The organism is Mucilaginibacter mali, from assembly GCF_013283875.1.
GTDB classification, from domain to species: Bacteria; Bacteroidota; Bacteroidia; order Sphingobacteriales; family Sphingobacteriaceae; genus Mucilaginibacter; species Mucilaginibacter mali.
Genome location: NZ_CP054139.1, coordinates 629235 through 686905 on the forward strand (window position 1 = coordinate 629235; position 57671 = coordinate 686905).

Consider the following 57671-nt stretch of genomic DNA (forward strand, 5'->3'; position numbering starts at 1 on the left):
GCGGCCCAGTTTACGATAACCCAGCCACAGGAAAGGTACATTGATAACAAAAATGAGCAGGTAAAGCGGAATAGGCGTAACATCGGCTACCAGGATGGAAATACCGGTTACCCCACCATCAATAAAATGACTGGAAAGCAGGAAGCCCTTCAGCCCCATGGCAGCCGAAAATATGCCCAAAATAATAATAAAGGAATCTTTAAACAGGTCGCGTACTTTCATAGGTTCCCAAATATAACCGATTGTAACCAATTTTTAGCCTGTAAACAAGACTGAACGATAGGTTAATTATCAGGAAAAAGGCATTTGCTTAATGCCATTAATTTGTACCAAACCAATACAACAAACGATATGAAAAGATCTCAATTGCCTATAGTATGCTTTTTATTGCTTGCAACCTTATGTGCGTTTACCTTAAAACAAGACAAAACCGAAAAGGATGAACAAGTATTTTTTAAACATGCTGATGAAGCGCTGTCAGCCATTGAGCAGGGTGCAGGTAAGCTGAATATTAAAGGAGTGGCTATTGTGATGTTCGTTCCCGGCGATTCGGTTAGATCATGGGTGTCGAAAATGAAAATTGTGGGGCAGATGAAAAAAGGTAGTTCCAATCTGTTGGGCGTAGCAAGCGCTAAAGCTGCGGAAATGGCCGATACTTACCAGGATAGCGGCAGCGGCATCCGCCCGCCTTTAAAAGGAGAATATGGCTACAAGGGCGGTGTGATGAAAAAGGTTAGATCAGGCTATGTTATGGCCGTTTTCTCGGGTGGTAGTCCCGATCAGGATAAGGAAGCGGCTACAGGCGGGGCAGAATTGCTGGCCAAATATTTTAATTAAGCCTGTTTTAAAAAGTCGCCATCAACAATCAGCAGCTTTACCCCATTGGCCGATATGGAGCGGTGCGAACTCATCTCATCCGACACTACATAGGTCATCCCTTTTGTTAATTGAAAAACTTCGCCGTTTTGCAGTTCGCTTTCAAAGTCGCCTTCCAGGCAATGCACAATATGGCCCTTTTGGCACCAATGGTCGGCCAGGTAACCAGCCGAATATTCCACTATGCGCAACCGTAAACCAGCCAATTGCAGGGTTTGCCAGTAAGCGGTACCGGTTTCGCCGGGATGTATAGTTTTAGGAATATTATCCCAGTTGATGGTTTGGAAAGGATAGTTCATGAAATTTAATAGTTTGTTATTGCGAGGAGCGTAGCGACGTGGCAATCTCATAGGCAGGTCCTATTTGCATATCCTATGAAATTATTAATGTATTTAATGTTTTTTAAGGCATTAATGAACTTCCGTTGGTCGGTTGTCCACGCTATCGCTCGCAATTGACATGATATTGAGGTTTTATCACAATGACTAATGATTATATTAAAACCCGTTTTGCTTTAAAAAATTAGCACAACGGTCAAACCATTGGTCGGGCGTAGTTTTATTGTTCAAACCAAAGCCGTGGCCGCCGGCCTGGTACAGGTGCATTTCGGCTTTTACCTTGTTTTTTAGCAATGCCTGGTAAAACATCAGGCTGTTTTCTACCGGTACGGTTTTGTCATCCTCGGCATGTACCAAAAAGGTAGGAGGGGTGTTAGCGGTTACCTGTTTCTCGTTACTGTACAGATCGATCAGGTTTTGCGGCGCGTCTTTACCGGTAAGGTTCACCTGCGATCCACGGTGGGCCAGTTCGCCAAAGGTAATTACGGGGTACATCAGTACAGCAAAATCAGGGCGTACGCTGGTATTCTTCGGGTTATCAATGGCAACCTTATCAAAATGCGTTTCGGTGGTTGATGCCAGGTGGCCGCCGGCCGAGAAACCGATAATGCCTACCCTGGCCGGGTTAATGCCCCACTCCGTAGCACGCTCACGGATCATTTGGATAGCGCGCTGCGCGTCCTGCAGCGGGCCTATGGTTTTATCCTGCATAATCTTGTCACTTGGCAGGCGATATTTCAATACAAAGGCGGTAACACCAATTTCGTTGAATTTTTTGGCAATGGAAGTCCCCTCGTTCAGCATCGACAGACCCGAATAACCGCCGCCGGGGCATACCACTATCGCTGTACCCGTAGCCTTTCCCTTCTCGGGGAAATAAGGGGTGATGGTAGGGTCGGTAACCAGTTTGGCGTGGTTGTTACTGTCGTCCTCTACATAATCGGCAGGGGCGGGCTTGCTGTTGGGCACACCGTTTGGATATAGTTTGATCTCCTTTTCCTGGGCGAAGGCGATGGTAGATAACAGCAGGGCAAGGGGTAGTAAAAGCTTCTTCATATAGCATTTGGGTTTATGCCACCTAAAGTAATAAAAAAATCGATTGCTTGTAATTAACCGCAGAGATTGCGCCCCCCAGGAGCTATCGTGTGGACACATCTTTAACAGTTTGTCATTTCGAACGAATCAGCGGGGGAAAGGTGTTTTGGGGATGAGGAGAAATTATACGGCAAGTTTCGATTATGCAAAATCAGGCATATCGTATAAGATTTCTCACCCTTTCCCTACTTTTTCCAGCCCTCCAAGGGTTCGAAATGACAAATTGTGTGTATTAGAAAAGATGTGTCCACACGATAGCCCCGGAGGGGAGGGCTTAAAATCTTTTAGAACCCTCTCCTTTGGATAGTAATAGCCCCATGATCAGGCAGATAAACAGGTTGCTCCTGATGAGCTCAAATTTTAAGCTTAACCTATTTCTACCAACAGGTCATCCCCCTACGCCCAATGTCATTAAGTTAAGCTTTTAAGCCCCACCTAAATCCTCCCCCAAAGGGGAGGACTTTAAGAATTTTACGCTTGTGCAGCCTAAGTCTCCCCTACCGGGGGAGATTTAGAGGGGGCTTTATTCGTCAGGAGCGATATGTTGGTAGAAAAAGATAGCAAGCAAGTCAGAACCCCTTCGGGGGGACCTGTAAAATGCTCATTTATCCGGCTCTGTCTAATCATGGGCTATTACGCTTTGGAGAGGGTAGGGTGAGGTACTACTTTATCCGTTTATAAAACACATCCTTAAAGGTATCAGATATTGGGATCAGTTGCTCTTTAATGCGGATGCGGTCGCGTTCGATATGGTCTATTTTATTCAGCGCCACCATATACGATTTATGCACCCTGCAAAACTGGCTCGGGGGTAGCTCCTGCGCTAACTCGCCGAAGGTTTGCGGGGTCATTACACGTTTATCACCGGTTAGGTGCAGGCAGCGGTAATCGCGCATACCCTCTACAAAAAGCAGGTCGGCAAGGTTGATCTTTTCTAAGCGGTATTCGGTCTTTACAAATATTACCTGCTTATCGGGTTGTTTGTTTGCTACGGTTAGTTTATCATAAACTTTGGTAACAGCCTGCATAAAGCGTTCAAAGGCGAATGGTTTCAGCAGGTAATCAGACACATTCAGGTCAAAGCCTTTCAGCGCGTACTGATCAAACGCGGTAGTGATGATCACCTCGGGGCGATGGTTTAACGATTCCAACAACTGTATCCCGGTAAAGCCATCCATCTGAATATCCAGGAAGATAAGGTCAACCTTTTCCGTTTTGATAAAAGCGGTGGCCTCAATGCCGTTATCAAACGTTTTAAGCAGGTTTAAAAACGGTACTTTGCGTACAAAGTTGTTTGTACGTTCCATGGCCAGCGGCTCGTCTTCAATAATGATGCAGTTAATTACCATTAATATTAATGGTTAAAGTTACGCTAAACAGATCGGATGTTTTATCCAAATCTAACCGGTATTGGTTGGGGTATAAAAGATCGAGCCGGTTTTGGATCAGTTCCAGGCCCAAACCGCTGTGCTCCTGTGTTTGCATAGCCGCTTCGTCATAGACGTTTACACAGGTGAATTTAATTTGATCCTTATCAGATTTTATGGCTACACTGATGCCCTTATCTATTTTTTTATTGGTGCTATGTTTAAAAGCGTTCTCGATAAAAGGAATAAACAGCATAGGCGCTACCAAAGTATGGCCGGTATTGCCCTGCACAGTAAACTGTATAAAATCGGGATTAGCGGTGCGGATCTTTTGCAGCTCGATGTATTCGTTGATGTAAGCCACCTCTTTGCTTAGTGGTATCTTTTCGTCGGTGTTTTCATACAGCATAAAGCGCAATATGCCCGATAGCTTTTGCAGATAAACCGATGCCTTTTGGGGATCCTTTTCAATCAGCACATCAATATTATTCAGCGTGTTGAACAGGAAATGGGGGTTGATCTGTGCTTTTAACAGCGCCAGTTGTGCTTCAAGATTTTTTCTTTCTAATTGCTGACGCTGACGCCGTTCAGCTATCCAATTAAAAAAGCCGCGCATTACACAAGCTATGATACCGGTTATGAATAAATACGAACCATTATAAAATATTAACCAATAACTGTAATATAATTTAAATGTGAACCATGGTATATTTTTGGTTAAGAACCATATTAATAGAACCCCTAAAGCTGTAGCAACCAATGCCGTAGCGATAGCATACCAAATGAAAGCTTTTATTTTTTGCCGGTATAAAAGTTTAGGAGATAGTACCAGGTAAAATAAATAGAATACTATTAAATTTATGACATTGAAAATAATAGTTCCAAGAAATGCAGGCGTAGTTGCATTGTCTTTAGAGAGATTCATCTGGCTATGCTGCACTATCGATATAAGCGCGGGGATTACATAAATAGCTTGGAACGCAACCGATATCCACAAGAGTGATTTTTTCATGTTAATAGGTTTTAAGTTAAACATGATCAAAAATCATTTTTAGCATCGGGCTTGTATAAACTATTCTGCGAAGTGGAGGTTTTGACTGGCAAAACAGGGATAATATACGGCAAGATAATTTAGAATTAACCACAAAGGTCACAAAGAAAAGAAACCACAAAGTACACTAAGTTTTTACGTGCAAGGCCTTTGTGACCTTTGTGAAAAAAACTTTGTGTCCTTTGTGGTTAAATTGCCAACCCTATCGTTTATTTCGATCCCCCAAATTCCATCAGGTAGGCCTTCAGGAAGTCATCCAGTTCCCCGTCAAGAACCGCCTGCGCGTTTGATGTTTCGTGATCGGTGCGCAGGTCTTTCACTAATTTGTAGGGGTGCAGCACGTAGTTGCGGATCTGGCTGCCCCATTCAATTTTCTTTTTATTGCCCTCGATGGCGTTGGTGGTTTCCTGGCGTTTGCGCATTTCAATTTCGTACAATTGCGATTTTAGTAAACGCATGGCGTTATCCTTATTCTGCAATTGCGAGCGCGATTCCTGGTTTTTAATGATAATGCCCGATGGTTTGTGGTATAAACGCACAGCGGTTTCTACCTTATTTACGTTTTGCCCACCGGCACCACCCGAGCGGAATGTCTCAAACTCCACATCTGCCGGGTTGATCTCTATCTCGATGGTATCATCAACCAGCGGGTAAACATATACCGATGCGAACGAAGTATGGCGTTTGGCATTGCTATCAAAAGGCGATACGCGCACCAGGCGGTGCACACCATTTTCGCCCTTCAGGTAGCCGTAGGCAAAATCGCCATCAAATTGCAGGGTTACGGTTTTAATCCCGGCCACGTCGCCTTCCTGGAAATCCTGTTCGGTAACTTTGTAGCCGTTCTTTTCGCCCCACATAATATACATGCGCATCAGCATACTGGCCCAGTCGCAACTTTCAGTACCGCCGGCACCGGCAGTGATCTGTAGTACGGCGTTCAACTGGTCTTCTTCGGCCGAGAGCATGTTTTTAAACTCCAGTTCTTCGGTAGCTTGTATGGCCGCGTTATACTGTTCCTGCATTTCGGCCTCGGTAGCATCGCCACCCTGGAAAAACTCGTACAACACACCGGTATCATCAATAATTGATGATAGCTTCTGGAATTGATCGGTCCAAACTTTTTTTGCTTTTATAGAGGCCAGTACCTTTTCGGCCTCTTTGGGGTGGTCCCAAAAGTGGGGACCTAAGGTTATTTCCTGCTCTTTGGCCAGCAGGCCTAATTTATTATCGATGTCAAAGGTGCCTCCTCAGGGAAGCAGCTCTATCCCTCAAGTCTTGTACTTGTTCTTTAGTCATAGCTACAAAGATATGTTTTTTAGTGATTGGAGGTTGGGTTGATTAGCGATTGGTTTTGTAATTTTCGAAGGATCTCACCTAAGATCCCGGCTGTTATTAAGTAAGCCGGCGTGGCGGCTTGCTTATAGAAAAGGCGATGTGCGTACTCACCAAAGTCCGCTACCGTGTACCCACTTTTTATTAAAAGCAGATCGTCATTTAGATAGAGCGAGGGCTGGAATGAGAAAGTGGGCGAAAGAGAAATCTTATACATGTAGCCGGTCGCACGTACAAGATTTCTCCTCACACAACCGCACCATCCTCCCCATGGCTCGTCGAAATGACAAACGTGAGATGTGGGTACACGGTAGCCAATCACGGCAAGCTCACTTACTTGCAGGGGCGGGATATTTTTGCTATATTGTATATAATCCACACGGAAATAAACCCCGCTAGGAAGCCCGAAATCACCATCATTGTACGATCCTGCAAACGAAGTTTTCGTATACACGCCAAACATACCCCGAAAATCACCCGGGTCCCGATCGGAAATGGAGGGCCTAAGTAGCTTTTCATCCCTTTTATTAAGGCCGATTGATACGAAGTTTATTTATAAAAATGGCCTCAACGCTATTTTGAACTGCGTTCTTTGATAGTTATCTGTTCAGATTTCACTACAAGGAAACATACTGGTGACTGATTTTTTGGAAAGGATTTTTTTATGATAAGATTCTACCATCGGTGAACCCATAAAGGTAATCTGTGAAATCATCAAACAAAAAACGGCAGCCCTATGAACAAGGCTGCCGTTAAAAAATCGGTTTAGGAGAAACGTTAAATATATCTGTTGATCATATTTTCCAAATACTCCTGCCTGCCGCTGGTAACAGCAGGTTCGCCATGCTGAATGGCGTATGCTCTCAGATCCTCCAGCGATAACTTGCCATCCTCAAACGCCTTGCCCTCGCCACTATCGAACGAGGCGTAGCGACCGGCCCGGGTTTGCTTAAAGGCTGATTTTTGCAGGATATTATCCGCAGTGATCAGTGCCCTTGCAAACATATCCATGCCACCAATATGGGCATAAAACAGGTCGGTTTGGTCTGTCGAGTTCCGCCTGATCTTCGCATCAAAATTAATGCCACCGCCCTGCAGTCCTTTAGCTTGCAAAATGATCAGCATCGCTTCAGTTATCTCGTTAATATCATTCGGGAACTGATCGGTATCCCAGCCGTTCTGATAATCGCCGCGGTTAGCGTCGATAGAACCTAACAAGCCGGCATCCGCAGCAACCTGCAACTCATGCTGAAAGGTATGGCCAGCCAGTGTGGCGTGGTTTACTTCCAGGTTCAGCTTAAAGTCGTTGATCAGATCGTACTTCTGTAAGAAACCTATTACGGTAGCCGCGTCATAATCGTACTGGTGCTTGGTTGGCTCGCAAGGCTTTGGCTCGATAAAGAAAGTACCTTTAAAGCCCTGCTTGCGGGCATAATCCTTAGCAGTGTGCAGAAATTTGGCCAGGTGCTCCTGTTCGCGCTTCATATCAGTGTTCAGCAGGCTCATGTAGCCTTCGCGGCCACCCCAGAAAACATAGTTCTCGCCGCCTAAGGCGATGGTGGCATCCAGCGCGGCCTTTACCTGGGCGGCACCATGGGCCAGTACGTGGAAATCGGGATTGGTGGCGGCACCGTTCATATAACGCTTATGCGAGAACAGGTTGGCCGTACCCCATAGCAGCTTAACGCCGCTTTGGGCTTGCTTTTGTTTAGCATAGTCAACCAGTGCAGCCAGGCGACGGTCGTTCTCTGCAATATCGTTGGTATAATCTACTACGTCCACATCGTGGAAGCAGTAGTAAGGGATATTCATTTTGGTAATGAACTCGAAAGCGGCGTCCATCTTGTCCTTAGCGCGCTCTACGGCATCGGCTTTTTCATCCCATGCAAAAGCATGTGTCGGCCCGCCGAAAGGATCGCTGCCGTTGCCTACAAAGCTGTGCCAGTACGCGCAGGCGAAGCGCAGGTGCTCCTTCATGGTTTTGCCTGCCACTACCTTATCCGCATCGTACCAGCGGAATGCTAATGGGTTATCGCTTTCAAGTCCTTCATATTTAATTTGGCCTATGCCGTTAAAGTATTCCTTTTCGCCTAATGTTATGCTCATGGTTGATTAGTTGTAGTCCGGATTCGGTAAGACCGAAAGTCCGGACGATGATTATTATGTTTATATTATACTATTAATTGCTTACTGCCAAGTGCAAACTGTTTACTGCTCCACCGCCAGCTGGCGTTCCAGCAATGCTTTCCATTCCTGGTAAACAGGCTCGTAAACACTGGTTGATGGCTGGATAGTTTGTATACTTTTTATCTGTGAAAATGCCTCTTCGGGACTGCTGAAAATGCCACTGCCGATACCCGCCCCGAGGGCCGCGCCCACGCTGCCGTCGTTTTGATAAAGTTCAACCGGTACGCCGGTTGCATTTACAAATGCCTCGGTAAACAGATCGCTTAAAAACAGGTTGGCCTTACCGGCACGGATCAGCGTTGGGTTCATGCCATTCTCGCGCATAATATCCAACCCGTAGCGGAACGCGCAGGCAATACCCTCCTGCACGGCACGGAACAGGTGCGGCTGCTGGTGCAGGTTCAAATCGATATGATGAAAATGCACACCAATGAGCTTGTTATTCAGCATGCGCTCTGCGCCGTTGCCGAAGGGCAGTACCCGCAGGCCATCGCTACCAGCCGGGGCTTGCTTAGCGATATCGTTCATTTGCCCGTAACTGATAGCCGAGCCAAAAATACTTTTCACCCAGCGATTGAGGCTACCGGTACCATTGATGCATAACAGTACGCCCATGCGCCGCTGCGCTTCGGTATAGTTTACATGCGCGAAGGTATTCACACGCGATTGCGGGTCGTAGGTTAACTGATCGCTTACACCGTATATCACCCCCGATGTACCGGCAGTCGCGGCAACTTCGCCGGGCTTTAGTACATTTAACGATAGGGCGTTATTGGGTTGATCGCCCGCTTTGTAGGCAACAGGGATGCCTTGTTTCAGGCCCAACTGTTCTGCAACTGATGGCAACAAATTGCCATGGCCGGCAAAAACAGGCCTTATTTCTGGGAACAATTCTGGACTAAAACCAAAGTAATTGATGATAGTTTCCGACAATCGGTTGTTCAGGAAATCGAAGAAGATCCCCTCGGACAAAGCCGATGCCGATGTGGTTACCTCGCCGGTTAGCTTCATGGCAATATAATCGCCGGGCAGCATGATCTTATCTATCATGTTATATACCTCAGGCTCATTCTGCTTTACCCAGGCCAGTTTGGCGGCTGTAAAATTACCGGGCGAGTTGAGAAAGTGCGACAGGCAAACACCATGGCCGATCTCATCAAAGGCCTTGTCGCCAATTTGCACGGCGCGGCTATCGCACCAGATAATGCTATCGCGCAACACCTGCTGATCTTTGTCAACCAGTACCAAACCATGCATTTGATAGGCAATGCCAATGGTGGCGATATCTGCAGGGTTGTATTTGCCGCTGGTATGGCAACGTTGTATGGCCTGTTGCGCCTGCTCCCACCACATATCGGGCGATTGCTCGGCCCAGCCGGGTTGTACCGATTTAATGGGCGATTCGGTATCGGGATATTGCGCCGCTGCCACTGCAGTTTGCGTAGCAGCGTCAACCACCGAAACTTTTACCGATGAGGTGCCAATATCAATACCTAATAATAACATAGCTAATAAATACTTTTCTGATTGCCGGATTGGTTAAAACGGGTTATCTGCCAACGAAAGTAAATTTAATTTTTTTGCTATGCAATCGATTGTAGAAATTTATTTGTTATATTTTTTCTAATATTACATTTTTCAATATGAAGCCTAAGAAAAGAGTAACCATTTACGACATTGCCAGGAAGCTGAACTTAACGGCATCTTCGGTTTCGCGGGCGCTGAACAACAGCAGCCATGTGAACGAGGCTACCAAGCAACTGATCGTAAAAACCGCCGCCGAGATGAACTATAAGCCCAATACGCTGGCCTCAAACCTGCGTAAGGGTAAATCGCAAACTATTGGCATTGTGGTCCCCCGCATCAACCAAAACTTTTTTTCCAACGTGATAGCGGGTATCGAAGAGACCACTTATCAGCGTGGTTATAACCTCATCATCTGCCAATCTAACGAAGCGCACGATAAGGAGGTGCAGTGCATCAACACGCTGATCAACCAGCATGTGGATTGCATTGTGATATCGGTTGCATCGGAAGGGAACGACTACGCCCATCTGCAAAATGTGATAGACCATAACATTCAACTGATACAGTTTGACCGTGTGGCCGATGAACTGGAAACGCTAAAAGTTGTAAACGATAACCAACAGGCATCTATGGAGGCGGTATCGCACATGATAACACAGGGTTACAAGCGCATAGCCCTGTTAGAAGGCCCGCAAAACCTTGATGTTTTCCGCCAGCGCAAGGCCGGTTATATTGCCGCGCTTAAGGCGCACGGCCTGCCTGTTGATGAAGAACTGATCGTAGCCAACTCGTGGACCAAGGACCTTGCCGGCCCTGCTGTACGTACCTTGCTAAATTTACCTCAGCCCCCGGATGCCATCTTCGCTTCGCGCGATGACTTTTCGGCTTTGGTGGTGTTGGAGGTAGCAACCGATATGGGCGTGAAGGTACCCGAGCAACTGGGGATCTGCGGCTACTCGAACGAAGCTTTTACCGAGGTAACCAGCCCATCCATTAGCACCATAGATCAGCATAGTGTGTACATTGGCAAAACCATATCCAACCTATACTTCCAGGAGATGGATAATAAAAACAAGGATACCGCCAGCACGCCGAAAACCATCAGTATCAAACCCAAACTAATCATCCGCTCATCTACCAGCAGATAGCAATTGTGCAGGTAATCCTGTTATCTTATAAATCTGTTTAATCAAGGTTCAGACAATATCCCATGTTGATATCCGAACAAGCACTCCGTCAATTTACCTATAACATATTTTTGGCTATTGGCTGTAGCGAAGCGCATGCCCACCTTTCGGCAGATGTGTTGCTGCGGTCGGACATGCGGGGGATCGATTCGCATGGCGTGGCCCGCCTTTCGGGCTATGTGCGTTTGTGGGAGAAAGGACGTATTAATCCTAAGCCAAACATCCGCATTGTACATCAAACCCCTACCACCGCCACGGTGGATGGCGATGCCGGTCTGGGACTGGTGGTAGCCCCTTTTGCCATGCAGGTGGCTATAGGTATGGCTAAAACCTATGGTTCGGGCTGGGTATCGGTACGCAACTCCAACCACTTCGGCATTGCGGGTTACCATGCCCTGATGGCCGTTGAGCAGGATATGATTGGTTTTGCTATGACCAATGCCAGTCCGCTGGTGGCACCTACCTTTAGTAACGAACGCATGCTGGGCACCAACCCTATGTGCTATGCCTTCCCGGCAGGGAAATATCCGCCGATGGTGGTAGATATGGCTACATCGGCCGCTGCCAACGGTAAACTGGAAATAGCCCAGCGCAAAGGCGCGCCCGTCCCTGAGGGCTGGTTACAGGACGCACAGGGCAATTATACTACCGATCCGCACGCACTGAAAACAGGCGGCTCACTTTTACCCTTAGGCAGCGACCGCGAGCATGGCAGCCACAAAGGCTTTGGCCTAAGCGCCACGGTTGATATCCTTTCGGCTGTGCTATCAGGCGCTAACTATGGCCCCTGGGTACCGCCGTTCGTGGCGTTTTTAGACCCGCCTGCCGATCCGGTTGGGCAGGGTATCGGCCATTTTTTGGGCGCGATGCGGGTAGATGGTTTCCGCCCTGTGCAGGATTTTAAAGATAGCCTGGATAACTGGATCAGCCGGTTTAAATCGGCACAAACCATCGATCCGGAGCAAAAGGTCATCATCCCGGGAGAACCGGAACTGGAGGCTGAATTGGATAGACGGATGAACGGGATACCGTTAGTTGACGCGGTGGTTAAGGATCTGAATGAGTTGGCGGTGAGGTTTGGGGTGGAGGGGATATCGCCGGCCTAAAATCTACACCTTGTCATTGCAATGACAAGCTATTTTATGCATTAAGCGAGACTTGTTCTATGGGATTGCCACGCTATCGCTCGCAATAACAAGTTGTTAATTTTTCCTATTTTAGAATATGCTGATCACCGAAGACCTGTTACACTACCTCTGGAAATTTCGCCTTTTTGAACGTAATAACCTGCAAACTACCGATGGCGAGGAGATAGAAGTGTTTTCGGCGGGCATGGCGCATACCGATGGCGGGCCTGATTTTCAGAATGCCCGGATCCGTATTGGCCAAACTACCTGGGCAGGCAATGTGGAACTCCATATCAACTCGGCCGACTGGAACCGCCACGGACATCAAACCGATGGCGCTTATAATAATGTAATACTGCATGTGGTTTACAAGGATGACCAGCCGGTAGTTATGCACGATGGTCGCAAGGTCCCCACACTTGAACTGCATAACCGCATTCCTGAAGCGCTTTACCAGCGTTATCATCAACTCATTTTCAGCAACCAAAAATTTATCCCCTGCGAGGGCAGCATTACCCTTGCCGATGATATGACCATGCGCAACTGGCTTACCCGGGTACTGGTAGAAAGGATGGAAAAACGGTCGGCCGCAGTGCTGGAAGCCTTACAGGTAAACCGCGGCGACTGGGAAGAGACCTTTTACCGCCTGCTGGCTGCCAACTTTGGCTTTAAGGTAAACGCGTTGCCGTTTGAAATGATGGCTAAATCGCTGCCGCAGATTATACTGGCCAAGCATAAAAATTATCCCTTGCAGATAGAAGCGCTGATCTTTGGGCAGGCTGGATTTTTGGAGGATGATTTTGCCGACGAATATCCGCGCAAACTTAAGGACGAGTATCAATTTCTGCGCACCAAACACCGGCTGCAACCCGTAGAGAAACATCTTTGGAAATTCCTGCGCATGCGGCCGCAAAACTTCCCTACCATCAGGCTGGCGCAGTTTGCCGCGTTGGTGCTTAACTCCAATCACCTGTTCTCGAAAATACTGGAGATAAAGGATGTAGCCGCCCTGCGCGACTTGTTCTCGGGCGCGCAGGTGAACCCTTACTGGGAAACCCACTACCGCTTTGATGCCCAAAGTAAACCCGCGCCAAAAAATATGGGTGCCGCGGCCATTGATGTGATACTACTGAATACCGTTGCACTGGCGCTGTTCAGCTATGGCAAGCACCTGCAAAAGCAGCATTATATAAACCGCGCCATACAATTGCTGGAATATTTACCTGCTGAGAAGAACCATATTACCGATGATTTTGTTAACTTAGGCATGAAGATCACTTCGGCCATGGAATCGCAGGGTTTGTTGGAACTGCATAAAAGTTATTGCAGTCATAAAAAATGCCTGCAATGCGCTGTTGGAAATAAAATTCTTAAATTTGCCTGATATGTTGCAGCGCGTCCTTACATTTTTTGAGCGGTACTCCTTTGGGGTATGCACTTACCTGGGCGAGCGTTTCAATATCTCTATCAATAAGATCAGGCTGTTCTTCATCTATTCGTCGTTCCTGGCGGTAGGTTTCCCACTGATATTTTATTTCTTCGCTGGCATTGTGCTGGATATCCGCAACTACGTTAAGCGTATGCGGGGCAGGGTTACAGATCTGTAGCCCCCTATCCTCCTAAAGGGGGAACCGACGCTTACATTAACTCCCGCTTTAGGGGATGGGGGCTTAACAAAAAAGCCGGGAATACACCCGGCCTTTCCGTAACTTCTTGAATAGTGTAATGTGTCGGCTAAAAACAGGTAACACCTGATTGGTATTTTTGTTTTAAAATTATTTTATTTTTTTTATCCGTCTTTTTTCCCCACTAACCGTTCTCACCAACCGTCATGCTGAGCGCGAGCTTAAAGCGCCGCCATTTTCCCGCACGAGCATGCGCAGTTGGGGTCGCTTGTGCCAAGTTTGATTAGGAAGTGCTGGTAAAAGGCAATACGGTCGGCCATGGCCGGCATCGCATCACCCTGGTTGCATTCAACCGGGCCGTTAATTAAAACAATGGTCATGCCGAAGCCGGGTGCGCGGCCTTTGGCCTTATCGGCAGCGGAAGGCTGCCATTTGCCAATCATTACGTCGTGTGCCGATGGTTTATGCGGCTGCGGAGTCATCCAAAAATAAATGGCCGATTTAAACGCGGCTACGGCGTCTTTCTCTAAAAGATCGGGGTTATTCAGCAGCACCTTTTTATCACCAAAGATACAGTCGCTTGCATAGCCGTAGTTGCCGTTATAACTTAATTGCAGCGGGCCGCGGCCGTAATATTTTTTACCGGCAACGGGCGGGTACTCGTCATTTTCGGCAATATAGGGCAGGCTGGTATTTTGTTCGTGGATAAACATCAGTCCATCGTTGTATTTGCCGTTTTCGCCGTGGCGGGTTTCGTGGGCAACGTTGGCAAAAAAGGCAGCAAGTTCTTTTTTGTTAGTGGCGGCATCCTTTTCGGCACAAAAAGCGCCATAATCTATGGTGTAGGTGCTATCGGGTTTTTGTTTGGCCCAGTTTTCGTTCCAGTCGGCATCCTGGCGCACGGTGGTGGCCTTGCCGGTAGCTTTATCGGTGCGTACGAGTTGATATACCGAAAATGCGCGCTTGCTTACTTTCACTTTGATATCCCCCAACTCATCAACCGCTTTTATAAATGCGGCATAGGTATAAAACTTATCGCGCATAGGAAACATATCGTTAAACTGCTGCTCGCTTATAAACTTGCTGAAGCTTGCTTTTGTTGGTGTAGCTTCTGCGGCTTCTACCTTAGTGCTTCCGGTATTGCCGCAGCTAACGCTGGCCATCAGTATTGCACCGATCAACATTGTCCAAATCCCTGTCTTTTTTATTTTCATATTGATATTTTAATAAGCACTAATTTCACCAATTAATCAAATTACACTAATCGAAACGATACATTCTAAAAATCCGTGTAATTCGTTTAAATCGTATAACGCTCGCAAAGCATTGGTGCCGGCAAGTTTCCCCTCAAATATCTTAATATCCTTTTTAACTATTTTAACTAAAATTGTAAAACCATGAAGATATACACCAAAACGGGCGATAAAGGTACCACCGCTTTAATTGGCGGCACCCGTGTGCCCAAGCACCATATCCGCATAGAAAGTTACGGCACGGTAGACGAACTGAACTCGTGGATAGGACTGATCCGCGACCAGAACATTGCCGAACACGACCGCGATATATTAAAGCAAATACAGGACCGTTTGTTTACCGTAGGCGCATCCCTGGCTGCCGATCCCGAAAGATCTAAAATGGTGATACCCGACCTGCACCCCGAAGACATTGAACTGCTGGAGCAGGAGATGGACCGTATGAATTTGGAATTACCCGAACTGCGCCACTTTATTTTACCGGGTGGCAGCAATGCAGTATCGTGCTGCCATATAGCCCGCTGCGTATGCCGCCGCGCCGAGCGCATAACCGTGCACCTGGCCGAAGAAAGCCCGGTTGAAGAAAAAGTTGTAATCTACCTGAACCGTTTAAGCGATTACCTGTTTACCCTTGGCAGGCTGGTTGCCCACCAACAACAAGTGCCTGAAAATAAGTGGGTACCACGGGGTTGAATTTTATTGAAAAAATAATTTGATAATCAGATAAAAAATATTATACTTTTGCAAAAAACGAAAAGATAAGGAGACCTAAATAAATATGTATTGGACACTTGAATTGGCTTCGCATCTTGAAGATGCCCCATGGCCAGCAACAAAAGATGAATTAATTGATTATGCCATCCGCTCAGGCGCGCCTGTAGAGGTTATTGAAAACCTGCAAGCGCTGGAAGACGATGGCGAGCCGTATGAAAATATAGAAGAAATATGGCCTGATTACCCTACAAAGGATGATTTCTTTTTTAACGAAGACGAATACTAAAAAGGGCATATCACACGTAAAAACCCCGGTTTGTACACACAGGCCGGGGTTTTTACATTTAAAAGAGCTTTTTGGAATGGTTTTAGCATTACGCGGGTATAATTGTCAAACTAAAACTTATAAAAATATGAGAGGTTTACTTTACATCATCGCCGTCATCCTGATTATAGGCTGGGCATTAGGCGTGTTCTGGTATTCATTAACCGGACTGATCCACGTGTTGCTGGTAATTGCTATTATCGCGTTACTGTTAGGCGTTATCCGCCGAGCCTGATCACGGAATTTTAAAACATATCCCAAAGCTCATTTCAAGCCGCCTGTCAGGTGGCTTTTTTTGTTTGCCCTAATTAGAACTAAACTGGGTTTACAGCTTTATGCTATTGATAAACAGTGAGTAGTGCTTTGAGGCTTATCAATAATATTATAATAATTATTTTTAATTATTATTTGCTTTTTACAACCAATGGTTGTAAATTTATGATATCTAAATACTTTTTCACAATGAACACAATTAATCGCGACAAGCTTAACGCCCCCAATTCCAATCTACGTTGTCATGTAGTAACTGCTGATGCCATTACCCTGGCTTCGCCTACATCCTAACGCTTATACCTTTCGCATTCGCCGGCCCAGGGCGTAACAAAGAGAGGTTAACCACTATTCTATACTACTATCTTCATTTAAGCATAGCAGAAGATGCCTTAATGAAATGTTGCTGCCAGGGAGGGTTAATGTCCTGCTTGTGCCATGCTACAATAGTATCCTAAAAAGTAATCAGGCCCATACTTTATATAAAGATGTTTGCAGACAGTGGAGCCCAGCCCCACTTAAAAAACAGGGCCTGACCCCGCACAGGCGACAAAACGGGAGGCGTAACCCCAAAAGCCGTGAACAGAGTAGGGAAAAAATAACCTAAATTATAATTATGAGCAATTTATCAGATTATCCCAGTGTGAATTTTTCCGGAACCCAATGCGGTCAGGCAACAGGCAGCATACCTTTCTCTGCAACAAGTACAGGTATGGAAATCTTTCAAACAGCAACCGTTAATGGCAACCCACCAAGTAACTGCGTAGTGGCTAACGACGGCGGTACTGTTTTCGGCATTACCTTATTACAGCCCGATGATAAGATATACAGCTACCAGATCTCTGTTGATGCCCAGGGCCCATCAGGATGGCTTTCCGGATCGATGTATTTAGCGTTCACCGATGCATCGGGCGATACTTATTACCTGAGCATTTTTGACAGTGACAGGCAAATTCACACCGTAGATTACAACAGTTCATCTCCAAACATTGTAACTATATGGTGGTGCAATAACAGCTTTACCGTTGATAGCGAAAATGCTAATAAATCAAAAGCCAAATTCAGAGTTACCAGCCCAGCCCAAAAATAAACAGGCAGGTAATAAATTCATTATTTCCCCGGAGGCTTCGAAAAGCCTCCGGGAATTTTTGTTCCGCGTTTTATCAAACTGCGAATCAGCGCGATCAAAATCACTTTAAATCAGCAGCCAATCAGCGGTTCAGACAATTTCATGGCGTTGCCTTCGGCCCGGGCTATTCACTACAAGTCCTCGCCCGGCCCTTACACACAAATCCCCCCGCGGGGCTGTGGGCTTTCCGTTACTATCTAACGCGGCCGCCGCTCCTTATCCTATTACTTAGCTTAGGCAGTTCCGTATATTTGTATTCTTATTTGCAATTTAAATATATAAGCACACCGCCCCACCCCTACACTACAGGATGCCAATGTAAAAGCCGCTGCCTATATTTATTTCTGAACCCGGTTATAACCTTTTACTATGCACAAATACAAACTACTGCTGGTGGCGGCCGTTGCTGTACTGTCATCATTTATTATCCTTAAACCAAAGGAAAAGCCTACGCTTTGGCTCATCGGCGATTCTACCGTGCGCAACGGTACTTATGGTCGTGGCGATGGTGGCCTGTGGGGTTGGGGCAGCTTCATCCAAAACCTGTTTGATACCACTAAGGTATCGGTACAAAACAAGGCTTTTGGCGGCACCAGCAGCCGCAGCTTCTGGACCGGCGGCTTCTGGAGCAAAGTGGAACCCTATATTAAACCCGGCGATGTGGTGCTCATCCAGTTCGGTCATAATGATAATAGCCCGTCAACTTTGCGTGGCATTGGCGAAGATAGCGCCGAAGTAACCAACCCACGCACCAAACAAACCGAGATGGTGCACACCTTCGGCTGGAACCTGCGTAAGTACATCCGCGAAACACGGGCTAAGGGCGGTACTCCCATCATCCTAACCCTGGTACCCCGCAACATGTGGAAGGATGGCAAGGTTGACCGTGTAGCCGCCGAGTACGTAGAATGGGACAAGCAGGTAGCCGCGCAGGAAAAGGTGGATGTGATAGACCTAAACAAGATCATAGCCGACCATTATGATGAATTGGGGCGGGACAAGGTAATGGCCGAATACTTCACACCTAAGGACCATACCCACACTATTGAAGCGGGTGCCAAATTCAACGCCGCCTGCGTGGTGGAAGGGTTAAAAGGGCTTAAGCGAGACCCGCTGAAGAAATTTTATTTGGATAATAGAAATTAAGATAAGGCACCGTTAGCGATCAGGACGTGCTTTTATCTTAACAGCCCCGGGGATTACGGTCTTCGGGGTTCTGTTTTATTGATGACAAATAAAAGCTTGTCATTGTGAGCGATAGCGCGGACAACCGACCGGCGGGAGCTCATTAATGCCTTGAAAAATAGTTAACACATTAATAATCTCAGCAGACAAGCAACAAGGACCTGCCTATGAGATTGCCGAATTACGTAACCCTTACAGCAATGACAATTTGACTAACTAATCTCTAACCCCTAATTAGCATCCCCCTCCTGCACCGTATATTGCCAGGTTTCGCTGTTGTTTACCGGCAGTGCCGACATATCGCCGTGGCTCATTTGCCACCAGAAGTGCAGGCGCGGTTTTTCGTGGTTGCCTATCTCGTTCATACTGTCGGCATCGTACAGGCGGCCATTCACCATTACATATTTTATTTTTTCGCTGTTGCGGATATCGTCAAGCGGGTTTTCGTTCATGATCACCAGGTCGGCCAGTTTACCTACCTCCAGCGATCCGATCTCTTTATCCATACCGAGATATCCCGCGCCGTTAATGGTAGCGCAACGGATGGCCTGTAACGGCGTCATGCCGCCTTGTGCCAGCATCCATAGTTCCCAATGCGCGCCCATACCCTGGATTTGTCCGTGCGCGCCCAGGTTTACCTTGGTGCCGCCATCGGCAATTTGCTTTACGTATTTAGATACCTCGATGTGGCCATAATCGCCATATTCCGACGTGGTACGACGGCGTGAGCGGGCATCCAATATCCCGGTCGGGAAAAAGTTTTGCAGGTGGTCGTTCTTCCAAACATTGGTGCGGTCGTACCAGTAGTTCTCGCCAAACTGGGTACCGTAGCTAACAATTAGGGTAGGGGTATAGCCGCTCTTGCTGTTATTCCACAAGCCGATCACATCCTTATAAACCGGCCAAACGGGGATGTTATGTTCAATGCCGGTATGGCCATCCAGTATCATATTCATATTGGTAAAGAAGGTAGAGCCACCCTCGGGCACCACCTCCATTTGCAACTCGCGGGCGGCCTCTATGATCTGCTGGCGTTGCTCGCGGCGTGGCTGGTTATAGCTTTTTACTGAGAACGCGCCCACAGCTTTCATTCGACGCAGCGCGCTGCGGGCGTCATCCATACTGTTGATCACCACTTTAAAATCGCCATCGGCACCGTACAAAATACTGCCGGTAGAGTATACCCGCGGACCAACCATACGGCCGGCCTTTAGCATTTCGCTTTGGCTAAACACCATTTCGGTATTGCTTGATGGATCGTGCGCAGTGGTAACTCCGTAGGCCAGGTTGGCGTAATAACTCCAGTCCTGCTGCGGCGAAACCCCGTCAGGGCTGGTATGCAGGTGCGCGTGCACGTCAACAATACCCGGCATCATGGTTTTACCGGCCACGTCAATCACTTTAGCATCGGCAGGGATCTCAACAGTTTTACCCACAGCGGCAATTTTATTATGATCGATCAGGATAGTGCCCTTTTCAATCACCTCATCGCCCTTCATGGTAATGATGCGGGCATTGGTAAAGGCGATCTTACCATCAGGCACATCAGTTTGTAACTTCAGGCCAATATCTGTCCCAACGGTATCCACCGGCGGGGTTTTGTCTGCGCCTCCTTCCACAAATGGGAACGCGTTGCGGATATCGCGGGTAAAGTATTTAGGGCCTAAGGTCCACATCAGCTTTTGGCTGTCCTTGCTCCAATGCAGGTAAGTGCCGGCATCCCGGGTCAGTTTGCTTAGTGGGATAGCCTTGTTAGTAGCCGATAGATTTTGCGCGCCGCCAGTATTCACCATCGGCGTAATATAGCAGTTAAACAACTCAGTAAAGGCCATCCACTTACCATCCGGACTTGGTGCAAATTGTGTGGCATATTGCGATGTGTACAGCGTACGCTGGTTGGCGCCGCTCAGGTCCATTATCTTGTATGCTTTTTTATCACCCTCATTGCTTTGGTAGTAAATATGGCTGTCGTCGGCCGTGAACTGCGGCCGGATGCCGTTATCAATCACCAGTTGGGGGGTGCCACCAACTAATGGTTGAGTTGCGCCCGGCAATGCCGAAATTGGTGTAAGGGATACAGGCGAAGCTGTTAAAGGCAGGATATAAATGCCCGGGTTTTTACCGAATGCGTAGCCCAACTGCTCATTACCCTCGCCTTTGCGGTAGATGATCTTATCGCCCTTATTCGAAAACTTGGGCGAGTAGTAAAAGCCCTTCTCCACCGTCAGACGGGTAACCAACTTGCTGGCTAGGTCTATCATATTGATGGATCCCTTCAGCTCGTCGTTCCAGTTTACATATACCAGCGATTTGCCATCGGGGCTAAATTCGGGTTCAAATTCAAAGTCGTTAGTAGTGGTAATGCGCTCGGGCTTGCCGTTGGGCAGTTGCTTGGTGTAGATAAACCCGGCAGCGTTAAAGGCAATCATCTTTCCATCGGGCGAGGTAGTGGTTTGGCGGATCATCTTCGCCGTAAACTCATCCTGAAAAACCTTTTGCTGAAAGTGCAGCGCATCAGTAATAGTTTGTGTTGATGTTACCTCGAAAGGGATATTCGTTACATTCAGGCCCTGCACATCCAGTTGCCAGATCTTTCCTTTTGCATAGAAGATCAGGTTCTTGCTATCAGGTGTCCAATCGAAGTTAGGATATACGCCAAATATGGCCCAGGTCTCCTGCTGATCGTGCGACAGGTCATCATACACCGGCCATTCCTCGCCCGTGGCCAGGTTTTGCAGATACAGCACCGATTTTAGCCGGATCCGTTTTACAAATGCCATCAGCTTACCATCGGGCGATAATTGCGGTCGGCAGGCGCCGCCCGGGCCGCCGGCAATGGTTTCGATATTACCCGTAGTGCGGTCTAATCGTTTAATGGCGTAAATGCCCTGATTAGGGTCTTTATTATATTGAAAGTTGGGGCCGGGTGTTACGTCCTCGCTCCAGTACACATATTTATTATCAGGCGATATTACGGGTTCGCCCGCGTCCTGCTGGTCGTTTTTCTTTTTGGTTAGCTGAATACCTTCGCCACCGTTTTTGTTATACAGCCACATTTCGCCGGCACCTAATGAGCGGCTGGCGGTAAAGTGCTTGCGAGCTACCAAATATTGCCCATCCGGCGACCATGACGCATTATTCAACAACCGGAATGTTTCCTTAGTAATAGAATGCTTGCCACTGCCGTCAGCGTTCATCACCCAGATATTATCGCCACCCTCCTTATCGCTGGTATAGCTGATCTGCTTACCATCGGGACTAAAACGCGGCTGCACCTCGTAAGCGCGGCCGCCGGCCAGCAATGTGGCTTTACCACCTTTTACCGGGATGCTGTAGATATCGCCCAGCAGATCGAACACGATGGTTTGCCCATCGGGACTAACATCCAGATTCATCCAGGTACCCTCGGTAAGGTTAAACGAAACCTTTTTAGATGGCCCGGGAGGTGTTTCGATATTCCATTTATTTTGGGCTTGCGCAGATACAGCTAAAGCTATGAACGAAATTAACAGGCAGAACTTATTCATGCCGCGAAGTTAGGCATTTTCTATTTTATGGCGGATAGACTGGTTTAGTGTCGCTTTATGAATGGGGATTTTTTGAAGTGTTGATGACAGTTAAAAATACAATCGCCAGTTCAAGCGTCAGCGATTGAACTTATTCCTGATTAAGCGTCCACGCTTAATTTATCGGGAGCGTAGACGCTCAATCAGGATATTGCGTCAAGTGTGAACGCTTGCCGCGGCGTATTTTTTAAGAAACATTGATACATCCAAGCATTTCAAACCTTATTTTTATACCATCATTTTAAACCTTGTAAAATAAAATGGCCGACGGTAGAAAAATCAGAAAAACCATCTTTATCATTATAGGCAGTCTCCTGCTGCTATATATATTAACAGTGGTATATAATGTGGTGATGCTGGGTTACGATTTCGGCTTTTTTGATAAAGAATATAGCACCTACGATCTGGCCTATCAGTATGATAGCAAGCACGGCGAGATCAATTCAGCCAAACGGTATTTTAACTCCATAGTCCCGGCAAACAAGATCGTTGAAGTAGAGTTTAAGGGCGATAATAAGATCACCATCCTTGAGATCCATCCCGGCAAAGGCGATTCGGTCCAAACCGATAAATTCTCGGCGCATAATCTTGATATCGATTCGAAAAGAGTTGACGAAGCCCTGCAAATCCTCGGCTGGACGCGCGACAAACTGGGGACGCTAAAACAAAAGCTCGATGCCGCCAACTGCATCGGCATTAAAAACGGCGAACCGGCACAGGTACGGTTCCAGCGCCATGGTTCGGATACTTATATTTTTAATGTGTTCAACACCCCCATTCCTGATAGCCTGAAAAAGCATTATAATGATAGCTGCACTTATGTATATGTGAACAGCCACTTAGTGCTTGAAAATGGCGGCGAGGGCATGGGTAGTCATTGCTTTCCAAACGGTGGCCGGTAATCTTCTACTTTAAAATCAGATATGTATTTTCGCAACGGTGCAAACGCTCTAATGACAGCGAAGCCAATGACCAATGACAGCGCAGCGAAATGACCATCCAGGAAATCCTTAAACAATATTGGAACCACGATTCCTTTCGGCCTCTGCAGGAGGAGATCATTCAATCGGTATTGTTGGGGTATGATACATTGGCCCTGCTGCCTACCGGCGGGGGGAAATCGGTTTGCTTCCAGGTGCCGGCTTTGGCTAAGGATGGGATCTGTATTGTAGTATCGCCGCTCATCGCGCTGATGAAGGACCAGGTAGAGAACCTGCGGGCCAAAGGCATCAACGCCATCGCCATTGTTTCGGGCATGAGCCGCCGTGAGGTGGATATCTTGCTGGATAACTGCATTTACGGCCCGGTGAAATTTCTGTACCTCTCGCCCGAGCGCCTGCTGAGCGACCTGGTGCGCGAGCGGATAAAATACATGAACGTCAATCTGTTCGCTATCGACGAGGCGCATTGTATATCGCAGTGGGGTTATGATTTCCGTCCGCCCTACCTGCACATCGCCGATCTGCGTAAACTGCATCCCAAAGTGCCGGTGCTGGCTTTAACCGCTACCGCCACCGCCGAGGTAAAGATAGATATACAGGAGAAGCTGCAATTTGCTAAGCCCAACGTTTTCCAAAAGAGCTTCGAGCGTAAGAACCTGGCTTATGTAGTGCAGGCGCATGAGGACAAGCTGCGTAAAATGATGGACGTGATCCGCGGCGTTAAAGGCAGCGGCATTGTATACGTGCGTAACCGTAAGGAAACCTTCGAGATTGCCAAATATCTTACCCAACACGGTTTCCGGGCCGATTATTACCACGCGGGCTTGCCGTCCGATCAGCGCTCGGTAAAGCAGGCTGCGTGGAAAACGGGGAAAGTGCCCATTATTGTGGCTACAAACGCTTTTGGGATGGGGATAGATAAACCCGATGTGCGCTTTGTGATCCACCTGGAGATCCCCGAAAGTTTAGAGGCATATTATCAGGAAGCGGGCCGCGCGGGCCGGGATGAACAAAAGGCGTATGCGGTATTGCTCTACGGTCCGGCCGACAGGGCAAAACAGGAGCGCAAATTTATTTCGGCCTTTCCATCGGCAGATGAGATCAAGGTTACCTATCATTATTTGGCCAATTATTACCAGATAGCCTACGGCGCGGGCGAGGGCCTAAGTCTCGAACTTGACCTTGGCGAGTTTTGCTCACGTTTTAAGCTGGAACCCATTAAAACACTCAACGCCCTGAAGTTTTTAGAAAAGGACGAATACCTGGCTTTTAACGAAAGTGTGTTCTTGCCATCGCGCTTCAGGTTTGAGGTGAGGAATGAAGAACTGTACAACTTCCAGATCCAAAACCCGGGTTGGGATGCCTTTATTAAAACGCTGCTCCGATCGTACGCCGGCGCCTTTGATAATTATGTGCGCATTCGCGAATTCGACATTGCTAAGCGCACCCATATGAATGTGCAGCAGGTGATAGACGGGCTAAACCAGCTACAACAGTTTGGTATCCTTAATTACCTGCCTCAAACCGATAGGCCGCAGGTAACCTGGATCCGTGCCCGGCAAATCCCTGACAACGTAACCATCAATACCCAATATATAGAAGAGCGCAAAGCTGTAGCCCGCCGCAAGCTGGAAGCCGTATTTGCCTACGCCGAGCATAAACGCTGCCGCAGCCAAATGCTGTTAGCTTATTTTGATGAAAGCGATTCGGACAAATGCGGCATTTGCGATGTTTGCCTTGCCGAACGCCGCCAAAACAACGCGGCCACCATTACCGACGATATCATTACCGAAATGCTGCAACTGCTCAGCAACGCTCCCCAAAAGCTGGACGACCTGGTATCATCTATACATACCGGTACCGATAAGGAAAAGATAGATACCCTGCGCCAACTGCTTGACGCGGGCAAGATCAAAACCGACGGCAGCAGGTATTACGTTTAACACTAACCGCTAAAGCTAATGTTTGTAACAGATGTGTGTGAAACTTTAGTTTGAAACGATAATTTTCAATATTTGTCAATATCACATTATAAATTCAACAGCCCCTATGAAAAAGGTATTTTTTCTGTTAGTGTTAGCCACCGTTGCAGTAGGCTTATCTAAAACTTATGCGCAAAGCACGGCCCTGAAGGGAATTAAAGACGATTCGGACTTTTACAAATTTGCCACCCTGGTGCGCCAGGCCAATATGGATGCCACGCTAAACGCGCTGGGCAGCTTCACCATGTTTGCGCCTGATAACACCACGTTCCGCGAGATGCCGGGTGATAAGCTGGATAGTATAGCGGCCGACCCTGCAAAGTTGACTGCCTTGCTGAAGGCCCATATTGTTAAAGGTAAATTTACCACTAACGAGATCATTAAGAAGCTGACACTGGGAAAAGGCAAAACAACGCTGACCAACCTGTTGGGGCAAACCCTGAAATTATCGCGTACGCCGGATAACAAATTGCTGATCACAGATGCCAACGGCGACCAGGTACACTTTCTGGCCTTTGATATGCCTGATGCGCACGGCGTTATCCACGGGATAGATCATTTACTGGTGGCAGGTAAGTAAAGGCCTGATATTATAAAAACGTCATCCTGGAGCGTAGCAAAGGATGACGTTTTTATTGACAATTAATGCCTGTGAATCTTACTTCAAATCCGCATCCAGTTTAGCATTCAGATCGTTCACCGCCTTTTGTGCCGATGCGATCTTATCGTTTACCGAAGCAGTAGCCCCGCCAACATTTATGTCGGTCATCTTGCCAATGGCATCGGTATACCACTTGGTCCATACATCCAGTTTGTGCTTTTCATCAGCTGCCGGGGTGCCGTTTTTCACCGCGGCTGCACTTAGTTGATACTCTACCTGCAGGCGGTCGGTGGCGTTCTTTTGCAGTTCAGCGATCAGGGTTGATGTAGTGGCCTCGTTAGCCGACGCCAGCGTGTAGGCCGTAGCCAGCGCGCTTACGCCAACATTCTTCATTTCCTGTGCCGATACCATGTTCAGGCGGTCGGCATCTGTATGGTAATATACATCGGTAAAATGCCACATTAGCAGGCCGGGTATTTTAGCTTGCAGGAAGGGTGTATGATCGCTGCCGCCCTCAAATGGGTTGGTTTTTACCACCCAGCCGTTATTTGCTGCCTGCTGCTTGCAGCGGTTCAGCAGCACATCGTTAAAATAATGCGGAAACATGTCCGATTCCTTTAGCGGGCGACCGCCCCATTCGGTATGCTTTTCCTCGCCGCGCGTCCAGATGGCCGATGGATCGGGCATTTTTTCGATCAGGAAAGTACCGCCGGTTTTGCTTACATCTTCGCCAACCATATCCAGGCTCAGGCCCCATTTAATACCTTTGGCGCGCACGCTGTCTTCGCGGATGTAGCGGGCAGTAGAGTTGATCTCATCGCCCCATAAAAAAGTAATGGTACGCTTGGGTTCAAACTTTTTAGCATTGATAAGTTGGGCGGTTACACGCGCCATTTCGGCCAGGGTGCCTACGCCGGTGGCGTTATCATTAGCGCCCGGTTCCTGCACATGCGCGCTAAATACAAAGCGTTCATCGGGTTTAGCAGTGCCGCGGGCATTAGCAACTATAGTTAGTTCCTTTGCTTTATAAATTTTGCAGGTTACCTCTACATGTAATTTTACCGGGCCTTTATGCAGGGCGGCTTTTAATCTCTCTTTGGCTGCGTATGACATCACGATGCCAAACTTCTGGCTGGTGGAGTCCTGGTTGCTGATACGGGTAAACTGTATCGAGTTTACATTCTTGTCGGGCTGCGTATAGGCCGGCATACTGTAGCCCATAGCGCCTAACGCGCCTTTGGTAACCGCGCCCTGGTAAACCGAACCGACCGAACTTTCACTGAAAACGATCTTATCTTTTAAGCTTTCAGGTGTCGCTGCATTTAGTTTGACACGATCCATCATCACTACTTCGGCAGTGATGCCGCCCGCAGGGGTACTGCCAGAGTACATGGCGATCATGTTGCGATTGGTGGCAAAGCTTAATAATGGTTGCGATTCGCCAACTATGCTTACCACGGCATTTACCGGCTCCCAGGTTGGGCCGCGCATATCGCGGCTTTCTATACGGTAGGTCAGCGGGCCGTCGGCCTCGCCTTTTACTTCTTTTTTAAAGCCGGCCTTTTGCAGTGTTTTTTCTACCTCGTAAATGCTTTGGGTAAAGCCCGAATTGCCGGGTACGCGCCAGCGGCTTTCTACAAAGCTTGTAGTTTTATAAGCATTGGCTTCAATAAATGTACCGCGCAGCAGGGGATAATAAGCATCTATGGCATTATTCTTTTGCGCTAATGTGCTGCATGCCGATAAAGCAAGCGCCGTTATGAGTAAAGTTTTTTTCATACGATTGGTTAACGAAGCAAATTAGCGATTGATAAGTATATCGCCAAAAGCTTTGTGCATCCTATCATAATCGTTGCAAATTTATTGAGGTGTTGTTGCGATTTGCCTTGAGAGCTAGACGGGGTTTGATCTCGTGCGGCTGGCAGCCGGTATTTGCACCTCTTAAACTATATGGCCTTTGATATGCGATGCAAAAAGCATCATTGCCTATGGAATTAATAGTGTATTTTTTACAATAAGTTGCATTTCCCAAACCTTGCATTATTTTCAATTTAAGGTGCTTTAGTGATGAAATTTTTTAATAAAAATATATAATGCATGCATAATATTGATAAGATGAAAAAAGTATTGTTTATGACAATTTTATGACATTTTTTCTGATATAAATAATCATACCTTTGCAGCCGCAAAATCAGGGGATTTTTTAATATAATAAAAAAAATTAAATAATCTGTAACGTTTTTAAAAATACATCGTCTTATAGATGTAATTAAGATTTAAAAACTATATAATTAATTGACAATCAAATAAATAAATATATCATGAAAACTTCAATCATAACTCTCGCAACCCTGCTAGCTATAGCAACCATATCAAATACTGCTTTTGCAGCCGATAAAAAAGATAAGACCGTTACGGTAATAAACGAAGCCAAAAACTTTAACAAAATTGAAGTTCGCGGTAATGTTGAGGTGTATTTAACCAACGGCCCGGCCAATAGCGTTAAAGCTTACAATAACTATTATGGCGAAAGCGCCCTGGTGCAAAACCAAAACGGTACCCTGCGTATCTCGTCTTTCAGCAAAGAAGCTTTAGTAGTTTATGTAACTGCCGATGACCTGAGCGCCATCACGCTGTACGATAACGCCTACATCAAAACCGGTAAAAACTTCTCGTCGTTAGATCTGACCGTTAACCTGTTCGATACCGCAACCGCTCAGTTAGATATCCAAACCGTTAATGCCAGCATCAATATTAACAACCGCGCTAAAGCCGACCTGGTTGGTAAAGTTGAAAACTGTGATATGCAGGTAAACCAGGCATCAACCGTAAACAGCACCAACTTTGTTGCCGGCAGCCTTACCAAAAAAGTAAACGGCTTTGTAACCGAAGTTAAAAGCAACCAGGAGCTGGCTATTCTGTAATCAGTCTCCGTCCTTATATATATAAGTTAATATGGAAGCCCTGCGGTAATTTACCGCGGGGCTTTTTGTTGGTCGCAGCTAACAGCATAGCTAACATGAAAACCTGTAACCTAAAAGACTATAGGTTTTTTGGCCGTTGTTAGAATTTTTCCAATAATCACTTTTCTCTTCCATTCTTAAAATTTATAGATATATCCGCCCGGTGGGGCAAAGTGGGGCACCAAAAAACAAAATTGCAAAAAATATTAGCATTATCTATCTGATAAACACTACCTTTAGCGCATATCAAACAAAATACTACTCAAAACAAAAGAATGACGATAAGCAACTAACCTGTTTCAGTATCAAAATGTGGGTGATTTTCCCATTTTTTTATTGTTGAAAACTTTTTGTGGGTGAAAGTGGTTGAAAGTGGAGCAAACTGTTTTACTTTTACATTACCATTAATGGTATAGTTGTGCCCATGTCATACTTTTTCGGCGATTATTCATGTAAGCTGGATGTCAAATCAAGATTGACATTGCCATCCGCGCTTAAGCAGCAGCTTCCCGGCGAAGGGAAGGAGCCGCTCATGATCGCGCGCGGTTTTGACAAGAACCTGCTCATTTATACCAAGATAGAATGGGATGGCGTAATTGCCGAACTACTGAAGCTTAATCAGTACGAACGCGAGAACCAGCAGTTCATCAGGCATTTTACCCGCGGCGCTACCATGATAGAGCCTGATGGTGCCGGCCGTGTATTGTTGCCCAAAATTTTGTGCGATCATGCCGGTATCGACCCGCAATCGGCCAACGAAATTATCCTAAGCTGCCAGATCAATAAGATAGAAGTGTGGGAGAAGAGCGCGCACGAAGCCATGCTGGCTAATGAGCCTGCCGACTTTGCCGCGCTGGCCGAACGTGTAATGGGTAATAAAGCAAGGAGGGGTGATGAGTAACTACCATGTACCCGTAATGCTGCAGGAATGCATCGAGGCGCTGAACATTAAGTCAAACGGCACTTATGTAGATGTAACCTTTGGTGGTGGCGGCCACTCGCGCGAGATCATGAAGCACCTGGGTGCTGATGGCCGTTTGCTGGCCTTTGATCAGGATGCCGACGCGCAGCGGAACAAGATAGCCGACGACCGCTTTACGTTTATCGACCAAAACTTCCGTTACCTGAAGAATTTTTGCCGCCTGCATAATGCTGTTCCGGTGGATGGCATACTGGCCGATTTGGGTGTATCGTCGTTTCAATTCGATCAGGCCGAGCGAGGCTTTTCCATTCGCTTTGATGCTGAGCTGGATATGCGCATGAACCAGTCGGCTGAGTTAAGCGCTAAAGATATTGTGAATACGTATGCCGAGGCCGATCTGCACCGCATCTTCGGTATGTACGGCGAGATCCAAAACTCAAAAACACTGGCTAAAACAATCGTAACCGCAAGGTTGAACGCGCCGATAAATACCGTGGCCGATCTGAAGAGCGCCATCCAAAACCTGATCCCCCGTGGTAAGGAGAATAAATATTTGGCGCAGGTGTTCCAGGCGCTGCGGATAGAGGTTAACCAGGAGCTGGAAGCGCTGAAGGATTTTCTGACCCAATCGGCAGAGGTGCTGGTGCCGGGCGGCAGACTGGTGGTGATGAGTTACCACTCGCTGGAGGACAGGCTGGTAAAGAACTTCATTGCCAAGGGCAAATTTAGTGGCGAGGTGGAAAAGGACTTTTATGGTAACGACCAAAAGCCCTTTGATGCGGTTAGTCGCGGCGCGATAGTAGCCAACGATGAGGAGATACAATTAAATAACCGGGCACGCAGTGCCAAATTAAGGATAGCTGTAAAAAAATGAGCAACCGTTTTCGTACAGAAATAGAAGAAGAGCAGGCAGAGCAGGAAGCCATCGCAGAGGAGGCCCCAAAGACGGGCATCCCCGAGAACTGGTTTACCACGTTCCTGAGCAAGGGGGTGATCTCTACCGAGACCGCTACCGGCGCGCTGCCCTTTATTTTGTTTTTGGCGGCACTGGGAATGATCTATATCGGCAACATGCACATGGCCGAAAACAATATCCGCGAGATAGATAAATTAAGTAAGGAAGTTAAGGAATTAAGCTGGGACTATAAAACAACCAAAGCCGACCTGGCCTTTAAAAGCACCCTGAACGAGGTAACCAAACTTGCCGATACGCTGGGGCTGAAGGAGCCGGTGTCGCCGCCGCAAAAAATTGTAGTAAAGGAGGATGCGCAATGAATATCAGGGCAAACATACTGCTGCGTGTTTACATAGCCTTTGGGCTGATCGTACTTTTTGCAGGTGCTGTAGTAGTGCAGTTGTGCCGCGTGCAGTTTATCCAGGGTAAAAAATGGCAGTCAATGGCCGATAGCCTTTCTACCAAATATGTAAACGTAGAGGCATCGCGCGGCAATATCCTGGCGCTGGATGGCAGCCTGTTGGCTACCTCGGTACCCGAGTACGAGTTGCACATGGACATGCTGGCTGCCGGCATCGAAACCGAGGCGCTGTTCAATAAGCGCATCGATTCGCTGGCTGAAAAGATGGCATCGTACTTTGGCGATCATACCGCGCAGGAGTACTCGCGCATTTTCCGCAGTGCCCGTAAGGATAGTTTGCGTTACCAGTTGGTGCGTCGTAAGGTAAGCTACCAGCAACTGAAGGATATCCGCAAGTTCCCGGTGTTTAACCTGGGCAAGTACAAGGGCGGGTTGATCGTTGTGCAGAAGAATAAGCGCATATTCCCCTTTAAAACACTGGCGCTGCGCACCATTGGTTATAATAACGAGAACGTAAAGAATGTGGTGGGCCTTGAGGGCGCTTATAAGGATTACATCAACGGCGAGAACGGCAAGCGACTGATGCAGCGCATGGCCGGCGGCGTTTGGGCGCCCGTGAACGATGAGGATGAGGTAACCGCCAAGGATGGCGCCGATATCATGTCGACCATCGACGTAAACTTCCAGGATGTGGCGCAAAAGGTACTGAAGCACCAATTGGATAGCGTTCAGGCCGATTTTGGTACCGTGGTGCTGATGGAGGTAGCCACCGGAGAGGTAAGGGCTATTGCCAACTATACCCGCACCAAAGAGGGCGATTACCAGGAGAGGTTAAACTACGCCATTAATTATGAGGCCGAGCCGGGGTCTACATTCAAGCTGGCATCGTACATGGCTATGATTGATGATAACAAGCTGGATACCGGCAAAATGGTTGATATTATGCACGGCGGTCCGTACCAGATCATCAATCCGCGTAATGGCAAGGTGGCGCTAACCGTAAGGGATGCCGAAGACGAAGGTGGATTGGTGAGCGCGCGCCGCGCGTTCGAAAAATCATCAAACATTGGTGCGGTGAAGCTGGTGACCGCGGCTTATGGCAGCAACCCATCGGCATTTACCGATAAGTTGTATGCCTGGCACTTGAACGAGCGTAATGGCTTACAGATCCCGGGCGAGGGCAGGCCGATCATCAAAAACCCGAAATCGAAATTGTGGAATAACCTGCAAAGTTTGGCCCAGATAGCTTATGGTTACGAGTCGACGCTGTCGCCGCTGCAAATGTTGACGTTTTATAACTCGGTGGCCAATAATGGCAAAATGATCTCGCCAATTTTTGTGAAAGAGATCCGCCGCATGGGTAACACGGTAGAGCGTTTCCAGGCACGGGTAATTAACCCGCAGGTGTGCTCGCCCGAGGCATTAGCCAAGGTAAAAGGCCTGCTGGAAGGCGTGGTTGAAGAAGGTACAGGCAAACTGGTCATCAAAAATAAATTGTACACAGTAGCCGGTAAAACCGGTACGGCGCAGATAGCTAACGGCAAATTGGGTTACGGTGAAAAGAACTCGCACCAAACATCATTCTGCGGGTATTTCCCGGCAGATAAGCCGAAGTATTCGATGATCGTAGTGATCAGTAATCCACACTACAACGGTTCGCATTTGGCGGCCTGGGTATCGGGCCCGGTATTCAGGAGGATTGCCGACCGGGTTTACGCGCACGATATAGCGATGAACCGCCCGCCTGAGCAGCATTTGGTAGGCAATACACAGCCGCCAAAATTTAAGGATGGCGATTACAAGGCGCTGAAACAGGTATACAACAAGCTGGGTGTGAAGCCGCTATATGCGTCGAATAACCCGGGCAGCAGCGCCGATACCAGCGCGGGTATTGTGTTTGAAGAAGCTAAATATAAAAAGGGAACTGTGCCGAATGTTACCGGCATGGGCCTGAGCGATGCCATGTATGCGCTTGGCAACGCCGGTTATAAAGTAAATGCAAGGGGCAGTGGCGTAGTGCAAAATCAATCGGCAGCGGTTGGCAGCGTAATGCCTAAGGGATCAACCATATCAATAGTATTGCAATGAAGTATTTAAGCGATTTACTGGAGGGTTTGCCATTTACCGAACTGCAGGGGAGTGCCGATGTAGAGATAACCGCCATCGTGTTCGATTCGCGCAAGGTGGTGCCGGGTTGCCTGTTTGTTGCCGTTAAAGGTACCGCTGTTGATGGGCACGATTATATTGAGCAAGCTGTAAAGGATGGCGCTGTGGCTGTGATCTGCGAGGAGCTTCCCGGTCATACAGCCGATGGTGCCGACTTCCTGATGGTAGCCAATTCGGCTGTGGCATTAGGCATTGTGGCCGCCAATTTTTACGGCAACCCGTCGGATCAGCTAAAGTTGGTTGGAGTAACAGGCACCAACGGAAAAACCACCATCGCTACGCTGTTATATAAACTGTTCCGCGACCTGGGTTATAAATGCGGCCTGTTATCAACCGTAGAGAACCAGGTGAATGGCAAGGTGGTCCCGGCTACACATACTACACCAGATCCTGTAGCGCTGAACGCGCTGCTGGCCGATATGGTGGCGCAAGGGTGCGATTACTGCTTTATGGAAGTAAGCTCGCACGCGGTGGCGCAGCATAGGATAGAGGGATTGGCCTTTTCGGGCGGCATCTTCTCTAACCTGACGCACGACCATCTGGACTATCATAAAACCTTCGATGCTTATTTAAAAGCGAAGAAGACATTTTTTGATACCCTGCCAAAAACGGCCTTTGCGCTCACTAACGTTGACGACAAGAACGGTAACGTGATGCTGCAAAATACCAAAGCGCACAAAAAAACCTACGGCCTGAAGAACATGGCCGATTTTAAGGTAAAGATATTAGAGAACGGCTTTAACGGCCTGTTGCTGAATATAGATGGCGAGGAGGTTTGGTTTAAGCTGGTGGGCAACTTCAACGCCTACAACCTGCTGGCCGTTTATGGCGCTGCAATGTTGCTGGATCAGGATAAAGCCGCCGTATTGGTTAGTCTAAGCCGATTAAGCGGAGCCGAAGGCCGTTTCGACGCGCTGGTATCACCAAACAAGGTGATCGGTATTGTGGATTATGCCCACACGCCGGATGCCGTGCAAAATGTGCTGACCACCATCCACGATCTGCGCAAAGGTACCGAACAGGTGATCACCATCATTGGCTGCGGCGGCGATCGCGACCGTGCCAAGCGCCCCGTAATGGCCGCCATGGCCTGCGAGTGGAGCGATAAGGTGATCCTTACATCGGATAACCCACGTTCGGAAGATCCGGCCGAGATCATTAAAGAGATGGAAGCCGGCGTTACCGGTGCCAATAAAAAGAAAACGATCAGTATAGTAGATCGGAGGGAAGCGATTAAGACAGCTTGTCATTTGGCTAAACTGGGGGATATTATCTTGGTGGCTGGCAAAGGGCACGAGAAGTATCAGGAGATCAAAGGGGTTAGGAACCACTTTGACGATAGAGAAGAATTAGAAGAGCAATTTAAGCTCATGAATGAGTAGAAAATGTGCAGATGTGCAGATATGCAAATGTGCAGATGAGAAAATGAAGAGATGTTAAAATTATAAATGAATGAATTGATCTGAATATGGTAGGTAGGCCGAATTTGATAGTTGACATGACCTTTGCGTTCTCTCTCAAAATAGTAGAGTTCACGGAGGAATTGGAAGCCCGGAGAAAATTCAATATGGCAAACCAATTTTCAGGAGCGGTACTTCGGTAGGGGCAAATGTAAAAGAGGCGCAAGGTGCGGAAAGCAAAGACGATTTTAGGCATAAATGCAAGGTCGCCTACAAAGAAGCAGAAGAAACGGAGTACTGGTTAATGATATGTAAACACGCTAAAAACTATCCATTCGAGCAAAGTATGCTTGATGATATCCAGGCAATTATAAAAATATTAGGTAAGATAATTTCATCAACAAAAAAGTAAAAGTAACAGAGAAAAGTAAACAAGCACTTGTACATATAGGTGATAGGCAGGTAAAAACATCTGCAAATCTGCATATCTGCACATCTGCAAATTAAAAAAACCAGCATTTGAACATCTGTGTAATAAGCAAATCAAAACATTTGCACATCTGCACACCTGCACATCTGCACATTAAAAAGAACCAGCATTTGTACATATATAAGATAAGCAAATCAAAACATTTGCACATCTGCATATCTGCACATCTGCACATTAAAAAGGCCGATGCTATATTACCTGTTTACCTACCTGAATAAGAATTACAGTATCCCCGGGTTGGGGGTATTCCAGTACATCACGTTCCGTACGGCTATGGCGGTTATCGTGTCGTTGTTGATCACTACGGTGTATGGCCGCCGGCTGATTGATTACCTGCGTTTTAAGCAGGTAGGTGAGACGGTGCGTAACCTGGGTTTAGAGGGCCAGATGCAAAAGGCGGGTACTCCCACCATGGGTGGTTTAATTATCCTGTCGGGTATTTTGGTGCCCACGTTGCTGTTTGCCAAGCTGGAGAATGTGTATATCATCCTGATGATAGTCACTACAGTTTGGCTGGGTGCCATCGGTTTTTTGGATGATTACATTAAGGTATTTAAAAAGAATAAGGAGGGTTTAGCAGGCAAATTTAAGATAGTTGGCCAGGTGGGCCTGGCGCTGATCGTTGGTTATACCATGTATTTCCATACCGATATCAAGATCAGGCAGGAAGTGAAGTTACCGGTGAAGTATGATGCGCCTGTCGATTTTCACATGAAGAACGATAAGCCGATCTACACGCAGGATATTAAATCGACCAAAACCACCATGCCGTTTTATAAAAACAACGAGTTTGATTACGGCAAGGTACTGAAGTTTTTAGGTCACGGGTACGAGAAGTATACGCTTATCGTATTCCTGTTCTTCGTGATCGTCATCATCACCTTCATATCTAACGGGGCCAATATTACCGATGGCATAGATGGCCTGGCGACGGGTACATCGGCCATTATCGGGATCACGCTGGCTATACTGGCCTACGTATCGGGTAACATCGTGATATCCGATTACCTGAACATCATGTACATCCCTAACTCGGGCGAGCTGGTGATTTTTGCCGGTGCTTTTGTGGGGGCTTGTGTAGGGTTCCTGTGGTACAACTCGTATCCGGCCCAGGTATTTATGGGCGATACCGGCAGTTTGGCCATAGGTGGTATCATCGCCGTTTTCGCGGTAGTGATCCGTAAGGAATTATTGCTGCCCGTATTGTGCGGCGTGTTTGTAGTAGAAAATGTATCGGTAATGATGCAGGTGGGCTGGTTCAAGTACACTAAGAAGAAGTTCGGCGAAGGCCGCCGGATCTTCCTGATGGCGCCGCTGCACCACCATTATCAAAAGAAAGGCTTCCATGAGGCAAAGATCGTGACCAGGTTCTGGATCCTTTGCATTATGCTGGCCATTATAACGGTGATAACGTTGAAGCTACGCTAATGTGCAGATATGCAGATGTGCAAATAAAAAGATGTCATCCCGAGCTTGTTTCGGGAACCCATCATACTGGGATATGAAAATGAGATGCCGAAACAAGTTCGGCATGACGAATAGATGAAAGAAATGAACGATAACAAAAACATAGCCATCCTTGGCGCCGGCGAAAGCGGTGTGGGTGCGGCGTACCTGGCCCAGCAGCAGGGGTATGATGTTTTTGTATCGGACATGGGGGCCATAGCACCAAAGTATAAACAGCAATTGCAGCAATGGGGCATCCGCTTTGAGGAAGGCCAGCATACCGAAGCTGATATACTGAATGCGGTTGAAGTGATCAAAAGCCCGGGTATTCCCGAAAGGGCGCCGCTGATCAAAAAGCTACGTGAAAAAGGAGTGCCGGTAATATCGGAGATAGAGTTTGCCGGGCGCTATACCAACGCGAAGATGGTATGCATCACCGGGTCGAATGGGAAGACCACTACCACCACGCTTACCTATCATATCCTGAAAAAAGCGGGATTGAACGTAGGGCTGGCGGGTAACATCGGCAAAAGCTTTGCCTACCAGGTGGCTACCGAAAAGTTCGATATCTACGTGCTGGAGATCAGCAGCTTTATGCTGGACGACATGTACAAGTTTAAGGCCGACATCGCCATCCTGCTGAACATTACACCTGACCATTTAGACAGGTATGAGTACAAGATGGAGAACTATGTGGCATCAAAGTTCAGGATCGCGCAAAACCAAACAGCAGGTGATCATTTCATCTACTGTGCCGATGATGCTGAAACTATAAAAGGTATGCAAAGCCGCCATTTTGAGGCTAAGCTGCTGCCATTTTCTATCGAGCAAATAATTGAACCGGGAGCATATCTCGAAAACGACAATATTGTCATAAACATAAACCAGGAACATTTTACAATGTCGATCACAGATCTGGCCCTGCAGGGCAAACACAACGTCTACAATTCATTAGCATCAGGCTTAGCGGCCAAGGTGTTAGAAATCCGCAATGTTACCGTGAGGGAAAGCATGATGGACATACAGCCGATAGAGCACCGTATGGAATTTGTAGCCAAAATTTCGGGGATCAGGTTTATTAACGATTCAAAGGCAACCAATGTTAATTCAACATGGTTCGCGCTGGAAAGCATGAGCACCGATGTGGTGCTGATACTTGGAGGGGTTGATAAAGGAAACGATTACAGCATGCTTACCGAACTGGTGAAGCAAAAGGTGCGCGGCATTGTATGTCTTGGCGTTGATAACAGCCGCATACATGATGCCTTTGAGAGTGTGGTTGATGTGATTGCCAACACTTCATCGGCGGAGGAAGCCGCGCAAGTAGCGTTCCACATGGCCAAAAAAGGCGATACCGTATTACTGTCGCCGGCCTGCGCCAGCTTTGATCTGTTTAAAAATTACGAAGACAGGGGCACGCAGTTTAAGAACGCGGTAATGCAACTTTAATAAATGTGCAGATGCGCGGATATGCAGATATGCAAATGAAATAATAGCTCGTCATCCTGAAACTGCTTCAGGAACCCATCATGCAGGTAACCTTGCCAGTGGGATGCCGAAACAAGTTCGGCATGACGGGATCAACCAGAAAGAACGAACAGATATGAATAAAATACTCAATAACACCAAAGGCGACCGCTGGATCTGGCTGATCGTTATTTTATTGTCTATTATTTCTATGCTGGCTGTTTACAGTTCAACTGGTACACTGGCGTATAAGCAAGGTAAATCTACCGAGACCATACTGTTTAAACATATGCTGATGATCTTTGCCGGTATCGCGCTGATGTATATTTCGCACAAGATAGATTACCGTTACTATGCCGGGATCTCTAAGGTGTTTATGATCATCACCATCCCGCTGCTGCTCATCACGCTGGTGTTTGGTAACAACGTGAATGGTGCCAGCAGGTGGTTGGCCATCCCGGGTACGGGCTTTACGTTCCAAACATCCGACTTTGCCAAGCTGGCCCTCATTACCTACCTGGCGCGCATGTTATCGCGCAAGCAGGAGAATATCAGGGATGTAAAGGAATCGTTCGCGCCAATAATGGGGGCGGTTTGTTTGGTGTTTGTGCTTATTATGTGGGCCAATATGTCAACCGCGCTGATGCTGTTTGGTGTAAGCATCCTGTTGTTGATTATGGGCCGTGTAAGTATCAAGCAAATTATGATCACCTGCGCCGTGGGTGGTTGCTTAGTGGTAATGGTGGCCTTGTTAGGTCCGCGCCGCCACCTGTATATGACCCGTATCGAAACCTGGAGGCACCCCGAAAAGGCATCGGTAGAGAAGAAGTTCCAGGGCGACCACGCCAAAATTGCCATCGCCACAGGCGGCATTTTTGGCAAGGGCCCGGGCAACAGCACCGAGCGTAATTATCTGCCCGAATCATATTCGGATGAGATCTACGCCATAATTGTAGAAGAGTATGGCCTGATAGGCGGTGTAACGATACTGGGTTTATACCTGTTCCTGCTCTATCGCTGCGTAAAGATAGTAACCAAAGCCCCGAAGGCCTTTGGAGCGCTGCTGGCGGCGGGTCTGAGTTTTAGCTTGTGTATACAGGCCTTTGCCAATATGGCCATCGCGGTGGGCTTAGGACCCGTAACGGGTGTACCGTTGCCGCTGGTGAGTATGGGGGGTACGTCGATACTGTTTACCAGTGTGGCATTCGGGATCATCCTGTCGGTAAGCAGGCATATTGACGAGAACGAGGAACTAAAGAGCGCGGAAAAAACGGAAGCCGCGCCGAAGATAAAGAATAAGGTGATAGTGGGGGAGATTGGGTTGGCGTAATGAATGTGCAGATAAAAAACAACGTGTCATCCTGAACTTGTTTCAGGAACCCATCATGCAGGTAACCTATATGATGGGGTGCCGAAATAAGTTCGGCATGACGGGATAAATTAATAAGATAAAAAACAGATCGGTGAAAGCAAAAAGGATCATTATCAGCGGCGGCGGCACAGGGGGGCATATCTTCCCGGCCATTGCTATTGCCAATGCTTTGAAGCGACTTGACCCCTCTACCGAGATTTTATTTGTGGGTGCCAATGGCCGTATGGAAATGGAAAAGGTTCCGGCCGCGGGTTATAAAATTATTGGGTTGGATATACAGGGGATACAGCGCAAGTCGCTGTGGAAGAACGTGATGTTCCCGGTAAAGCTGATCGGCAGTGTGCGCAAGGCCCTGCAAATTATAAAGGAGTTTAAACCCGATGCCGCTGTTGGTGTGGGTGGCTATGCTTCGGGTCCGCTGCTGTATGCGGCAGGCTTAAAAGGCATACCTTACCTGATACAGGAGCAAAACTCCTACGCCGGTATCACCAATAAAATGCTGGGCAAAAAGGCAAAGAAGATCTGTGTGGCCTTTGATGGTATGGATAAATTTTTCCCGGCCGACAGGATCATCAAAACCGGTAACCCGATCCGCAAGGAGTCGGTTGATATTGCCAACAAGCGTTTGCAGGCGATAGAACTGATGAAGTTATCGGCCGAAAAGAAGACCATACTGGTAACTGGTGGCAGTTTGGGTGCCCGTACGCTGAACAACAGTATTATGGCGCATTTGGATGAGATCATTAAAGCCGATGTGCAGCTGATCTGGCAAACAGGCAAGTTCTATTACAAAGGGATCATCGAAAAACTGGGCGAGGATTATCATCCTAACATCCGGGTAATGAATTTTTTAAACAGGATGGATTTGGCTTATGCCGCCGCCGATGTCATCATCAGCAGGGCAGGGGCCGGTACCATAGCCGAACTGTGCGAAGTGAAGAAACCGGTGATACTGGTGCCATCGCCAAACGTGGCCGAAGACCACCAAACCAAGAACGCGCTGGCCCTGGTACAGGAAAACGCCTGCGTGTTTGTAGCCGATAGGGATGCCGAAGTAAAACTGGTAGATACGGCGCTTGAATTATTAAAGGATAAGGATAAACAAAAGAAATTAAGCCAAAACATCGCCAAGCTGGCTATGCCCAATGCGGATGATGTGATAGCAAAGGAAGTTACCCAAATATAATCAACAATTAAGTTGGGGCCCTCTTTCTCCCAAGGGGAGGGCCTTTTTTAAGGTTGGTTGATTGGGTTGAATTAGGTTGATTGAGTTAATTAAGTTGGATTAAGTTGATTGGGTTGAATTAGGTTGATTGAGTTTAGAACTACTCACTCAATACAACTAAATCAACTACTCACTAAAGAATATGGAACTGCACAACATACAACGGGTTTACCTGGCAGGCATAGGCGGCATAGGCATGAGTGGCCTTGCACGTTACTTTGCCCGCAAGGGTTGTATCGTTTGTGGTTACGATAAAACAGCAACCGACCTGACCATGGCCCTGCAAAACGAGGGCATGCAGATTATTTACGAAGACCGTGCGGAGTTTATCCCCATGAGTTTTCATAAACCCTGCGATGGTACGCTGATCATCTATACCCCGGCTATGCCTAAAGATTCGGCCATACTGCATTTCTTTAAGCAGCAGGGTTTCGAGTTGTTTAAGCGTTCGCAGGTATTGGGTTTGATCAGCAAAGGAATGTATACGATAGCCGTAGCGGGTACGCATGGTAAAACCACAACATCGTGCATGATAGCCCATATCCTTAAATATTCGGGTACAGATTGCTCGGCCTTTTTGGGTGGTATAGCGGCCAATTACCAAAGCAATGTGCTGTATGGCGATAACAATGTGATGGTGGTAGAGGCCGATGAGTACGATCGTTCGTTCCTGACCCTGCACCCGGATGTGGCTATTATTACATCGATGGATGCCGATCACCTGGACATCTACGGCGACCATTCGCACCTGACGGAGTCGTTCCGGTTGTTCGCTTCGCAGATAAAGGATGGTGGCACACTGATCTATCATAAGGGCTTGCCTGTTGGGCACGATGGCATTACCTACGCCCGCGATGAGGAAGCCGGTGCCATGGCGGAGAATGTGCGTATTGAGAGTGGCGACTTTTATTTTGATTTCGATAACGGAGGCACGCAGATAGAAGACATCCGAATGGGGATTGCCGGTATGCACAATATAGATAATGCTACTGCCGCTATACAAGCCGCTTTGCTGCTTAATGTTGCCCCTGATGCTATCAAAAGCGCGCTGGGCAGCTTTAAAGGTGTAAAGCGCAGGTTCGAATATATTGTAAAGAACGAGGCGCACATTTATATAGATGATTACGCGCACCACCCCGAAGAATTACGGGCGGCCATATCATCGGTAAAAAAGCTGTATCCAAACAAGAAGTTGACAGTAGTTTTCCAACCGCACTTATATACCCGCACCCGCGATTTTGTGGATGGCTTTGCCGAGGTGCTGGATATGAGCGACGAGCTGTTGTTGCTGGATATTTACCCGGCACGCGAGCTGCCTATCGAAGGCGTAAACTCGGAATTGATACTCGACCGCATGAAAATGTGGAATAAGCGTAAATGTGGAAAACAAGAATGCCTTGATATAGTGCGTGTTGAAAAACCTGAACTACTTTTAACTGTTGGTGCAGGTGATATCGATCAGTTAGTCCATTCATTAAAAAATATACTGGAACATGTTTAAGAATAAACGGTTGTGGCGGAATATTTTGTTTGGGTTTATCTGGCTGGTAAGCCTGAGCGGACTGGTGGTGCTGATGAGCTTCATCGAGGTGAAAAAATCGGCTACGGTTTGTAAGGATGTGCAGATCATCATCCCCGGCAACCAGTTCTTTATTGATAAGCAGGAGGTAGATAATATCCTGGGGCTGAACGGTACATCGCTGAAAGGTCTGCGGATCTCGAACATCAACATACAGGCATTGGAAAACAAGCTGCGGAAAAACCCATTTGTAGAAAGCGCTACGGTTTATGTAGATATGGACGGGGTGCTGATGGTCGAGATCAGTCAGCGCCAGCCAATGCTGCGCATAGTTAACCGGTACGACCGCGATTTTTACGTCGATCAGCATGGCTTGAAGATCCCGCTGTCGGATAATTTTACGGCAAAGGTGCTGGTAGCAAACGGTTATATCGACGAAGGTTTTGCCAATAGGGTAGATACCCTGATGACGCCTATGGCCCGCAACTTGTTCAAAACGGCCGATTTTATACGCAGGGACTCCTTATGGTCGGCGCAGATCGCGCAGCTATATGTGAACGAGAAACAGGAGATAGAACTGATACCGCGCGTAGGCAACCAGCGCATATTGCTGGGCAATGCCGATTCGCTGGAGGTGAAGTTCCGTAACCTGCTGGCTTTCTACAAGCAGGCCATCCCGCAGGTGGGCTGGGTAGCCTATAAGGCCATCAATATAAAATATACCAACCAGGTTATTGGTATTAAAAACGATAACCTGAAACATGATACAGCGGCGGTAAATAACGCGGTAAAGCCCGATTCGTTACTAAAGGCTGCTGTGGATACAACAAAAAAAGCAACAACTACTACTACGTCTACTAATAAAGTTAAAAATTAAGGGAATATGGACAAAAGCTCAACTCACGAAAAAAGTGCGCCAATTGCGGTAGGATTGGATATTGGTACCACTAAAATTTGCGCTATTGTTGGCCGTCGCAGTAAAAACGGCAAAATAGAAGTATTAGGCATTGGCAAGGCCGAATCGGCAGGGGTTACCCGCGGTATGGTTTCCAATATAGATAAAACCGTACAGGGAATTATCCAGGCAGTTGATATAGCCGGAACCCAGTCGAACGTGGAGATCAAAGTGGTGAACGTGGGTATAGCCGGGCAGCATATTAAAAGCCTGCAGCACCGCGGCCTCATTACCCGCCGCGCGCTGGATACCGAGATCAGCCGTAAGGATATCGAAAAACTGGTAGAGGATATGTACAACCTGGTGATGTCGCCGGGCGAGGAGATCATCCATGTGCTGCCGCAAGAGTTTACGGTGGATAACGAACCGGGTATTAAAGACCCTGTTGGTATGGCCGGCGTACGTTTGGAAGCAAACTTCCACATCATATCTGGCCAGGTAACCGCTATCAAGAATATCGTTAAATGCGTTAACAAGGCCAGCCTGGATAGCCAGGAACTGATCCTTGAGCCGCTGGCCTCGTCAGAATCGGTACTGAGCGAAGAGGAAAAGGAAGCGGGTGTGGTGCTGGTGGATATTGGTGGTGGTACTACCGACGTGGCCATTTTCCACGAGGGTATCATCCGTCATACAGCGGTTATCCCATTTGGCGGTAACAGCGTTACCGAAGATATCCGCGAGGGGTGTTCGGTAATGCGCAACATCGCCGAGCAGTTGAAACTGCGCTTTGGTTCGGCACTGGCTGACGAGAACAAAGAGAACGAAATTGTTTGCGTGCCCGGATTGCGTGGCCGCGAACCAAAGGAAATATCGGTGAAAAACCTGGCCTATGTAATCCAGGCCCGCATGGAGGAGATCGTGGAGCATATTTACTACGAGATCAAATCATCAGGCTACGAGAAGAAGCTGATAGCAGGTATTGTGATCACCGGTGGCGGCGCGCAATTGAAGCACCTGTCGCAACTGGTGGAGTTTGTTACCGGGCTGGATTGCCGTATTGGTTACCCTAACGAGCACCTGGCCAAGAACGAGGTGTTGCCAAAGCCTACCTACGAGGAATTGCAAAGCCCGATGTTCGCAACCGGTATAGGCTTGCTGATAAAAGGCATCCAGAAGATGGAGTACGAAATGGAGGGGCAAACTCCAACGGCGGCATCCATGAAGCCTGAAAAACCGAAATATGCCGACGAAAGGCGACTGGGTTTATTCGGTAAATTGCTGGAAACCGGGAAGAAATTCATTAAGGACGACATCAAGGATGAGGACTTTTTGAAATAGAGATGAATAGTTGATTAGGTGAGCAGTTTATTGAGTTGGATTAGGCAAACGATCCTAAACTCAATCAACCGAATCTAACTCAATCAACTATTTTTTCAACAAAGACTTTAATTTTCCACATATTAACGAATGTGGAAAACTTGTGTGGAAAAAGTTTTATCATTACGATAGGTAAAACTAAGTATTCATCAGATCATACATAGCTGAAAAAGAGGATTATGCAGTTTGAAATGTTAAAAGAAAAATCGTCTATCATCAAAGTTATTGGTGTTGGCGGTGGCGGCGGGAACGCGGTAAATCACATGTATAAGCAAGGGATAACAGGGGTGGACTTCATTATCTGTAATACCGACGCGCAGGCTTTGGAACTAAGCCCTATACCAAACAAGGTTCAGTTAGGCGCAAGTTTAACCGAAGGGATGGGTGCAGGCTCTATCCCCGAAGTGGGAAAAAATTCAGCTATCGAAAATATTGATGATATTAAGCAAATGCTGGGTTCAAACACCCGTATGCTGTTCATCACGGCCGGTATGGGCGGTGGTACAGGTACCGGGGCAAGCCCCATTATTGCTAAAGCAGCCCGCGAATTGGATATCCTTACCGTGGGTATCATCACTACGCCGTTCAGCTTTGAAGGCAAACGCCGTAAGATGCAGGCCGATGAAGGTTTGGAAGAACTGAAGAAGTATGTGGATAGCTTCCTGGTGATCAGTAACGACCGCCTGCGCCAGATCTTCGGTAACTTAACCTTAGGTTCGGCATTTGCGCAGGCAGATAATATATTGACCACGGCTGCCAAAGGTATCGCCGAGATCATTACGCTGCCCGGCTATATCAACGTCGACTTTAAAGATGTGCGCACTGTGATGAAAGACAGTGGTGTATCTATCATGGGCAGCTGCTCGGCCGAAGGTGAGAACCGTGCTTTAAAAGCCGTGGAAGGCGCTTTGGCATCTCCGCTGTTAAAGGATAATGAAATTGAAGGTGCACGTTATATCCTGCTGAACATCAGTTCGGGTATTAACGAAGTAACCATGGACGAGGTAAGCATTATTACCGATTATATCCAGGAAGAAGCCGGCTTAGCTGCCGACCTGATCTGGGGTAACTGCCAGGACGATACTTTGGGCGAGAAACTGTCGGTAACGATCATTGCTACTGGTTTCCAAACTAAAGATGAACGCGAGAAAGAGCAAAGCACCAAACGTGTGGTATCTATGCTGGTTCCCGAAGAAAAAGGCGCTCCGCTGGTACGCCCGGTAAATGAGTTTATTACGCCGGTAGCACCGCCGCCAACAGCTGAAAGTTATTCGACCGAGCCATATATGAAGGGCAGCGAGCCTGCTAAACCGCAAACTGGTTTGTTCGACCTGTTCGCGCCATCGGCAGCTGTTACTGAAACGCCACAAGCCGACAACAGCGATGTGGTAAAACATAGCCTGGTAGAAGAAGAACCTGCCAGCGCGCCTGAGCCTGATTTTGGCGAGTTCACTTTTAAGGTATCGGATAGCATGATGGAGTTTGAATCGTTTAAAGAAGAGGCTGTGGCCGAACCTGAACCGGAGCCCGAACTGCCACCAGCACCTGTTGCGGGCGCTGACGATCATAAGACAGCCGAAAGTGTTGAGGAACAAATGCGCAAGGCCCGCGAACGTATTATGCGTTTAAAGGACCTGACCATGAAGAATCGTAACGGCAATATTCAGGAACTGGAAAATATACCTGCCTACAAGCGTAAGGAAATAGCGCTGCAACAAACCCCGGCATCATCTGAAAGCGAAATATCACGCTTTACTTTACTGACCGACGATGAAGGTAACACTGAAATAAGAAGGAACAACTCGTTCCTGCATGATAATGTTGACTAAGCGTTGACGATATTGATTAAGCCAAAGCCCCTGTATAACTTTACGGGGGCTTTTTTTGTTATAACCTATAATAAAAAGTTATAGCCTTGCGGCTGCTCACATTTACAATTATATTTGTACATTGGAAATTAAATAGATAAAGAATTTTGGATTTATTTGATAAAATAGAAAAAAACATGGGCGGGCCAATCGGCCAGCATCAAAAGTGGTCGCACGGGTACTTCTCGTTTCCTAAACTGGAAGGAGAGATTGCCCCGCATATGATGTTTAATGGCGTTGAACATTTGGTTTGGAGCCTGAACAACTACCTGGGCCTGGCTAACCACCCCGAGGTGCGTAAGGCCGATGCTGAAGCCGCTGCCGATTTTGGCATGGCATACCCCATGGGCGCGAGGATGATGTCGGGTAATTCACGCCATCACGAGGAACTGGAGGCCGGTTTGGCCGAATTTGTGGGTAAGGAAGACGCCTTTTTATTGAACTACGGTTACCAGGGCATGGTGTCGATCATCGATACGCTGGTTGATCGTAACGATGTAATTGTTTATGACGCGGAATCGCACGCCTGCATTATCGATGGGGTGCGCCTGCACATGGGTAAGCGCTTTGTTTACCAGCATAACGATATGGAAAGCTGCGCCAAGCAACTGGAGCGCGCCACCCGCCTGACCGAGCAAACCGGCGGCGGCATCTTGCTGATCACCGAGGGGGTATTCGGCATGTCGGGCGCACAGGGTAAGCTGAAGGAGATCGTAGCCCTGAAGGAAAAATTCAAATTTAGGATACTGATCGATGACGCGCATGGTTTCGGCACCTTAGGTGCTACCGGCGCGGGCGCTCACGAAGAGCAGGGGTGTGTAGATGGTGTAGATGTGTACTTCGGTACATTCGCCAAATCGATGGCCGGCATAGGCGCGTTTGTAGCTGCCGATAAAATGATCGTCGACTTTTTGCGGTACAATATGCGTTCGCAAACCTTTGCCAAGGCATTACCTATGCCAATGGTGCTGGGTTTGAAGAAGCGCTTCGAACTGTTGAAATCGCAACCGGAACTGCGCGAAAAACTGTGGACCATTGCCCGTGCCCTGCAAAACGGGTTAGTTGAACATGGTTTTGATATCGGCATTACAAACAGCGTAGTAACCCCGGTATTTTTAAAAGGCGACCTGCACGAAGCTACCAGCCTGACGATGGACCTGCGTAAGCGTTACCATATCTTCTGCTCGATAGTGGTTTACCCGGTTATCCCGAAAGGCCTGATAGAACTGCGCCTGATCCCGACAGCCGTACATACACTGGAAGATGTACAGCGCACACTGGATGCCTTTAGCGATGTTGCCGAAAAGCTAAAAGCCGGCGATTACAAACAAAAGGAAGAGAAGCTGGCTGAAGTGGAAGCTTAGGCTATCAACCGCAATATTATTTATAATGGCCCGTGTCCTCACGGGCCATTTTTGTTTAGTGAGGACGCAGCCTTGGCGCACAAAATTTACCTCCCTTGGGAGAGTAATAGCCCAAGATAAAAAAGTTCCCTCCTTGGGGAGGGGTGTGCTGGGTTTGGGTAGCGGTAGGTAGGGGTTTAGCCACGATGTGATATTGCATAAACCCCCTCCTACACCCTCCCGATGGGAGGGGATCGCAACATTCCTACGCTTCTGTCTCTGCTGGGGCACCCAAGAGACACCGGGTGAGAAGAAGACAAAAATACCATATCTTTAACATCAAAATCCGTCAATGATATCCTCCTTACCCGTAGTGAAAATGCCTTTGGCTGTCAAAATTATGCTGGCTCTTGTGGCCATATTGCTCCTGGCCAATATCCTTTCGCCACTGAGGTTAAATACCGATGCCATCCGGTACTTCAATATCATGCTTTATTTAAAGGGTATGCTTCCTCCTACAGATTATGCTGGAAGTGATTTCCTGCCGCATGGCTATCCTTTATTACTTAAATACTTAGATAAAGCGGGTTTGCTCAATTCAAAGGCAATGATCGCCATTAATATTTTGGCAGGGGTAACAGTGGGATATCTTATTTGTCGTTTACTGCCTGCAAAAAACCGGCTTATCGTTACCGCTTTGTTGTTGCTATCGTATATCAATATCAAACACCTGATCCTACCTATCCCCGATGAACTTTTTGCCGGAAGCTTGCTATTGGCTACCTGGTGCTGGGCAAAGGCATTAAAAGATAAGTGGATATATTGCCTCCCTGCCTTTTTGATCACGGCGGCGGCCATCTATCTGCGTACCGCTGGTATTGTGATTCCCTGCGGTATTGTTCTTTTTTTGATATATACTAATTGGCCTGCTATTAAGAAAAACAAGTACCTGCTTACCGCGCTTATCGGGGTGGTACTGACGGCAATCGCCTTGTTTTTATATAGATTGAAAGGACTTGAACAACGCAATGATTACTTCCGCTATCTTAATTTGGAGGGGATAGTACACGGCCCTAATAATCTGTCAGCACGCGTATTGCTCCATCTACAGGAAATGGGCGAACTGCTGCTCAATATCCCCTGTAGTAAGCTTAACACTTTTGTGCCACACCCGCTAGCGTTTTTGATAATGCCCTTAATTATCGCTACCGGTTTGTTTATGTTTGCCTTAACAGTTTATATCATCATCCGGACGGAGCTGTACCGGCATTTAATACTGTGGGTATACCTGTGTTATATGACTATAATTATTATCTGGCCTTTTTACGATACCCGTTTCCTGATCCCTATTATTCCGCTGTTTATTTATTGCTTGTATACCGCTTTTGAACGGTGTCGACCCCTTTGGGCTTTAAAATTATTAGCTACGGTATATGTGTTGATGGGCTTATTCGCGTTGAGTTATTCCACAGCTATTTCGATTAACCAGTCTGTTTTTTTGAAATTATATGGCTTTGATAAAGAGATGACAGCAAGCTACAGGCAGCATTTCGAAGATAAGCGATCTGGTACGGTAGTTGTTTATGATATTAATAAGCAGCGGGTGTTGTATATATTGAATGCTTATGATAAATAAACAAAAAAGACCGGTCATCAGCCGGTCTTTTTCGTTTCGAATGATAATTACCCTATCGCCAAACCACCACACCCGCAGGCGCCAATGTCTTGCTGCCGATCAATACCTTAGCATTAGCTGGTACAGGTAAAACCTGCGTGGCCGATGAGTAATTCATCCCTACCCAAAAGCCATCGCGGCAATCAACGGTAACGCCTTCCGGCAGATCGAGTATACCGATACCGGCATTTTTGTATACTTTTCTCAATACGTCTTTTTCAAGCTTGCCGTCGTCGGTATCGGCGCCAATATAAGTAACAGTGCCTTTACCCAGTTTACGGTTTAGTACAGCTGTTTCGCCTTTGTAGAATTGGTCGTTATACAGGGCCATTTTAGTGCCGGCTGCGGCACCCTGCAATACATCGCCCCAGTTATTCCAGTTGAACAGCTTGCCGTCCATGGCCACCTTAGCCATGCGGTTTTCCGGCAACTGATCGTAGTATAATTCTTTTATCCCAAGCAGGCTGTATATCGGTTCAGCAAAGCGGCCTTCCCAAATGCGGGCCTCGCGGTCCTTTTCGCCGGTGCGGCTGCTCAGTATCAAATGGCCGCCCTGCTCTACATAAGCTTTCCAGCGGGCCACCAGTTTAGGATCAAGCAATTGATAAGCCGGGGCTACCATTACCGGGTATTTACTGAAATCGGTTTCTTCACCGATAAAATCAACCGGGGCACCAAACGATTTAACTACGCCGTAGTATTTCATCATGTGCTTCATAAAATCCCATTGGTTGGTTTGGGGTTGGTTATCCATCTCCCAGCGGTTATCTACGTTGTATAAAATGGCAGTGCGGCGGGCTTTGTAATCAGCTGGCTCCGGACCGGGTTTGTATTGTTTTTTAAGCTGCGCTATCTCTTTTAAGGCGGTAATGTATTCGGCGCCGCTGCGGGCCACCTCAATACCGTTGGGCTTCATAATACCGTTATGGTATTGTTCGCCACCAACCAGTGGCTGACGGAAACGGTAGGTGCAAACAAATTTGTTGCCGCCCGCAAAAACGTGATAGATCCACATGCGCACCGCCCCGGGCATAGGCTGCGAGTTGTATTTACCCCAGTTCACCTGGCCGGGTTGTAACTCCATTACGCTGGTAACGCCGTTAATAGGGCGCATAAAATCGTTAGAGAAGCCTATGCTCAGGTAATTACCCAGGCGGAAACCCTGATCGCCGGTGCCATCGCTCAGGCCGGCCACCAGGTACTTGGTATAATTCATGATATCCAAACCAGCCATACGCCGCGGATCAACCGGGGTATAATCCGACATCAGGTTGCTGGTCACAAACTGATTGTCATCAATGTATTTTTTCAGCGTAGCTTGTTGATCTAATACAAACCCGGCAGCTTCATCGGCGGTAAAGCGTTTAAAATCCAGTACCGCGTGTGGATTGGGCTGAGCTACCAATTCCTTGCCGTTAGGGCAATCTATCTGATCGAAATTATTATAATTTAAACTCCAGAAGGCGTTACCCCACGATGCGTTCAGCGCCTCGATGCTTTTGTACTTAGCCTGCAGCCAAAGGCGGAAGTGCTTCTGCGCATTTTGACTGAAATCGTATTCGTTGCCATAGTGCGATGGTTCGTTATCAATTTGCCAGCCCATTATAGTTTTATTATGGCCGTAACGTTTAGCCATCTCGGTAACTATCTTATCTACATACTGGCGGTATAAATCGCTGGACCATGAGGCTTGCTGCCGCGCGCCGTGTACCATGGTGCGGCCATCGGCGTTTACCATCAGCACATCGGGGTGCTTTTTAGTTAGCCATACCGGCGGCGCAGCCGATGGGGTACACATAATTACTTTTACGTGGTTTTCGCCGGCAAGGCGCACCACTTCATCAAGCCAGGCAAAATCAAACTTACCTTCTTCGGGTTCCATATTGGCCCAGGCAAACTCAGCGTAATGGGTAAAATCAAAACCCAATTCGCCAATGCGTTTAATATCGCGCGCCCACTGTTCTTTAGGCCATTGCTCGGGGTAGTAATAAACGCCAAACTGCATCAGGTCGGCCTTGTTAAAAAACTTTTCGCCTTTTTGGGCAAAGGAGTTCAGGCTGCTTAATAATGCAGCCGCTATAACGCCGGTTTTCAGCACGGCCTTTACTGATACTTTCTTCATTTGTTATTTAGCGGTTTTGGGTTTGGTTGCTGAAGATACAGAATTTTCCGCACCACTAAAAACTGCCGAAATAGGCGTGCCGATATTACCGCTTGGCACCTGGATGTGCAGCAGTGCCGAAATAGTTGAAGCCACATCGGTAGTATAAGTCTTATCGTAAGTTACGCCGTGTTTAATACCCCAGCCCATAAATAGCAGCGGGATGTGGGTATCGTAAGCATTCCACTCGCCATGACTGGTGCCTGTAGCGCCACCCTGGAACCAACCCGAAGTAGGGATGATCATCACCGCGCCGCTGCGCTTGTAGTTATAACCATTTATCATCATGGTGCGTACGGTTTCGGGGATGGATGCATCGTTTAATCTGGCCATATCGGCTACAAATAATACGGTGGGCTCGTCCTTCAGCATATCCACAGCGGCTTGCTTAATAGCTGTATAATCAAGCTTTTGCCTGGTAATAAACGGGATATTAAAATTCACCTGGTATTCGGTAATAGATATCACCAGTTTATCTTCCTTAAACCGGGCCTTCAGCATCTGGTTCAGTTTAGTTGCAAAGGTTGCCGGGTTCCATGCGCCTGCGGGGATATTATGCTCCTTGTTAAACTCGATGGAATGCGATGCGCCATGATCGGCAGTAAGGAAAATGGTGTAATTGCCTTTGCCCAGTTTATTATCCAGGTTAGCGAAAAAATCTGCCAAATCCTTATCCAGACGCAGGTAGGTGTCTTCTACTTCAATAGCGTTAGGGCCGTACATATGGCCAACATAATCGGTTGATGCACAGTTAATGGTCAGGAAATCGGTAACACCGTTGCTGCCTAACTGGTAAGCTTCGATAGCGGCTTTGGCAAAATCAAGCGTTAACGTATTACCAAACGGTGTGCTGCGGATGGTGGTGTGACGGGCTTTGTAAGCATCGGCAACCTTGTGCGGGAACGCGGTTGATGTTTCGCCGGCAAAGCGGCCCTCCCAGCGCACATTATCTTCGGTACTTTGGGCGTAGGTATTGATGGGGTAAAGGGTATTCCAGCCGTTGGCTACCAGTTTTTCAGGCTCGTTGGCATCGTTAAATTTTTTCACCCAGGCTGGTAATTCCTTAGTATAATAAGTGCTGGTGATAAAGCGCGCGCTTTCATCGTCGAACCAGAAAGCGCCTGTAGGCATGTGGCCTGCTGGCAGGATAGATGCGCGGTCTTTTAATGATACGCCCACTACCTTCGATTTGAAATTGGTGGCCAGTCGTAATTCGTCGGTCATGGTGGTTGATAACAGGTTGCGCGGCGAGCGTTTGCCTTCTTCGGCATCGCTGCCAACCCCGTTTACAGTGGTATCGGTTACGCAATAAAGGGCCTTGCCGCTTAGCTGGTCAACCCAGTCGTTACCGGCTATACCGTTTATGGCCGGAACAGTACCACTAAATATGGCCGAGTGCCCTACCGCGGTAGCCGACGGCAGGTAATTGATATAATCATTTTCGCAACGGAAGCCCTCGTTCATTAAGCGTTTAAAACCGCCATTGCTGTAACGGTCGTAATAGCGGTACAGGTAATCCCAGCGCATCTGGTCTACCACAATGCCTACCACCAGTTTAGGGCGTTTTAAGGTGTTGCCGGCAGTGGCTTTTGATTGTGCGAATGTTGCGCAGGTAATAAACTGTAATGATAATAGAGCGATGATCTTCAATCGGCGGTTTTTGTTTTGAACCATTGTTTTTTATAGTAAGATGTATTAAAAAGAAAAACGCATGTGCGGCGGGCGTATACCATTCCGGAACAAAAAATAACGCCCCAGAAAACGGATAGCTGATTAAACTAACGGGCTAAAAATATAAAAATACCGTATATTGCATATTAACCTATTTGAAAAATTACGCTAAATTATTAATGCGTGTGTGGGTTACAAAGCCTTTCGTTTGCTTTTAAGTATCCTGAATAAATTACAAATTACAATAGTATCTGCAAGTTAAAAGCGCGTCTATATATATTGTAGCCAACGTATATTGGTATCACCTTTACATAAACCTGTGATATGAAGCGTATTTTTTTCCAATCCCTGCTGATCTGTTTTTTTATCTGTGCCGATAGGCAAGTTATGGCACAGCAGGGCAAGCCTAACGTAATTGTAATTTATACCGATGATGTTGGCTACGGCGATTTGAGCTGCTATGGTGCTGCCCAAATAAAAACGCCTAATATTGATGCCATCGCCGCAAATGGCTTGCGGTTTATTAACGCCTATGCCTCGTCGGCCACCTGCACGCCCTCGCGTTACTCGATGCTGAGCGGTGAATATGCCTGGCGAAAAAAAGGTACCGGTATTGCCCCCGGCGATGCGGCGCTACTGATAGATCCCGCAAAACCTACGCTGGCATCGGTATTTAAGGATGCGGGTTATCATACCGGCGTGATTGGTAAATGGCACCTGGGCCTTGGTGCCCCCGGTGTTGGGCCCTACTGGAACGGCACGATCAAACCCGGCCCCATCGAACTGGGCTTCAATACATCATACATTATGCCCGCTACGCTGGATAGGGTACCCTGTGTTTATATTGATGGTTACCACATCGTCAACCTCGACCCGACCGACCCCATCACCGTTAATTATAAACAACCCGTGGGCAACTGGCCTACCGGCAGGGATCACCCCGAATTGCTGAAAATGAAGCCATCGCACGAGCATGACCAAACCATTGTGAACGGCGTGAGCCGTATCGGTTACCAAACGGGCGGTAAATCGGCGCTTTGGGTTGATGAAGATATCAGTACTGTGCTGGCTGGCAAAGCGGTGCAGTTTATCGAGGAGAATAAGCGTAAGTCCTTCTTTTTGTATTTCGCCACACATAATATCCATGTGCCGCGTGTGGTGAATAAGCGTTTTGCCGGTAAAAGCGGCATGGGCCCCCGTGGCGACGCTATTTTAGAACTGGATTGGATGACCGGACAGGTAACACAAACCCTGAAGCGGCTAAACCTTACGCAAAATACCATTGTTATCTTCAGCAGCGATAACGGACCGGTGATAGATGATGGTTATATAGACGATGCCGTGGAAAAACTGAACGGACATACCCCGGCAGGCGCTTTACGCGGCGGTAAATACAGTGCTTTTGATGGCGGTACCCGTGTGCCGATGATCGTATCGTGGCCCGGGCATATTGCCAAAGGCACATCGGCGGCGCCGTTTAGCCAGGTGGATATGATGGCCTCGTTTGCACAATTGATGGGCAAGCCTTTTACAGGCGGCAAATATATGGATAGCGAAAATGCTATGGATGTTCTGTTAGGGAAAAATACCCAGGGGCGCAATTATGTGATACAACAATCGGTAAACAATACGCTTAGTATTATAAAGGGCGATTGGAAGTATATTGAGCCAAGTAATGGACCGGCGATAAACAAGTATACCAATACCGAGTTGGGGAATAACCCCAAACCGCAGCTTTATAATTTAAAGACTGATATTAACGAACGGAAGAATTTAGCGGATGCTAACCCGGAGAAGTTGAATGAGTTGAGGGATTTGCTGAATAGGGTGAGGGGGGATGCCAAGATCGCGGTGAATTAATTCGTCATGTTGAGCGATAGCGAAACATCCCCTTTTTGCAGGTCTATCATGCAAAGTTACTTTGCTATTTTGGGATTCTTCGTTCGCGTTCAGAATGACGAAAGGAGTATGCAAAGCGGAAGTGCAAAGTTTGGGATACTTCGCCCGCGCTCAGCATGACGATTAATGAAGCTCTACTTCACCGTTACACTCAACCCCAAATTCACAATAGCCGATTGCGGATAAACCCCCTGGTAATCGTTAGAAGACCCGCCACGGGCCACTTCCGGATCAAGCCCGAAACGATTATACACGCCCGACCAGGTGTGCAGGTTATAAGCGTTGGCATATATACGTAAGCCTTTAAGCCCTATCTTGTTCACCAGTTTATCCGGCAGGTTATAGCTCAACTCTACCGATTTTAGGCGCAGGTAATTGCCGCTTATGGCCCAAAAGGTAGATGTATTGCCCGAGGACATATAGCTGCCCTGGAAGTTGGAAATCAATGCCGGGAACTGCGCCGTTGCAGCGGTTTCTGGTGTCCAGCGGTCAAGGTGTATTTGTTGCAGGTTGCCTTTAAAGGGGGTAACAAAAGGGTAGCCTATCTGCACATCATAATTCAGTGCCGATTGCAGCAGGATGTTCAGCGCGAAACGTTTAAACGTGAACCCGGTATTGAGCGATAGGATAGTGGTTGGTAGGTTAGCATGGCCGAAATAGCCTTTGTCGTCATCGGTAATAACGCCGTCGCCGTTCATATCGCGGTATTTTAAAAAGCCGGGGATGGTGGTGCCGGGGCCACCCGCCGCTGTGGTTGAGCCAATATACTTTGGGATTGCCGGATTTGCAGCTTCAGCTGTGGAGTAAAAACCGTCCCAAATATACTCCGGTACTTCGCCTATCGAGCGGCCGGTTTGTGTTTTATAGCCATACTTCTGCGGTACTTCGTCTATCTCTAATATCTTATTTTTAGCATACGAATAATTGCCTTTCAGGTTATAACCAACCTTACCCATGCGGCCGGTATAGGTTAGTTCAAACTCATAACCGTTGTTGGCCACAATGCCTAAGTTTTCGGGCGGGAGCAGGCCAATAGGGACGCCATAATAGTGCGGCACGGTTTGCAGGGCCGTTAAAATATCGTAACGCTTATTCCGGAAAAGATCAGCCGAACCACCTAAGCGCCCGTTGAACATGGAGAAATCGATCCCGATATCCAACTTGCGCTCCTTTTCCCAGGTTACATCGCTATTGCCAAAAGTGCCGGGAATGATGCTTGATGTTGGCGTACCCGTGGTGCCAAATAGATAACTGCCGCCTCGGCCGTAAGTCTCCAGGTAGTAGTTGGCATAATTGCCCAGGTTATCGCTGCCAACGATACCATACGATGCGCGGAACTTAAACAGGTTGATAAACGTAAGGTGCTGCTTAATAAATTCTTCCTCAGATATCACATATCCGGCCGAACCCGCCGGGAAGAAGCCATACTGCTTACTGGCCGCGAATTTGTTCGACCCATTGTAGCTGCCGTCAAACTCCGCCAGGTATTTATTATTGTGGTTAAAGTTGAGGCGGCCGGTCAGCCCGCGCAAGGTTTCGGGGATATAGGTATTGGCCAGTTCAGTAGCGGTACCGGTAGTAATAGGCCGTAGCTTGGTGTTTTGGTTATACAACAGCAGGGCGCTTACCTTGTTGGTATGAAAAGAATGATCGTAACTAACGCTGCCCTGCAGGGTAGATTGCCGGTTGGGCTGCCCCCCGCCATAAATAACGCTGTAAGGATCGATACGGTAGATGGTAGCATCGCGCGGGGTATAGGTGCCTGTAACCGGGTCGTAATAATAGGATGGGAAATTGACCCGGGTAAGCGACCTGAGCGACGATGTGCCGTTAGTAACATTTACCTGCAACTTGGCTTTTAGGCCGCTGGTAATGGCATCCAGCTTTTGCGTGGCCGATGCGTTAAACGTAAACAAATTGGCCCGTACCAGTTGGTATCCGCCCAGGGCAATCCGGCCTATAATATTATTGGCCGCAGGCTGCGGGCGGTTAGGGTTGGCAAAGCCATAGCTGCCGTTGGGATTATGAATGGGGTAGGTGTAAGGGTTCAGCGATTCGTAATTAAACACCTCGTAAAAGGCGGCCGTTTCTGCCGAGCCGCTTTGTCCGTAAAACTTTGGCGAGTTGGTGGCCGTCGTATTGCCCGAAAAATCGGCCCGGAAGCTTAAGGAGTTGGTGGCCTTGATATCCACATTGGCCCGGAAGTTGAACCTGTCGAAATTGTAGTTATTATCCAGTTCGTCGGTCGAGCGGATATCGCGCAGGATGCCGCCCTGGTTTTCGAAACCCAGGGAGATAAAATATTGTACATTATCGCTCCCGCCCGATACATCTGCATTGCTTTTACGGATGGGCGCGCTGCCTTTAAACAGGGTGTGGTACCAATCTACATTCGGGTGGCCGTAAGGGTCGGCCCCGCTGCGAAACAGGGCGATATCCGCATCAGTAAACTCCGGCACATAGGGCGATCCCGATATCAGCGCGTCATTTTTTAGGGCTTCGTTGCGCAGGGTGGCCGTATTGGCCGCATCCAAAAATTGCGGAACGTGCATAGGTACCTGCAAGCCAAACTCGGTACGCAGGTTAATGCGTGCCTTGCCCGTTTGCCCGCGGCGGGTGGTTACCAGTACCACTCCGTTAGCGCCCTTAACACCGTAAGGCGCGGTGGTGGAGGCATCTTTTAGTATACTGATGCTCTGTACTTCGTTTGGGTCGATATTGCTGAAATCGGGGTAGGTATATTCAATATCATCCACCAGGATCAGCGGTTGCTGACTGCTGCCGGTGCCATTAAAGGTGCTTACGCCACGGATGT

The 57671-nt window shown here is 47.6% G+C and carries 45 protein-coding genes (2 of these 45 cut by a window edge); 31 read left to right on the forward strand and 14 right to left on the reverse strand.

Annotation, left to right across the window (positions count from 1 at the left end; genetic code table 11):
- Positions 1 to 222: the 5' end (the start) of a YitT family protein gene (locus HQ865_RS02820; RefSeq protein ID WP_173413433.1), read on the reverse strand. It extends 639 nt beyond the left edge of the window; 222 of the gene's 861 nt are visible here — the first part of the coding sequence; its start codon is at positions 220 to 222; its stop codon lies beyond the left edge, outside the window.
- A 129-nt stretch (positions 223 to 351) separates the two neighbouring features.
- Here HQ865_RS02820 and HQ865_RS02825 point away from each other — a divergent pair, with 129 nt between their 5' ends.
- Positions 352 to 837, forward strand: a complete 486-nt coding sequence (locus HQ865_RS02825; protein WP_173413434.1) for a hypothetical protein — start codon at positions 352 to 354, stop codon at positions 835 to 837.
- Here the strand turns inward: HQ865_RS02825 and HQ865_RS02830 are convergent.
- The 7 genes from HQ865_RS02830 to HQ865_RS02860 all read right to left on the reverse strand — a co-directional run bounded on the left by HQ865_RS02830 (position 834) and on the right by HQ865_RS02860 (position 9755).
- Positions 834 to 1175 (reverse strand): DHCW motif cupin fold protein, encoded by a 342-nt coding sequence (locus tag HQ865_RS02830; RefSeq protein ID WP_173413435.1) that lies wholly within the window; start codon positions 1173 to 1175, stop codon positions 834 to 836. The two genes, HQ865_RS02825 and HQ865_RS02830, sit on opposite strands and share 4 nt — an antisense overlap.
- Before the next feature lie 198 nt (positions 1176 to 1373).
- The gene (locus tag HQ865_RS02835; protein ID WP_173413436.1) at positions 1374 to 2270 is read right to left on the reverse strand and encodes an alpha/beta hydrolase; all 897 of its coding nucleotides are present in this window, start codon (positions 2268 to 2270) and stop codon (positions 1374 to 1376) included.
- Between the two features lie 701 nt (positions 2271 to 2971).
- Positions 2972 to 3658, reverse strand: a complete 687-nt coding sequence (locus HQ865_RS02840) for a LytR/AlgR family response regulator transcription factor (protein ID WP_173413437.1) — start codon at positions 3656 to 3658, stop codon at positions 2972 to 2974.
- Positions 3648 to 4292 carry a sensor histidine kinase gene (locus HQ865_RS02845; RefSeq protein WP_173413438.1) on the reverse strand — a complete coding sequence of 215 codons (645 nt, stop codon included), beginning with the start codon at positions 4290 to 4292 and terminating at the stop codon, positions 3648 to 3650. The genes HQ865_RS02840 and HQ865_RS02845 overlap by 11 nt, the downstream gene beginning before the upstream one ends.
- 644 nt (positions 4293 to 4936) lie before the next feature.
- A protein-coding gene (prfB, locus tag HQ865_RS02850; RefSeq protein WP_173413439.1) for a peptide chain release factor 2 occupies positions 4937 to 6026 on the reverse strand; the annotation gives its coding sequence in 2 pieces (ribosomal slippage) (positions 4937 to 5965 and positions 5967 to 6026; 1089 coding nt in all).
- Positions 6027 to 6839: 813 nt separating this feature from the next.
- Positions 6840 to 8168 (reverse strand): xylose isomerase, encoded by a 1329-nt coding sequence (gene xylA / locus HQ865_RS02855; RefSeq protein ID WP_173413440.1) that lies wholly within the window; start codon positions 8166 to 8168, stop codon positions 6840 to 6842.
- A gap of 102 nt (positions 8169 to 8270) precedes the next feature.
- Positions 8271 to 9755 carry a xylulokinase gene (locus HQ865_RS02860; protein ID WP_173413441.1) on the reverse strand — a complete coding sequence of 495 codons (1485 nt, stop codon included), beginning with the start codon at positions 9753 to 9755 and terminating at the stop codon, positions 8271 to 8273.
- Positions 9756 to 9892: 137 nt separating this feature from the next.
- Between HQ865_RS02860 and HQ865_RS02865 the strand changes: the two genes are divergently transcribed.
- The 4 genes from HQ865_RS02865 to HQ865_RS02880 all read left to right on the forward strand — a co-directional run bounded on the left by HQ865_RS02865 (position 9893) and on the right by HQ865_RS02880 (position 13697).
- Entirely contained in the window at positions 9893 to 10924 is a 1032-nt protein-coding gene (locus tag HQ865_RS02865; protein WP_173413442.1) for a LacI family DNA-binding transcriptional regulator, read from the forward strand.
- A 62-nt stretch (positions 10925 to 10986) separates the two neighbouring features.
- Positions 10987 to 12069: an Ldh family oxidoreductase gene (locus HQ865_RS02870; protein WP_173413443.1), complete on the forward strand. Its 1083-nt coding sequence runs from the start codon at positions 10987 to 10989 to the stop codon at positions 12067 to 12069.
- Between the two features lie 118 nt (positions 12070 to 12187).
- Positions 12188 to 13474: a DUF2851 family protein gene (locus tag HQ865_RS02875; protein ID WP_173413444.1), complete on the forward strand. Its 1287-nt coding sequence runs from the start codon at positions 12188 to 12190 to the stop codon at positions 13472 to 13474.
- Between the two features lies 1 nt (position 13475).
- The gene (locus tag HQ865_RS02880) at positions 13476 to 13697 is read left to right on the forward strand and encodes a PspC domain-containing protein (protein ID WP_173413445.1); all 222 of its coding nucleotides are present in this window, start codon (positions 13476 to 13478) and stop codon (positions 13695 to 13697) included.
- A gap of 239 nt (positions 13698 to 13936) precedes the next feature.
- Here the strand turns inward: HQ865_RS02880 and HQ865_RS02885 are convergent, their stop codons facing one another.
- Positions 13937 to 14929, reverse strand: a complete 993-nt coding sequence (locus HQ865_RS02885) for a chitinase (protein WP_173413446.1) — start codon at positions 14927 to 14929, stop codon at positions 13937 to 13939.
- Positions 14930 to 15112: 183 nt separating this feature from the next.
- Between HQ865_RS02885 and HQ865_RS02890 the strand changes: the two genes are divergently transcribed.
- From HQ865_RS02890 to HQ865_RS02910, 5 genes are all read left to right on the forward strand, one after another.
- On the forward strand, positions 15113 to 15661 hold the full coding sequence (locus HQ865_RS02890) for a cob(I)yrinic acid a,c-diamide adenosyltransferase (protein WP_173413447.1): 549 nt from the start codon (positions 15113 to 15115) through the stop codon (positions 15659 to 15661).
- An 85-nt stretch (positions 15662 to 15746) separates the two neighbouring features.
- A complete protein-coding gene (locus tag HQ865_RS02895) occupies positions 15747 to 15968 on the forward strand; it encodes a DUF2795 domain-containing protein (protein WP_002996718.1) in 222 nt (73 codons plus the stop codon).
- 127 nt (positions 15969 to 16095) lie between these two features.
- Positions 16096 to 16242, forward strand: coding sequence for a lmo0937 family membrane protein (locus HQ865_RS02900; protein WP_173413448.1), 147 nt, complete (start codon positions 16096 to 16098; stop codon positions 16240 to 16242).
- 651 nt (positions 16243 to 16893) lie between these two features.
- On the forward strand, positions 16894 to 17367 hold the full coding sequence (locus HQ865_RS02905; protein ID WP_173413449.1) for a hypothetical protein: 474 nt from the start codon (positions 16894 to 16896) through the stop codon (positions 17365 to 17367).
- Between the two features lie 408 nt (positions 17368 to 17775).
- Positions 17776 to 18552: a rhamnogalacturonan acetylesterase gene (locus HQ865_RS02910; protein WP_173413450.1), complete on the forward strand. Its 777-nt coding sequence runs from the start codon at positions 17776 to 17778 to the stop codon at positions 18550 to 18552.
- Positions 18553 to 18821: 269 nt separating this feature from the next.
- Here HQ865_RS02910 and HQ865_RS02915 read toward each other — a convergent pair whose 3' ends face one another.
- A complete protein-coding gene (locus HQ865_RS02915; RefSeq protein ID WP_173413451.1) occupies positions 18822 to 22118 on the reverse strand; it encodes an amidohydrolase family protein in 3297 nt (1098 codons plus the stop codon).
- 299 nt (positions 22119 to 22417) lie between these two features.
- On the opposite strand from HQ865_RS02915, the gene HQ865_RS02920 reads away from it, so the two are divergent.
- From HQ865_RS02920 to HQ865_RS02930, 3 genes are all read left to right on the forward strand, one after another.
- Positions 22418 to 23059 (forward strand): hypothetical protein, encoded by a 642-nt coding sequence (locus tag HQ865_RS02920; RefSeq protein WP_173413452.1) that lies wholly within the window; start codon positions 22418 to 22420, stop codon positions 23057 to 23059.
- Positions 23060 to 23148: 89 nt separating this feature from the next.
- Positions 23149 to 25041, forward strand: coding sequence for a RecQ family ATP-dependent DNA helicase (locus tag HQ865_RS02925; protein WP_173413453.1), 1893 nt, complete (start codon positions 23149 to 23151; stop codon positions 25039 to 25041).
- A gap of 106 nt (positions 25042 to 25147) precedes the next feature.
- Positions 25148 to 25660: a fasciclin domain-containing protein gene (locus tag HQ865_RS02930; RefSeq protein ID WP_173413454.1), complete on the forward strand. Its 513-nt coding sequence runs from the start codon at positions 25148 to 25150 to the stop codon at positions 25658 to 25660.
- Between the two features lie 78 nt (positions 25661 to 25738).
- Here HQ865_RS02930 and HQ865_RS02935 read toward each other — a convergent pair whose 3' ends face one another.
- On the reverse strand, positions 25739 to 27460 hold the full coding sequence (locus HQ865_RS02935; protein WP_173413455.1) for a M28 family peptidase: 1722 nt from the start codon (positions 27458 to 27460) through the stop codon (positions 25739 to 25741).
- A 542-nt stretch (positions 27461 to 28002) separates the two neighbouring features.
- On the opposite strand from HQ865_RS02935, the gene HQ865_RS02940 reads away from it, so the two are divergent.
- The 17 genes from HQ865_RS02940 (at position 28003) to HQ865_RS03020 (ending at position 49086) form a co-directional block, all read left to right on the forward strand.
- Positions 28003 to 28605, forward strand: a complete 603-nt coding sequence (locus tag HQ865_RS02940) for a GIN domain-containing protein (protein ID WP_173413456.1) — start codon at positions 28003 to 28005, stop codon at positions 28603 to 28605.
- Positions 28606 to 29068: 463 nt separating this feature from the next.
- Positions 29069 to 29545 carry a division/cell wall cluster transcriptional repressor MraZ gene (locus HQ865_RS02945; RefSeq protein WP_173413457.1) on the forward strand — a complete coding sequence of 159 codons (477 nt, stop codon included), beginning with the start codon at positions 29069 to 29071 and terminating at the stop codon, positions 29543 to 29545.
- Positions 29538 to 30440 carry a 16S rRNA (cytosine(1402)-N(4))-methyltransferase RsmH gene (rsmH, locus tag HQ865_RS02950; protein WP_173413458.1) on the forward strand — a complete coding sequence of 301 codons (903 nt, stop codon included), beginning with the start codon at positions 29538 to 29540 and terminating at the stop codon, positions 30438 to 30440. The genes HQ865_RS02945 and rsmH overlap by 8 nt, the downstream gene beginning before the upstream one ends.
- Positions 30437 to 30841, forward strand: coding sequence for an FtsL-like putative cell division protein (locus HQ865_RS02955; RefSeq protein ID WP_173413459.1), 405 nt, complete (start codon positions 30437 to 30439; stop codon positions 30839 to 30841). Before rsmH ends, HQ865_RS02955 begins: the two co-directional genes overlap by 4 nt.
- A complete protein-coding gene (locus HQ865_RS02960; RefSeq protein ID WP_173413460.1) occupies positions 30838 to 32970 on the forward strand; it encodes a penicillin-binding protein in 2133 nt (710 codons plus the stop codon). The genes HQ865_RS02955 and HQ865_RS02960 overlap by 4 nt, the downstream gene beginning before the upstream one ends.
- Positions 32967 to 34430, forward strand: coding sequence for a UDP-N-acetylmuramoyl-L-alanyl-D-glutamate--2,6-diaminopimelate ligase (locus HQ865_RS02965; RefSeq protein ID WP_173413461.1), 1464 nt, complete (start codon positions 32967 to 32969; stop codon positions 34428 to 34430). The genes HQ865_RS02960 and HQ865_RS02965 overlap by 4 nt, the downstream gene beginning before the upstream one ends.
- A 196-nt stretch (positions 34431 to 34626) precedes the next feature.
- A complete protein-coding gene (locus HQ865_RS02970; protein WP_237073800.1) occupies positions 34627 to 34860 on the forward strand; it encodes a four helix bundle protein in 234 nt (77 codons plus the stop codon).
- A gap of 264 nt (positions 34861 to 35124) precedes the next feature.
- Complete coding sequence (gene mraY / locus HQ865_RS02975) at positions 35125 to 36366, forward strand: phospho-N-acetylmuramoyl-pentapeptide-transferase (protein WP_173413462.1); 1242 nt, start codon at positions 35125 to 35127, stop codon at positions 36364 to 36366.
- 123 nt (positions 36367 to 36489) lie between these two features.
- Entirely contained in the window at positions 36490 to 37833 is a 1344-nt protein-coding gene (gene murD / locus HQ865_RS02980; RefSeq protein ID WP_173413463.1) for a UDP-N-acetylmuramoyl-L-alanine--D-glutamate ligase, read from the forward strand.
- Between the two features lie 154 nt (positions 37834 to 37987).
- The gene (locus HQ865_RS02985) at positions 37988 to 39181 is read left to right on the forward strand and encodes an FtsW/RodA/SpoVE family cell cycle protein (RefSeq protein ID WP_173413464.1); all 1194 of its coding nucleotides are present in this window, start codon (positions 37988 to 37990) and stop codon (positions 39179 to 39181) included.
- A 133-nt stretch (positions 39182 to 39314) separates the two neighbouring features.
- Complete coding sequence (gene murG, locus HQ865_RS02990) at positions 39315 to 40409, forward strand: undecaprenyldiphospho-muramoylpentapeptide beta-N-acetylglucosaminyltransferase (protein ID WP_173413465.1); 1095 nt, start codon at positions 39315 to 39317, stop codon at positions 40407 to 40409.
- 181 nt (positions 40410 to 40590) lie between these two features.
- A complete protein-coding gene (gene murC, locus HQ865_RS02995; RefSeq protein WP_173413466.1) occupies positions 40591 to 41949 on the forward strand; it encodes a UDP-N-acetylmuramate--L-alanine ligase in 1359 nt (452 codons plus the stop codon).
- Positions 41942 to 42844 carry a cell division protein FtsQ/DivIB gene (locus HQ865_RS03000; protein WP_173413467.1) on the forward strand — a complete coding sequence of 301 codons (903 nt, stop codon included), beginning with the start codon at positions 41942 to 41944 and terminating at the stop codon, positions 42842 to 42844. The genes murC and HQ865_RS03000 overlap by 8 nt, the downstream gene beginning before the upstream one ends.
- 6 nt (positions 42845 to 42850) lie before the next feature.
- A complete protein-coding gene (gene ftsA / locus HQ865_RS03005) occupies positions 42851 to 44200 on the forward strand; it encodes a cell division protein FtsA (RefSeq protein ID WP_173413468.1) in 1350 nt (449 codons plus the stop codon).
- Between the two features lie 218 nt (positions 44201 to 44418).
- Complete coding sequence (gene ftsZ, locus HQ865_RS03010; RefSeq protein WP_173413469.1) at positions 44419 to 46068, forward strand: cell division protein FtsZ; 1650 nt, start codon at positions 44419 to 44421, stop codon at positions 46066 to 46068.
- A 146-nt stretch (positions 46069 to 46214) separates the two neighbouring features.
- Entirely contained in the window at positions 46215 to 47471 is a 1257-nt protein-coding gene (locus tag HQ865_RS03015; RefSeq protein ID WP_173413470.1) for an aminotransferase class I/II-fold pyridoxal phosphate-dependent enzyme, read from the forward strand.
- Between the two features lie 331 nt (positions 47472 to 47802).
- On the forward strand, positions 47803 to 49086 hold the full coding sequence (locus tag HQ865_RS03020) for a hypothetical protein (RefSeq protein ID WP_173413471.1): 1284 nt from the start codon (positions 47803 to 47805) through the stop codon (positions 49084 to 49086).
- A gap of 52 nt (positions 49087 to 49138) precedes the next feature.
- Here the strand turns inward: HQ865_RS03020 and HQ865_RS03025 are convergent, their stop codons facing one another.
- Positions 49139 to 51247 carry a beta-galactosidase gene (locus tag HQ865_RS03025; protein ID WP_202020444.1) on the reverse strand — a complete coding sequence of 703 codons (2109 nt, stop codon included), beginning with the start codon at positions 51245 to 51247 and terminating at the stop codon, positions 49139 to 49141.
- 3 nt (positions 51248 to 51250) lie between these two features.
- The gene (pafA, locus tag HQ865_RS03030; RefSeq protein WP_173413472.1) at positions 51251 to 52960 is read right to left on the reverse strand and encodes an alkaline phosphatase PafA; all 1710 of its coding nucleotides are present in this window, start codon (positions 52958 to 52960) and stop codon (positions 51251 to 51253) included.
- Between the two features lie 321 nt (positions 52961 to 53281).
- Here pafA and HQ865_RS03035 point away from each other — a divergent pair, with 321 nt between their 5' ends.
- A complete protein-coding gene (locus tag HQ865_RS03035) occupies positions 53282 to 54817 on the forward strand; it encodes a sulfatase family protein (protein ID WP_173413473.1) in 1536 nt (511 codons plus the stop codon).
- A 173-nt stretch (positions 54818 to 54990) separates the two neighbouring features.
- On the opposite strand, the gene HQ865_RS03040 is transcribed toward HQ865_RS03035, so the two are convergent.
- Positions 54991 to 57671 carry the 3' portion of a SusC/RagA family TonB-linked outer membrane protein gene (locus HQ865_RS03040; protein WP_173413474.1) on the reverse strand. The gene runs 754 nt beyond the window's last position, so only the last 2681 of its 3435 coding nucleotides appear in the window; its start codon lies beyond the right edge, outside the window; the stop codon is at positions 54991 to 54993.

What these genes read in the sequence shown, in the direction of transcription:
- xylA (WP_173413440.1), bottom strand. Translation starts at nt 8,168, where the DNA reads ATGAGCATAACATTAGGCGAAAAGGAATACTTTAACGGCATAGGCCAA.
- HQ865_RS02935 (WP_173413455.1), bottom strand. Translation starts at nt 27,460, where the DNA reads ATGAAAAAAACTTTACTCATAACGGCGCTTGCTTTATCGGCATGCAGC.
- HQ865_RS02885 (WP_173413446.1), bottom strand. Translation starts at nt 14,929, where the DNA reads ATGAAAATAAAAAAGACAGGGATTTGGACAATGTTGATCGGTGCAATA.
- HQ865_RS02865 (WP_173413442.1), top strand. Translation starts at nt 9,893, where the DNA reads ATGAAGCCTAAGAAAAGAGTAACCATTTACGACATTGCCAGGAAGCTG.
- ftsZ (WP_173413469.1), top strand. Translation starts at nt 44,419, where the DNA reads ATGCAGTTTGAAATGTTAAAAGAAAAATCGTCTATCATCAAAGTTATT.
- murC (WP_173413466.1), top strand. Translation starts at nt 40,591, where the DNA reads ATGGAACTGCACAACATACAACGGGTTTACCTGGCAGGCATAGGCGGC.
- HQ865_RS02870 (WP_173413443.1), top strand. Translation starts at nt 10,987, where the DNA reads ATGTTGATATCCGAACAAGCACTCCGTCAATTTACCTATAACATATTT.
- pafA (WP_173413472.1), bottom strand. Translation starts at nt 52,960, where the DNA reads ATGGTTCAAAACAAAAACCGCCGATTGAAGATCATCGCTCTATTATCA.
- HQ865_RS02985 (WP_173413464.1), top strand. Translation starts at nt 37,988, where the DNA reads ATGAATAAAATACTCAATAACACCAAAGGCGACCGCTGGATCTGGCTG.
- HQ865_RS02825 (WP_173413434.1), top strand. Translation starts at nt 352, where the DNA reads ATGAAAAGATCTCAATTGCCTATAGTATGCTTTTTATTGCTTGCAACC.
- murD (WP_173413463.1), top strand. Translation starts at nt 36,490, where the DNA reads ATGAACGATAACAAAAACATAGCCATCCTTGGCGCCGGCGAAAGCGGT.
- rsmH (WP_173413458.1), top strand. Translation starts at nt 29,538, where the DNA reads ATGAGTAACTACCATGTACCCGTAATGCTGCAGGAATGCATCGAGGCG.
- HQ865_RS03020 (WP_173413471.1), top strand. Translation starts at nt 47,803, where the DNA reads ATGATATCCTCCTTACCCGTAGTGAAAATGCCTTTGGCTGTCAAAATT.
- HQ865_RS02845 (WP_173413438.1), bottom strand. Translation starts at nt 4,292, where the DNA reads ATGCGCGGCTTTTTTAATTGGATAGCTGAACGGCGTCAGCGTCAGCAA.
- HQ865_RS02955 (WP_173413459.1), top strand. Translation starts at nt 30,437, where the DNA reads ATGAGCAACCGTTTTCGTACAGAAATAGAAGAAGAGCAGGCAGAGCAG.
- HQ865_RS02895 (WP_002996718.1), top strand. Translation starts at nt 15,747, where the DNA reads ATGTATTGGACACTTGAATTGGCTTCGCATCTTGAAGATGCCCCATGG.
- HQ865_RS02915 (WP_173413451.1), bottom strand. Translation starts at nt 22,118, where the DNA reads ATGAATAAGTTCTGCCTGTTAATTTCGTTCATAGCTTTAGCTGTATCT.
- HQ865_RS02940 (WP_173413456.1), top strand. Translation starts at nt 28,003, where the DNA reads ATGAAAACTTCAATCATAACTCTCGCAACCCTGCTAGCTATAGCAACC.
- HQ865_RS02960 (WP_173413460.1), top strand. Translation starts at nt 30,838, where the DNA reads ATGAATATCAGGGCAAACATACTGCTGCGTGTTTACATAGCCTTTGGG.
- HQ865_RS03035 (WP_173413473.1), top strand. Translation starts at nt 53,282, where the DNA reads ATGAAGCGTATTTTTTTCCAATCCCTGCTGATCTGTTTTTTTATCTGT.
- HQ865_RS02840 (WP_173413437.1), bottom strand. Translation starts at nt 3,658, where the DNA reads ATGGTAATTAACTGCATCATTATTGAAGACGAGCCGCTGGCCATGGAA.
- HQ865_RS02905 (WP_173413449.1), top strand. Translation starts at nt 16,894, where the DNA reads ATGAGCAATTTATCAGATTATCCCAGTGTGAATTTTTCCGGAACCCAA.
- HQ865_RS02830 (WP_173413435.1), bottom strand. Translation starts at nt 1,175, where the DNA reads ATGAACTATCCTTTCCAAACCATCAACTGGGATAATATTCCTAAAACT.
- HQ865_RS02835 (WP_173413436.1), bottom strand. Translation starts at nt 2,270, where the DNA reads ATGAAGAAGCTTTTACTACCCCTTGCCCTGCTGTTATCTACCATCGCC.
- HQ865_RS02925 (WP_173413453.1), top strand. Translation starts at nt 23,149, where the DNA reads ATGACCATCCAGGAAATCCTTAAACAATATTGGAACCACGATTCCTTT.
- HQ865_RS02930 (WP_173413454.1), top strand. Translation starts at nt 25,148, where the DNA reads ATGAAAAAGGTATTTTTTCTGTTAGTGTTAGCCACCGTTGCAGTAGGC.
- HQ865_RS02965 (WP_173413461.1), top strand. Translation starts at nt 32,967, where the DNA reads ATGAAGTATTTAAGCGATTTACTGGAGGGTTTGCCATTTACCGAACTG.
- HQ865_RS02890 (WP_173413447.1), top strand. Translation starts at nt 15,113, where the DNA reads ATGAAGATATACACCAAAACGGGCGATAAAGGTACCACCGCTTTAATT.
- HQ865_RS03000 (WP_173413467.1), top strand. Translation starts at nt 41,942, where the DNA reads ATGTTTAAGAATAAACGGTTGTGGCGGAATATTTTGTTTGGGTTTATC.
- HQ865_RS02875 (WP_173413444.1), top strand. Translation starts at nt 12,188, where the DNA reads ATGCTGATCACCGAAGACCTGTTACACTACCTCTGGAAATTTCGCCTT.
- mraY (WP_173413462.1), top strand. Translation starts at nt 35,125, where the DNA reads ATGCTATATTACCTGTTTACCTACCTGAATAAGAATTACAGTATCCCC.
- HQ865_RS02920 (WP_173413452.1), top strand. Translation starts at nt 22,418, where the DNA reads ATGGCCGACGGTAGAAAAATCAGAAAAACCATCTTTATCATTATAGGC.
- HQ865_RS02880 (WP_173413445.1), top strand. Translation starts at nt 13,476, where the DNA reads ATGTTGCAGCGCGTCCTTACATTTTTTGAGCGGTACTCCTTTGGGGTA.
- HQ865_RS03025 (WP_202020444.1), bottom strand. Translation starts at nt 51,247, where the DNA reads ATGAAGAAAGTATCAGTAAAGGCCGTGCTGAAAACCGGCGTTATAGCG.
- HQ865_RS02860 (WP_173413441.1), bottom strand. Translation starts at nt 9,755, where the DNA reads ATGTTATTATTAGGTATTGATATTGGCACCTCATCGGTAAAAGTTTCG.
- HQ865_RS02900 (WP_173413448.1), top strand. Translation starts at nt 16,096, where the DNA reads ATGAGAGGTTTACTTTACATCATCGCCGTCATCCTGATTATAGGCTGG.
- ftsA (WP_173413468.1), top strand. Translation starts at nt 42,851, where the DNA reads ATGGACAAAAGCTCAACTCACGAAAAAAGTGCGCCAATTGCGGTAGGA.
- HQ865_RS02945 (WP_173413457.1), top strand. Translation starts at nt 29,069, where the DNA reads ATGTCATACTTTTTCGGCGATTATTCATGTAAGCTGGATGTCAAATCA.
- HQ865_RS02910 (WP_173413450.1), top strand. Translation starts at nt 17,776, where the DNA reads ATGCACAAATACAAACTACTGCTGGTGGCGGCCGTTGCTGTACTGTCA.